This window comes from Acidaminobacter sp. JC074, assembly GCF_022496765.1.
GTDB lineage: Bacteria > Bacillota > Clostridia > Peptostreptococcales > Acidaminobacteraceae > JABXKX01.
The window spans coordinates 115,343-173,013 of sequence record NZ_VANV01000004.1 but is presented as its reverse complement, the minus strand read 5'-3'; the positions used below and the strand labels follow the sequence as shown (position 1 = coordinate 173,013).

Annotated in this window: 47 protein-coding genes (1 of these 47 cut by a window edge); 7 read left to right on the top strand and 40 right to left on the bottom strand. The window is 35.6% G+C overall.

Annotated elements, in window-relative coordinates:
* The first annotated feature begins 238 nt into the window (after positions 1-238).
* Both EZV73_RS05655 and EZV73_RS05650 read left to right on the top strand, forming a co-directional pair.
* Positions 239-526: a nucleotidyltransferase family protein gene (locus tag EZV73_RS05655; RefSeq protein ID WP_240839153.1), complete on the top strand. Its 288-nt coding sequence runs from the start codon at positions 239-241 to the stop codon at positions 524-526.
* Positions 527-838: 312 nt separating this feature from the next.
* Positions 839-1,474, top strand: coding sequence for a hypothetical protein (locus tag EZV73_RS05650; protein ID WP_240839151.1), 636 nt, complete (start codon positions 839-841; stop codon positions 1,472-1,474).
* Positions 1,475-1,496: 22 nt separating this feature from the next.
* On the opposite strand, the gene EZV73_RS05645 is transcribed toward EZV73_RS05650, so the two are convergent.
* Positions 1,497-2,408, bottom strand: a complete 912-nt coding sequence (locus EZV73_RS05645; RefSeq protein WP_240839149.1) for a transcriptional regulator — start codon at positions 2,406-2,408, stop codon at positions 1,497-1,499.
* 167 nt (positions 2,409-2,575) lie between these two features.
* Between EZV73_RS05645 and EZV73_RS05640 the strand changes: the two genes are divergently transcribed.
* The gene (locus EZV73_RS05640; protein WP_240839148.1) at positions 2,576-4,291 is read left to right on the top strand and encodes a glycoside hydrolase family 2 protein; all 1,716 of its coding nucleotides are present in this window, start codon (positions 2,576-2,578) and stop codon (positions 4,289-4,291) included.
* Positions 4,292-4,298: 7 nt separating this feature from the next.
* On the opposite strand, the gene EZV73_RS05635 is transcribed toward EZV73_RS05640, so the two are convergent.
* The 12 genes from EZV73_RS05635 to EZV73_RS05580 form a co-directional block, all read right to left on the bottom strand.
* Positions 4,299-4,991, bottom strand: coding sequence for an aspartate/glutamate racemase family protein (locus tag EZV73_RS05635; RefSeq protein ID WP_240839146.1), 693 nt, complete (start codon positions 4,989-4,991; stop codon positions 4,299-4,301).
* 6 nt (positions 4,992-4,997) lie between these two features.
* Positions 4,998-6,440, bottom strand: a complete 1,443-nt coding sequence (locus EZV73_RS05630; RefSeq protein ID WP_240839144.1) for a PLP-dependent aminotransferase family protein — start codon at positions 6,438-6,440, stop codon at positions 4,998-5,000.
* Positions 6,441-6,542: 102 nt separating this feature from the next.
* Positions 6,543-7,760 (bottom strand): MFS transporter, encoded by a 1,218-nt coding sequence (locus EZV73_RS05625; RefSeq protein WP_240839142.1) that lies wholly within the window; start codon positions 7,758-7,760, stop codon positions 6,543-6,545.
* Positions 7,761-7,876: 116 nt separating this feature from the next.
* The gene (locus EZV73_RS05620) at positions 7,877-9,088 is read right to left on the bottom strand and encodes a helix-turn-helix domain-containing protein (protein ID WP_240839140.1); all 1,212 of its coding nucleotides are present in this window, start codon (positions 9,086-9,088) and stop codon (positions 7,877-7,879) included.
* 65 nt (positions 9,089-9,153) lie between these two features.
* On the bottom strand, positions 9,154-9,726 hold the full coding sequence (locus EZV73_RS05615; protein ID WP_240839138.1) for a DUF4867 family protein: 573 nt from the start codon (positions 9,724-9,726) through the stop codon (positions 9,154-9,156).
* 272 nt (positions 9,727-9,998) lie between these two features.
* Positions 9,999-10,616 carry a hypothetical protein gene (locus tag EZV73_RS05610; RefSeq protein WP_240839136.1) on the bottom strand — a complete coding sequence of 206 codons (618 nt, stop codon included), beginning with the start codon at positions 10,614-10,616 and terminating at the stop codon, positions 9,999-10,001.
* Complete coding sequence (locus tag EZV73_RS05605; protein ID WP_240839134.1) at positions 10,606-11,169, bottom strand: RNA polymerase sigma factor; 564 nt, start codon at positions 11,167-11,169, stop codon at positions 10,606-10,608. Before EZV73_RS05605 ends, EZV73_RS05610 begins: the two co-directional genes overlap by 11 nt.
* A gap of 9 nt (positions 11,170-11,178) precedes the next feature.
* Positions 11,179-11,793: a DUF5666 domain-containing protein gene (locus EZV73_RS05600; protein WP_240839132.1), complete on the bottom strand. Its 615-nt coding sequence runs from the start codon at positions 11,791-11,793 to the stop codon at positions 11,179-11,181.
* An 80-nt stretch (positions 11,794-11,873) separates the two neighbouring features.
* The gene (locus tag EZV73_RS05595) at positions 11,874-12,620 is read right to left on the bottom strand and encodes a sugar phosphate isomerase/epimerase (RefSeq protein WP_240839130.1); all 747 of its coding nucleotides are present in this window, start codon (positions 12,618-12,620) and stop codon (positions 11,874-11,876) included.
* Entirely contained in the window at positions 12,617-13,558 is a 942-nt protein-coding gene (locus tag EZV73_RS05590) for a Gfo/Idh/MocA family protein (protein ID WP_240839128.1), read from the bottom strand. Before EZV73_RS05590 ends, EZV73_RS05595 begins: the two co-directional genes overlap by 4 nt.
* Positions 13,558-14,697, bottom strand: a complete 1,140-nt coding sequence (locus EZV73_RS05585; protein ID WP_240839126.1) for a Gfo/Idh/MocA family protein — start codon at positions 14,695-14,697, stop codon at positions 13,558-13,560. Before EZV73_RS05585 ends, EZV73_RS05590 begins: the two co-directional genes overlap by 1 nt.
* A complete protein-coding gene (locus EZV73_RS05580; protein ID WP_240839124.1) occupies positions 14,690-15,535 on the bottom strand; it encodes a sugar phosphate isomerase/epimerase in 846 nt (281 codons plus the stop codon). Before EZV73_RS05580 ends, EZV73_RS05585 begins: the two co-directional genes overlap by 8 nt.
* A 119-nt stretch (positions 15,536-15,654) precedes the next feature.
* Between EZV73_RS05580 and EZV73_RS05575 the strand changes: the two genes are divergently transcribed.
* Positions 15,655-16,449 carry an AraC family transcriptional regulator gene (locus tag EZV73_RS05575; RefSeq protein WP_240839122.1) on the top strand — a complete coding sequence of 265 codons (795 nt, stop codon included), beginning with the start codon at positions 15,655-15,657 and terminating at the stop codon, positions 16,447-16,449.
* Between the two features lie 242 nt (positions 16,450-16,691).
* Here EZV73_RS05575 and EZV73_RS05570 read toward each other — a convergent pair whose 3' ends face one another.
* The 17 genes from EZV73_RS05570 to EZV73_RS05490 form a co-directional block, all read right to left on the bottom strand.
* On the bottom strand, positions 16,692-18,821 hold the full coding sequence (locus EZV73_RS05570; RefSeq protein ID WP_240839120.1) for a hypothetical protein: 2,130 nt from the start codon (positions 18,819-18,821) through the stop codon (positions 16,692-16,694).
* Positions 18,811-19,674, bottom strand: a complete 864-nt coding sequence (locus EZV73_RS05565) for a family 43 glycosylhydrolase (protein ID WP_240839118.1) — start codon at positions 19,672-19,674, stop codon at positions 18,811-18,813. The genes EZV73_RS05570 and EZV73_RS05565 overlap by 11 nt, the downstream gene beginning before the upstream one ends.
* Positions 19,675-21,069, bottom strand: coding sequence for a glucuronate isomerase (gene uxaC / locus EZV73_RS05560; protein ID WP_240839116.1), 1,395 nt, complete (start codon positions 21,067-21,069; stop codon positions 19,675-19,677).
* 8 nt (positions 21,070-21,077) lie between these two features.
* Positions 21,078-22,553: a UxaA family hydrolase gene (locus EZV73_RS05555; protein WP_240839115.1), complete on the bottom strand. Its 1,476-nt coding sequence runs from the start codon at positions 22,551-22,553 to the stop codon at positions 21,078-21,080.
* Entirely contained in the window at positions 22,546-23,904 is a 1,359-nt protein-coding gene (locus EZV73_RS05550) for a tagaturonate reductase (protein WP_240839113.1), read from the bottom strand. Before EZV73_RS05550 ends, EZV73_RS05555 begins: the two co-directional genes overlap by 8 nt.
* Entirely contained in the window at positions 23,891-24,406 is a 516-nt protein-coding gene (locus EZV73_RS05545) for an MgtC/SapB family protein (RefSeq protein WP_240839111.1), read from the bottom strand. The genes EZV73_RS05550 and EZV73_RS05545 overlap by 14 nt, the downstream gene beginning before the upstream one ends.
* Position 24,407: 1 nt before the next feature.
* Positions 24,408-25,811, bottom strand: coding sequence for an alpha-glucosidase/alpha-galactosidase (locus EZV73_RS05540; RefSeq protein ID WP_240839109.1), 1,404 nt, complete (start codon positions 25,809-25,811; stop codon positions 24,408-24,410).
* A 139-nt stretch (positions 25,812-25,950) separates the two neighbouring features.
* Positions 25,951-26,958 (bottom strand): ABC transporter ATP-binding protein, encoded by a 1,008-nt coding sequence (locus tag EZV73_RS05535; protein ID WP_240839107.1) that lies wholly within the window; start codon positions 26,956-26,958, stop codon positions 25,951-25,953.
* Positions 26,959-27,963, bottom strand: coding sequence for an ABC transporter ATP-binding protein (locus tag EZV73_RS05530; RefSeq protein WP_240839105.1), 1,005 nt, complete (start codon positions 27,961-27,963; stop codon positions 26,959-26,961).
* A 14-nt stretch (positions 27,964-27,977) separates the two neighbouring features.
* Positions 27,978-29,093: an ABC transporter permease gene (locus EZV73_RS05525; protein ID WP_240839103.1), complete on the bottom strand. Its 1,116-nt coding sequence runs from the start codon at positions 29,091-29,093 to the stop codon at positions 27,978-27,980.
* Between the two features lies 1 nt (position 29,094).
* Positions 29,095-30,093 (bottom strand): ABC transporter permease, encoded by a 999-nt coding sequence (locus EZV73_RS05520; protein ID WP_240839101.1) that lies wholly within the window; start codon positions 30,091-30,093, stop codon positions 29,095-29,097.
* A gap of 59 nt (positions 30,094-30,152) precedes the next feature.
* Positions 30,153-32,162, bottom strand: a complete 2,010-nt coding sequence (locus EZV73_RS05515; RefSeq protein ID WP_240839100.1) for an ABC transporter substrate-binding protein — start codon at positions 32,160-32,162, stop codon at positions 30,153-30,155.
* A gap of 8 nt (positions 32,163-32,170) precedes the next feature.
* A complete protein-coding gene (locus EZV73_RS05510; protein WP_240839098.1) occupies positions 32,171-32,707 on the bottom strand; it encodes an HAD family hydrolase in 537 nt (178 codons plus the stop codon).
* A gap of 117 nt (positions 32,708-32,824) precedes the next feature.
* Positions 32,825-34,054 (bottom strand): CehA/McbA family metallohydrolase, encoded by a 1,230-nt coding sequence (locus EZV73_RS05505; RefSeq protein WP_240839096.1) that lies wholly within the window; start codon positions 34,052-34,054, stop codon positions 32,825-32,827.
* Positions 34,038-35,132, bottom strand: a complete 1,095-nt coding sequence (locus tag EZV73_RS05500; protein ID WP_240839094.1) for a glycoside hydrolase family 88 protein — start codon at positions 35,130-35,132, stop codon at positions 34,038-34,040. Before EZV73_RS05500 ends, EZV73_RS05505 begins: the two co-directional genes overlap by 17 nt.
* Positions 35,132-37,570, bottom strand: coding sequence for a hypothetical protein (locus tag EZV73_RS05495; protein WP_240839092.1), 2,439 nt, complete (start codon positions 37,568-37,570; stop codon positions 35,132-35,134). Before EZV73_RS05495 ends, EZV73_RS05500 begins: the two co-directional genes overlap by 1 nt.
* Positions 37,570-38,388, bottom strand: a complete 819-nt coding sequence (locus EZV73_RS05490; RefSeq protein ID WP_240839090.1) for a sugar phosphate isomerase/epimerase — start codon at positions 38,386-38,388, stop codon at positions 37,570-37,572. The genes EZV73_RS05495 and EZV73_RS05490 overlap by 1 nt, the downstream gene beginning before the upstream one ends.
* 286 nt (positions 38,389-38,674) lie before the next feature.
* Here EZV73_RS05490 and EZV73_RS05485 point away from each other — a divergent pair, with 286 nt between their 5' ends.
* Positions 38,675-39,556: an AraC family transcriptional regulator gene (locus EZV73_RS05485; RefSeq protein WP_240839089.1), complete on the top strand. Its 882-nt coding sequence runs from the start codon at positions 38,675-38,677 to the stop codon at positions 39,554-39,556.
* A 31-nt stretch (positions 39,557-39,587) separates the two neighbouring features.
* On the opposite strand, the gene EZV73_RS05480 is transcribed toward EZV73_RS05485, so the two are convergent.
* The 3 genes from EZV73_RS05480 to kduI form a co-directional block, all read right to left on the bottom strand.
* Complete coding sequence (locus EZV73_RS05480; RefSeq protein WP_240839087.1) at positions 39,588-41,252, bottom strand: methyl-accepting chemotaxis protein; 1,665 nt, start codon at positions 41,250-41,252, stop codon at positions 39,588-39,590.
* A gap of 212 nt (positions 41,253-41,464) precedes the next feature.
* Positions 41,465-42,226 (bottom strand): 2-dehydro-3-deoxy-D-gluconate 5-dehydrogenase KduD, encoded by a 762-nt coding sequence (gene kduD, locus EZV73_RS05475; protein ID WP_255812867.1) that lies wholly within the window; start codon positions 42,224-42,226, stop codon positions 41,465-41,467.
* 2 nt (positions 42,227-42,228) lie between these two features.
* Positions 42,229-43,068 (bottom strand): 5-dehydro-4-deoxy-D-glucuronate isomerase, encoded by an 840-nt coding sequence (gene kduI / locus EZV73_RS05470; protein ID WP_240839085.1) that lies wholly within the window; start codon positions 43,066-43,068, stop codon positions 42,229-42,231.
* 207 nt (positions 43,069-43,275) lie between these two features.
* On the opposite strand from kduI, the gene EZV73_RS05465 reads away from it, so the two are divergent.
* Entirely contained in the window at positions 43,276-44,085 is an 810-nt protein-coding gene (locus EZV73_RS05465; protein ID WP_240839083.1) for a glycoside hydrolase family 43 protein, read from the top strand.
* Here the strand turns inward: EZV73_RS05465 and EZV73_RS05460 are convergent.
* Positions 44,082-44,918 (bottom strand): AraC family transcriptional regulator, encoded by an 837-nt coding sequence (locus tag EZV73_RS05460; RefSeq protein ID WP_240839081.1) that lies wholly within the window; start codon positions 44,916-44,918, stop codon positions 44,082-44,084. The two genes, EZV73_RS05465 and EZV73_RS05460, sit on opposite strands and share 4 nt — an antisense overlap.
* 104 nt (positions 44,919-45,022) lie before the next feature.
* Here EZV73_RS05460 and EZV73_RS05455 point away from each other — a divergent pair, with 104 nt between their 5' ends.
* The gene (locus EZV73_RS05455) at positions 45,023-46,735 is read left to right on the top strand and encodes an amylo-alpha-1,6-glucosidase (RefSeq protein WP_240839079.1); all 1,713 of its coding nucleotides are present in this window, start codon (positions 45,023-45,025) and stop codon (positions 46,733-46,735) included.
* Positions 46,736-46,748: 13 nt separating this feature from the next.
* Here the strand turns inward: EZV73_RS05455 and EZV73_RS05450 are convergent, their stop codons facing one another.
* From EZV73_RS05450 to EZV73_RS05425, 6 genes are all read right to left on the bottom strand, one after another.
* Complete coding sequence (locus EZV73_RS05450) at positions 46,749-48,059, bottom strand: ATP-binding protein (RefSeq protein WP_240839077.1); 1,311 nt, start codon at positions 48,057-48,059, stop codon at positions 46,749-46,751.
* A 159-nt stretch (positions 48,060-48,218) separates the two neighbouring features.
* Entirely contained in the window at positions 48,219-48,824 is a 606-nt protein-coding gene (locus tag EZV73_RS05445; RefSeq protein WP_240839075.1) for a PHP domain-containing protein, read from the bottom strand.
* Between the two features lie 49 nt (positions 48,825-48,873).
* On the bottom strand, positions 48,874-49,896 hold the full coding sequence (locus EZV73_RS05440) for a sugar kinase (RefSeq protein ID WP_240839073.1): 1,023 nt from the start codon (positions 49,894-49,896) through the stop codon (positions 48,874-48,876).
* The gene (locus tag EZV73_RS05435; protein WP_240839071.1) at positions 49,893-50,519 is read right to left on the bottom strand and encodes a bifunctional 2-keto-4-hydroxyglutarate aldolase/2-keto-3-deoxy-6-phosphogluconate aldolase; all 627 of its coding nucleotides are present in this window, start codon (positions 50,517-50,519) and stop codon (positions 49,893-49,895) included. Before EZV73_RS05435 ends, EZV73_RS05440 begins: the two co-directional genes overlap by 4 nt.
* Positions 50,520-50,620: 101 nt before the next feature.
* Positions 50,621-51,373 carry an IclR family transcriptional regulator gene (locus tag EZV73_RS05430; RefSeq protein ID WP_240839070.1) on the bottom strand — a complete coding sequence of 251 codons (753 nt, stop codon included), beginning with the start codon at positions 51,371-51,373 and terminating at the stop codon, positions 50,621-50,623.
* 82 nt (positions 51,374-51,455) lie between these two features.
* Positions 51,456-57,671 carry the 3' portion of an IPT/TIG domain-containing protein gene (locus tag EZV73_RS05425; protein WP_240839068.1) on the bottom strand. The gene runs 648 nt beyond the window's last position, so the window shows 6,216 of its 6,864 coding nt (coding positions 649-6,864); its start codon lies off the right edge, out of view; its stop codon occupies positions 51,456-51,458.

Sequence of the window (57,671 nt, the reverse complement as noted above, 5' to 3'; positions counted from 1 at the left end):
TTGCCCCCTACAAAGAAGATGATTTAGTTTGATTAAAGTTATGAAAAAGTGGTAAGATATAACTAGGAAATGTGGTGTGAATGGGTAGGGGTACTTTATTCATACATCGATCTTAGTTGATTGAAACATATTTCCTATTTTTATATAAAAATTGTGGAGATCGTTATACGCATTTACTATCGCGCAGCGATTTTGTACAATAAGAGTGAATAAGTTGTCATATAACAGGGAGGTCAAAATGTTAACTTTAGAAAACATAACCGAAGCAATTATCGCCTTAGTTGATAAATACGCATTAAAAAGCGTTGACCTATTTGGCTCATATGCTGACGGTACGGCAACAGATGAGAGTGACATCGACTTATTAGTTGAATTCAATACACCTTATGTATCTCTATTTAGAATCTCTGAGATGAAAATTGAAATTTCGGAAAAACTGGATAAAGAAATAGACATCATTCATTCACCAATTCCTTCAAACTCATTACTTGATATCAAAAAGGTCATTAAAATTTATGAACAATAGAGATTATCGTATACTAGAAAAAATAAGAGAAGAAATCAAAATAGTTGAATTGTTATTAGGCGGAATCCCAATCGATGAAAAGTGAAACAACCAATTAAGACAATAACTATTGAAACCGTAAACTATAATTAATGTTTACGGTTTTTATTGGTATAAAACCTGTTTTCATAAGCAACTAAGCACTCGATGAACAGAGTTCTTATTACAAAAGAAGTTGTTCTCACACTTTTCACATACTTTTTATATTTTTTTCATACAGTCTATCTGTAGTATGTAGTTACAAACAAAACACATACGAAAGTGGAGGTAAATATGAAAAAGATAATGATGATGGGTTTAGTATTGATGCTACTTATGGTTCCAAGTGCAGTATTCGCTGAGGAAGTAGAAACAGAAGAATGGAAAGATTTCAGACTTGAACAAGTTGAAGAGTACACACCAGAAAATTACGATGAATGGTCTAGATTGTTTGAATCAAAGGATACACTTTCTGCTGAAAGAGAAACTTTAAAAGCTGACTTAGCAGATCTTGTAGAAAATGTATGGAAGCCATACATCGAAGGTTTAAGAGGTGATGCAAAAGAACTGATGACAGCTTATAAAGAAGCACTTAAAGCTCAAGTTGAAGCTGGAGAGATTACAATTGAAGAATCTAAAGAATTATTTGAAACTTACAAAACAGAGGTTTACGCTGACCTAATTCTTATGAAAGAAGAAAATGAAGCTGAAAAGGCTGAAAGACAAGAAGATAAAATCTACTTTGATAACTTAAGAGCAGAAAGAAAAGCACTTAATGAAAACATTAAATCAGCTATTGAAGCAGAAGACTTTGACTCAGTGCCAGGCTATTTAAATTCTATTCTTTCAATTAATCAAGAGCTTGAAATTCACCATATAGATGTAAATGATAATATCCAAAACACAATTAACGAACTCAATGACCTATAAAAAATAGCCACGCATTGCGTGGCTATTTGTAATTAATCTTCATAACAATATTTTGCTTGTAATCACCAAACTCATGACCAAATAAGTTGATACCACCAATATTACTGGCATTATCTTTAATCCCTATCTTAAAATCAATCACCTGAGAATAGATATCTTCTAATCTTATATTAGAAACATGCTTTTGATTTAAGAAACATCCCTTATCTGAAATCTTCAGATTCATCAATTGACCATACTGAGTCAGGCTATCATGCCACCATGCCGGTGTTAAATCTCCCCTTCTATCCCCATAATCACCAAAGGTTTCAAAGGTAGTGAGTTCTCTATCATTGAGCCAAAGGGTGATATCAGATAGCCAATCATTTCTATGACCTGGTGCTTCAGAACAACATTCAAATATAAACTCCAAACTTTGTACAGAAACATCTTTTAACGGATTGTAAAACTTATAAGTTACGTGGCCTGATGTGAACCATATCAGTTCAGCTTCATGCCTGTTTGGCATATAGAAACTGCCTGGATCATCCACAATACCCACATGATTCTTTGAAGATGCCATACCACACGGTGGATAAACGTCACATTCAAAGTAATTACCCACAGGCATGTCCACATAATGTGTTTTAATGTGCGTATGTTTTTTCATATCTAGAAGAATGTTTATTTCAAGTGTCGACATGACGATTCTTGCAAGCTTTTGAGAGCCTCTTACACCTGGCTCGAATCTTGTCTCTATGATTCTTGCTTCTTCTAGTACCTTTAAATGGTTGGCAATTGTAGAGACAGGGGCATTTAAAAGGTCTGACAACTCACTTACATTTCTATCTTTTTCATTTAAGAGTAGTATGATATCTAATCGCATTTCTACTGAAAGCGCTTTTGCGACTTTTGTTACAAATATTTTGTCATTAATTGAGTGCTTTGATTCCATAGGACCACCTTTCTAGGTTAGAATAGCATATTTTATGTAAAATTCATAGCTACTTGATGTTATATTACAAATATATTGTAATTAACACTTGATTTATCCCTGATATTCCTATATATTATTAGACAAAAGATGATTTATTACAAAATAATTAGAACAAAGGAGAAATTATGCTTCCAAGAAGTGAATATCCAAGACCACAGTTTCAAAGAAACCATTTTACTTGCCTAAATGGCGACTGGGATTTTAAATTTGACGACAACAATATGGGTCTTAAAGAGAAGTGGTATCTTGATACCGAATACGACATGAACATTGTAGTTCCTTTTGCTTATCAATCTAAACTTTCAGGTATTCATGACACATCCGTTCATGATGTAGTTTGGTACAAAAGAAGCTTTAAGTTAAAGGATTTAAAAAGAACCATCCTACATTTTGGTGCAGTTGACTACAGAGCAGATGTCTGGATCAATGGCCAACATGTATGTATGCATGAAGGCGGTCATATCGGCTTTGAAGTTGATATCACCGATTATATAAAAGAAGAAAACATACTTGTTGTAAGGGCCGGGGATGATGCAAGAGCACTTGATTTACCAAGAGGCAAGCAGTATTGGAAAGATCAGTCTGAAAGTATCTTCTATACAAGAACGACTGGCATATGGCAACCGGTCTGGTTAGAACAAGTACCTGATACTTACTTAAAATCAGTTTACATGACACCTGATTTAGACAATAAGTCTATTGAAGTTGAATTCCTTACAAATGGGGATATGGATATAGAAGTTGAAATCTCATTTGAGGGTACAGTCTATGTTAAAGACAGGGTTTCTGTTCATAACAAGTCTAAGAGAACCTTCCATCTTTCAGACACAAAACTGGCTGAATGGCGTCAACCGATATTTTTAGAATGGACACCTGAAAATCCAAAACTGATTGATATTACATTCTCTTACAAGGATGATTATATAAAGTCATACTTTGCCCTTAGAAAGGTATCTGCTGAAAATGGCAAGGTACTTCTAAACAACTTGGACTATTATCAAAAGCTACTGTTAGACCAAGGTTACTGGCCAGATGGGATCTTAACAGCTCCAACAGATGAAGACTTTATAAAAGACATTATGTTATGTAAGGAAATGGGCTTTAATGGTGTTAGGAAACACCAAAAGGTAGAAGATCCTAGATTTCTATACCATGCAGATAGACTGGGATTCTTGGTATGGTCAGAAGCGGCCAATGCTATGACATTTACAAGAGACGGCGCTGAAAAGTTTACTAAAGAATGGATGGAAATCATTAAAAGAGACTACAACCATCCTTGTATCATTTCATGGGTACCATTTAACGAATCATGGGGTGTAGATTTCATTAAAACCAACAAGGACCAGCAAGCTTTTGCAACTTCACTATACTACTTAACAAAAACATTTGATCAGACTAGGTTTGTTATTTCAAATGATGGTTGGGACCATACCATCTCTGACTTATTCACTATCCATGATTATCAAGGCAATAAAGACATCCTTAAAAAATCTTATGACAATATAGATGATGTACTTAATTTTAAACCTGCCAAACGTTCTCTTTATGCACCGAGCTGGAGTTACAATGGTCAACCCATGATTATTTCGGAGTTTGGTGGTATTGCCTATCAAAAGGATGATACTGAAGGCTGGGGTTATACAAATGCTGTTGATGATGATGACTTTATAAAAAGAGTTGAAGCAGTCATCACAGGTCTACAAGAAGCGAATCATGTAAACGGCTACTGTTATACCCAAATAACAGACGTAGAACAAGAAATCAACGGACTTCTAACATATGATAGAAAACCTAAGGTGGCTCTCAATCTAATTAAAGCCATTAATGACCGCAAAAAATAATTGAACGCTATCGAATGATAGCGTTTTTTACTGCAGCTTTTGCATGTATAAAGGTTGTATCTAATACGTCAATGGAAACATCACCTTCTTGTATCAAAAGAGGAATCTCTGTACAACCCAGAATGACTCCACTTGCACCTTTTAAAGCCATCTTTTCAATGATGTCCACATAAGCTTTTTTACTTCCAGTTTTGATATCTCCTAAAATCAGCTCGTGGTAAATGATATCGTGAACCCTTTGTCTATCCTCTTCATCCGGAATCATTACTTCAATACCCATGGCTTCTAAAATATCTCTATAAAAAGCCCCTTCCATGGTGAACTTAGTCCCAAGAAGTAATACCTTCTTAAGGCCTCTTTTTATAATTTCTTGACCTGTCGCTTCTGCAATATGTAAAACCTTTAAACCGGTTTCTTTTTCAATGGCAGGTGCCATTAAATGCATGGTATTGGTTGCGATTACGATGAAGTCTGCTCCCGCAGCTTTTAAGTTTTTAGCCTCGTCTACCATTAAATCAGTCAACTCATCCCATTTGTTTTCATGTTGCAAAACTTCTACTTGATGAAAATCAAAAGAATACATCAAGAAATTTGCAGAATGTGTTTTCCCAAGCTGGTCTTTAACTTCTTCATTCATAATCCGGTAGTATTCCAAAGAAGATTCCCAGCTCATACCACCCAATACTCCAATTTTCTTCATAATTACCTACTTTCTCAACTCATTATAACAATCACTTATGATTTTTATGCCACTTATTATCTCTTCCTCGCTTGGATAAGAGAAATTGAGTCTTATATATGGCCCATTACTTTGACTAAAATGATAACCAGGTGTCATCATGACCCCCTTCTTCTTGCAAAGGTCAAATAGTTTCCTGATAGAAACATCACTGCTCAACCTAAGCCAAATGTAATAACCGCCTTTAGGGCACTCATATTCTATATCCTCAAAATGCTTCTTAAGCATTTGAATCATTAAGTTCCTTTTTCTCCTATAGAACTCAGTCACCATGATTACGTGAGCTCTATAGCTACCTGACTCAATAAAGCTAGCTAAGGCATATTGGTTGAGGGTGTTTACGTGTAAATCAGAAATCTGCTTATTTCTAACTAAAAGTTTAATGACTTCCTCTGAAGCAGTTACCCACCCAATTCTAAGACCAAGTGATAAGGTTTTTGAAAAGGTGCTTACATAAATCACATGATTAGACTTTGAAAGTGATTTCAAACTAGGATAAGATTCTTCATAAACCAGTCCACTGTAAGGATCGTCTTCTATAATAGCAACATTATAATGACTAGCAATCTTAAGCAGGTCTTTTCTTCTTTCTAAGCTCATCGATATACCTGTAGGGTTATGATAAGTCGGAATGGTATAAATAAACTTAGGATGATGACGTTCTATTAAATAAGCCAATACCCCTGTGTCCATGCCTTGATTGTCCATAGGAACAGTCACTGTCTTAACACCATAATGCTTTAACAGCTGTAAGGCACCAAAAAATGTTGGTTCTTCTACAATCACTGCATCACCTGGTATTAGAAAAGTTTTAAAGATTAAATCCAAAGCCTGTTGGGCACCTGATGTCACCAGTATTTCTTTTAGTGAAGGAGATGATTCAATCATTAGATTTTTGATCATTTGCTTGAGTGTTTTTACACCAGATACATCACTTGATGATAAAACATTTAAGGTCTTATCATTTAAAAGATCTCTATAGATATCATGAAACGCTTCATTGGGTATGAGGTTTTCAGCTGGAAGTCCTCCCGCAAAGAAGATGTTACTTCGCCTAATACCATCATCCATAATCATCTTAATCACATCATCATGTTTACCATTATGATGTTTTAAATACATGCCTTCAAAGTCATAGTCATAATAGTTGTTATGGTCTCCAGCTTGAATGGTCTTATAAATTACAAAAGTACCTTTGCCAGAAAAAGAATCAATCAAACCATCAGCTTTAAGAAGATCATAAGCACTTAAGATCGTGGTCCTATTTACATTTAATACTTGAGACAGCTTTCTCTCCGATAAAAGACGATCACCTTCATGTAAATCTCCATCTATGATTCGATTTTTTATTTGATGATAAATTTGCATATAGATGCTGATGTGTGATTCATGATTAATTTTAATAGTCATAACAAACTCCTAAACTTATCTTATCTAATTATACTACATCTTTCATCCTCCAATCCTAAATTAATAATACCCATCCAATTAAATAACCCACCAAATAGTGGGTTAAACTTCACGGTTGTATAAAAATTTGACAGCCTTCTGATTTCTAACAATAAATACTAAGACGCCAATACTGACAAGAAGACCATAAAATATGCCTATATGTTCATAAGAAAAACTTGCACCTAGCCAACCTGTAAAAAGCTTGCCTAAAACCATGGCCATACCAACCATGGTCTGGAAGACAGCATTTAATCTCCCCCTCTTATCGTCGTCAATATAGGCATTAATGGATGTTACACGTATATTGGCTGAGTTCATACCAATAATACCAAGCATGAACTTCATAAGAACCATAATGAAAAATGGCATAAAGAAAAATACTGCATCAAATAAGGCAAAAGTTAAATACACTACTAGTGAAAGCAAATATCTTAAATGAGTAGGTACCTTTATCTTATAGTGAAGAAGACCTCCAAACATATAGCCTGCTGACTGAAGAGACAGTAGTAGCGAATACTGGATCAGGCTTAAGTCTGGGTGCTGTTCAAAAAAAGGATAAATCAAAAGCTTAAATGAATCTGCAAACATCATGACCACAAAAAAGAGATACACATTCCAAATGCCTTTTTCCTTGAATAGGTAAGAAAAACCTTCTTTGATATCATTGATATGTGACTTGACCTCAAAAGCCACCTTATGGGTAACTTCCTCTATGTCAATCATTCTTTCAAAACTAGCAGCAGCAAGTAAGAAAATGCCTTCTATCTCAAACAATATCGATACACCAAAATGCTTAAATACAAAAGTTGCAACAGGTAAAATTAAAACATTGGTTAAGGGATAAATTAGATTACCAATTGCATATCCCTTTTGCATCATACCTTTGGGAATCAAGTTTGGAAATAGACTGGCATAGGCCAGCTGATAGACCACACTGTTTAAAGTGATGATTAGACCTATAATCATGTAGAAATAGTAGTTAAAAGTCACTTTAGAAGTTATAAAGGCAAATACAATAAAGAGACTACCCATCATATAGTCTAATCTGACAATGATGTTTTTCCTTGAATATCTATCTATAATCGGGCTGACCAGTATTGGTAAGATAATAGTTGGTACCATAGTTACGGCCCCATATATACCTGTTAACCAAGTTGATTCTGTATGGTCATATATTGTTACAGATAAGGCTAAATTAAGACCAACACCACCTACCGCTGAAATCAAGGTGCCAATCATAATAAGTGTGAAGTTTTTTGTCCAAAGTTTTTTATTCATAATTGCCTCCTATAAATAGGTTAGCATAGACGTAAGATGAATATAACAGGGTAGTTTTGAGAAAATTACACTAAAAAAACGCATTAAAAAACCTTTAACGCGTCAATTTGAGAAAATTATAATTTTTCTTCTATTTCTAATGCTTCTTTATACTTCCTTCCTGCTTTTAAGGCTTCTATGTAATACTTGCCAAAGAAAAGTGTATAACCATGATGTTTACCTTTACTAGATGCTTCATAAGTGGCTTTGATAGCTTGAAGATAATCAGGATCATTATAAGGTGAATCACTATTTTTAAAAAACATCAGCCATTCAAATGATTTTATAAGGATTTCATCTTCAAAGTTAACAGTTTCAAATGTTTTGTCTACCTTATCTAATAAAGCTCTGGCCTCATCAAAATCACAGAGACCTATATAAGTTAAAATCAACTTTTGATAAGTGACAAAGATATGCCACTGGTTTAACTCATTTAGAAAAGGAAGCACTTTTTTAAGATGAATAAGAGCATTATCATAGTCTTTAATGGCTAGGTAAGTAGCACCAATATTGTAATAAGCACCATATAAGATATCATCCCTTTTTAAGTATAAACCCATTTGTAAAAGACGATTATACAAATCCATAGCTGTCTCAACTTGCTTGGCATTGGAATAAGCAGCTGCAAGTAACTGCAGAGAATCAATCATATAATAAAGGTTGCCCTCTTGCATTAATAGCTGGTTTGCTTCTTGACCTAAACGTATGGCATTAACATAATCTCCTAGTAGAAAATCCATCATCTGCATACGAAAAACACTTCGACCTTTTCTTAAGTAATTTGCTGATTTACTAAAGAAGTCATAAGCTTCTTTTAAGTGGCCATTAATATATGATCTCATACCTAAGAAATAGTAATAGTAATAAAAATCATCAGCTTCAAAATAGGGACTATAAGAAGATAATAAGTCTAAAGATTCATCTAACAAACTTAAGTTTCTTTCCTCTGATGCAACTTCTGAGACAAGAAAATACCATTTGACTGCCAATGAAGAGTTGGCCAGATCATAAGAGAATGCTTTCAGTTCCTTGTAAATATGATGCATTTCATCAAACCTGCCATAATAGGCTTCTGTAAACAAGTCATCTATCTTAGATTCAAGTTTATCTGAGACCTTACTCATTTCAAGTCCTAATCGGTTGAGTAGTAAATCAATAATCTCCTTATTGGCATTTACATGACCCGTTTCAATCTTACTCAAGTAAGAAACTGCACAGATACCTTCACACAAAGAAGCCTGGCTAAGATTTTGATCTAATCGGTGTTTCTTAATTATTGCCCCTATCATTTTAAATCCTTTCTCTAAATCTCCTCTATTATAACATTAAGTGAAAAAAAATAGACACATAGTGTCTAAAGTTTTAACAGGTCACCTTTCAGATAACCAGAAATATTACCTTTTGCCTCCGGGCTATTAGGATGGGCATAGAGCCATTTGTTTTTAGCATACGCACTGTCAGATCCTGTATTTGTGCCTTCTGGTAAAATGATGGCTGCCTTAAACTGTCCATCTAAGTTTACCGGACAATAATGAAGTGTCGGACCATAGATTTCTACAACTTCTCCTTCTTTCATTAGAAAGGATTCTGCTAATGATATATCATAACCTTCTTTGATATCTTGTCTTTTACCAAGTACTAAAATAAGGTCTGTACCAGCAACAATGATTTCACTAGACTTATGATACTCAAGTGCATCTACTTGCCTGTTAAGGCCATTGCAATAACCAATCTGTATGGACTGCTCACCAAAATACTTATATGAAATCGACGACTTCATTTTACTAAATCTTTCAAAGTCAGCTACATATTCGACTTGGTCGGTGGTTGGTGTTTCATATTTCAATGTCTTATACACATCACTAAAATCACTGGCTTGATGTGGACATCCATAAGCATTAAATGCTTGATCTGTTATTCTTTTCATATTTACCTCCACATTTAAGTATATAAGTAAATGGAAGTTACATAAATGTGCATAATCCGATATTTAATGTCCTTTTCAGATGTTTACAAATGAATGATTTCAGAAACTTGATGTTAGATCACACACACCATGTTGCACTTATATCGATTGCTTAATCAATAGTTGGATTACTATGATACTTCCTAATCTATAACACCAATTCCCTAATTTGGCGCGTTTTCATTCCCTGATTTGGCGAATTATTAGTCCCAAGTTTGGCAATATTTTTTAGCTTATTGTCCATCGATTAACAGTTGAATGATTTCTAGGAATGCCTCTTCATTTAATCCATCTGATTGAACACTTACAAAAATATCATCTATCATAAACTCTGCAAGATAAGTCATACCATTTGATTTTCCTAATAGGACCTCCTGACCGTTTATTATGCTGACTTCATGGTCAAAGTATGTAAAAGTTGATCTTTTATCTAATTTGGATGTTGTAATTACTAGACGGTCTCTATTAGGATTTAAATAGTCAAAGATAAACTTATCATAGATAACCTTTTGATTATCATCTAGATACAGATTTCTTATTTGACTGATAAGCTCAAGACTTCCTAATTGATCAGGAACTTCAAAGTTATTTAAATAAGCCACATCATCGCCTTTTGTTAATCCACTGGTATCTAGAGGAATTTCTTTTGTACTCATGATTTGAATGTCGTTTATGACAATTATAGGTCGACTCGTACTCATAAAGTTAAATGCTAGGAATAGAACGATTGAGGCTGCGAGTGTAGAAATTAAGTATATTCTATGTTTAGAATGCTTCTTTTCTTCTGATGCTTCTAAAATATACACATCATCTATATGACCAATTGCCTGATAAAGTGTTTCACTGTTCATCTAAAACTCCCTCCTTAATCAAGTAGGACTCCAGCTTCTTTCTTACTCTAAATAAAATGGATTTGACGTTACTTTCACTAGTTTGTCTTATTTTCGCAATGTCCTTAATCGAATCTGAGTACCAATACCTTCTGACAAAAATGATCCGGTGTTCCTTTTTTATAGACTTCAAAAATGTATTGATGGCTTTTGAAAGCTCCATGGCATCAAGAGACGATTCTACAGTCTCAGTCGCCATCAGGCAATCTTCTAACTCTGATAAGACCATATCAAACTGACTGTTGCGTTTCTTTGCCTTATAGTAGTTATATTTATTTAAAGATAAGGCTCTTGTTATTCTACCTAGGTAAGGCAAAAACCTCTCAGGTTTATCTGGAGGTATTTGCTTCCAAGCACTTAAATATGTATCATTGACACACTCTTCTACATCTTCATGATTATGAAGAATGTTCCATGAAATCTTATTTAAATACTTACCATATTTTTCAGCTGTCATTGTTATAGCCTGTTCAGAACGCTTTATAAATAGTTCTATAATCGAACTGTCATTCATACACTTCTCCTAAAAATCTAATGTTCCATTAGAATAGATTTGATAAGCTGTTACAGTATCACTTGAATCATCTAAAGTAAAGCCTACTATATAATTGCCTACTTTGAGTTCTGAATTAACAGCCTCAACACCGTTATCCGGATCGTCTTCAAAGATAGTCTCTTCAGTGATAACAACCCACATACCATTATCAAGTTTTACCTTGTTACCGTCAATTTCTACAATTTTACCGGAAATATTAACAGCAACCTTAGCAGATGGTTTAGGCGCAGGTTCATTGATGTAAATCCTTGATGCAATAACTGGATCACTTGATTCATCTGCTGTGTAGCCTTGAATAAAGTTTCCAACTTGAATCTCAGAATTAACTGCCTCAACACCATTATCAGGATCATCTGCAAATACCGTATCTTCATTAATGATGATGAAAGTTCCATCTTCTAATGTCACCTTTTCACCATCAACTTCTGCAATCACACCAGAAATATTAACAAGTACTTTAGCTCTTACCTGACTTTCTTGAGTTGGAACTTCTTCCACTGATGTTTCATTATTACCCGCACATCCTATAAATACACTCATTGCCATAAGTGCCACCATTAATAATACTATAATCTTTTTCATTTTTTCCTCTTTTCTTAGTTTTTTATGTCCTTCACTAATAAAGTAAAGAAAAAACCTAAATGGTTTCAAAAAAAAGAATCTTAAATCAGATTCTTTAAATAGTCATAGCTTATTCTTAAACTCTCTAGTGGATCATCACTGGTATCCTGCTCGACAATATAATGCTTTATATGTTTTTTCTTACATGCACTTATGATTTCATAAAAATCAAGATTGCCCTTTCCTACTTCGGCAAACATGACTTGATCATTTTTTATTTTATAATCCTTCAAATGAATCACATCTATTCTAACTTTTTCTATCCATTTACTTGGGTTCACACCACCAGCTTGCAACCAATAGGTATCTAATTCGAATTCTGTGTAATTAAAGTGATCTTGTAAAATAGCCATCCAGGTCTTTTGACCTGATTTTTCAAACTCAAACTTATGGTTGTGATATATCAATTGTAGATTATGATTCTTGAGTGCCTTTGCTAGAATCTCCATCCTAACAATAAACTCATGAATCCCTTTTTCATTTCTTAAATGATCAGGCATGGCACCAACACCTGTATACCTGCACGACCACAAATGATGCCATTTAACAAGATCATCTAAATTTTCTTCTATAAAATCTAAAGAAAAATGGGTAGCAACAATTTCTAAACTGAGCTTTTGACAGATCTTATGATAGGTATCAGCAAGTTGATCAGTCATCCTACCTATGCCTGATAGTTGAACACCTTTATAACCAATATCTGCAATTTCTTTTAAGACGCTTTCAATATCGTCTTCAGATTTATCCATTAACAAATCCCTTACTGTATACAACTGTGCACTGATCATGATAACTCCTTATAAATATCTAATATGACTTCATTGGTCTTCTTGGCATCATCAAAGCTTATCACAAGGTTTTCATCCCTTTCTATGTGATCATAAAAGTTTTTAATGCAGTCTCTATGACCACAACCATAGTAATCCTTATGAGGCGTTGATTCATCCTCCATGATGATTAGGCTATCTCTATAAAGCTTGCCATCCATGTACCTAAAAGTGGATTTCTCAAAAACAAGTTCAATTTCTACACTTGAATTCTTTTTATGGTTTAAAGTACCCATAAAAATGCCCCTACCACCATGATTATAATCAAACTCTATCATCGCGGTATCTTCTACATCGTTATCAGGATGTGATAGATTTGAAAGCATACCTCTGAACTTAGAATAATCACCTATCAAGTATCTCAATAAATCGAAAGTATGAATGGCTTGATTGATAAGAAGTCCACCACCTTCTGTAGATAGCCTCCCCTTCCAATCCGTTTGATAGTATGATTCGTCTCGATTCCATGCCAGGATGGACTTTGACCCTTTGAAACATCCAAGATTTTCTGTAGAAATAATACGCTTAAGCTCTTTAACACAAGGGTTAAAACGATTTTGAAAGATGACGCCTACTTTGACATTACTAGATTTGATAGCCTCATCTAACTGCTTAAGTGCTTCCTTTTCTATGCCGATTGGCTTTTCAAGAAGCACATGTTTACCGGCTTCAATACAGTCTATTGCCATCTGAACATGTAAATGATGTGGTGTTAAAATATGAATCACATCTATATCTTTATCAAAGAGTGATTTGTAGTCTCTGACATAAGCCAATGAAAACCTGCTGGCCTTTTCTTGGTCTAAATCACAGACGTATTTTAAGTCATGACCCAGTGCTTCTATGCTTCTAACATGAACCTCCGAAATGCTACCACAGCCTATAATTGCCACCTTCATTAGTGGCTCCCTCTTACATCCATAAAGGTGGATTCAACGTCTTTCATTTTAGATTTTTCTACTCTTTCCTGTAACAGTCTTTCAAACAGGTCCTCATCTATAGGTAGTGTCACTTGACTATCTGTCCAAGAAGATAGATGCATGGCATTAGATAAAGTTAAGCCATGGATGCCTTCTTCACCAGGTGATAACTGGTCACTACCTGAAATTGCATTCACAAAGTCTTTCATAATGCCTACATGTCCAGTCTCTTCACCTTCAACTTGTATCTCACATACCCATAGGTCTGGTTTTTTGAATCCTTCTTTTGAAGTATTGAGATGATCTATCATATCTACTTCATTCTTGTAAAAGACAATCTTACCATTTTCAACAAGAAGTCTACCTAAGCTGCCAGAAATCTCTAATCGATTCACACCAGGCGCTTCTCCTGTAGAGGTAACAAATAAACCTGATGCACCATTTTCATACTCCATGTAAGTCGTAACATCATCTTCGACTTCTATATCATGGTACTTACCATATGACATAAACGATCTGACACTTTTAGGCATACCGCAAATCCACTGAAGAAGATCCAGTTGATGCGGACATTGGTTCAAAAGCACACCACCGCCTTCACCTTTCCAAGTGGCTCTCCATCCACCTGAATCATAATAAGACTGAGTTCTAAACCAATCTGTGCAAATCCAGTGAACCCTTATTAGAACACCAATTTTTCCACTTTGAACAAGTTCTCTAACCTTCTTATAAAGAGGATTTGTTCTTTGGTTGTACATAATAGTAAAGATCTTATCAGATTTTTTAGAGGCTTCATTTAAATCCTTCACCGCTTTTGTATATACACCTATGGGCTTTTCAACAAGTACATGTAAGTTGCTTTCTAGCGCTGATATGCCCATAGCCGGGTGATCATAATGAGGCGTTGCAACAATAACTGCATCAATATCACCCTTTAACATATCCTCATAGGCATCATAGATCTTTACAAATTTAAAAGCTTCCTTTGCATAATCTCTTCTAGCTTTACTGATATCACATATAGCTGAAAGTTTTGCACCAGGAACCTTGTTTTCATAAAGATTTCTGGCATGAGAAGTGCCCATATTACCAATACCAACGACCCCTATCTTAATCATGACAAACCTCCTCAATGATCGTCCTTAAAGCATTCACAGCCAGTTTAAACTTATAAACATCAGAAGCTTCTTTATCTACACTTGATGTTTCTAGCTTATCAAAACCCTGGAAGTTTCCTAAATGAGGTTCTACGGATAAGAAACCATCATAACCCTTTTCTTTTAAAGACTCAATCAAATACTTTAGATTACCAACTCCCATACCTGCTGGCACTTCTTTGCCGTCTTTCGTTGCATCTTTAATATGGAAATAAGATACATACTTGTTTAATAGATCATAGGCCTCTTTCACATTGACACCACACTGAATAAAATTAGCCGGATCAAAAATAAGTTTAAATTGATCGTCACCTAAAGTTTTGTATAAGTCTAAACACCTCTCTGGTGTGTCACCATATATTTCTTTTTCATTTTCATGAAGCAGGACAATTTTCTTATCTTTGATATAATCTTTAAAAGAACTCAGTCTTTCTATCACTTGATCTCTATACTTACTTGTTTCATCTTGGTTCATGTAGAAAGAAAACATTCTGATGAATGGGGTTTCTAATGTTTCAGCAATCCATACAATGTGCTTAAACATTTCAAAGTGTGCTTCAAAGTCATCTGTCATCTTAATTTTACCAATTGGCGAGCCTATGGCTGATACCTTGATACCAAAGTCTTTTAATTGTCTTTTAACTTTAATGACTTCACTTTTAGTCAATTCTGAGATGTTCTTTCCATTAACACCTCTTACCTCAATATATGCAATGTTCATTTTTTTCATTTCTGATAGCTGAACTGTAAAATCTGAACTAATCTCATCAGAAAACCCGCTTAATACAAAGTTATTCATGTATTTCCTCCTTATTCTACTTTAATTATAGAAAATGAAATAGCTATAAGGAATTGCATATCTTGTTAAATACATTGCAGATATTGCGTTTTTCTTATAAACTAATCTTGAGGTGACATATGAATACTATTTACAGTTCAGACAAGTACAAGTTCCATAAGGAATCATCTAAAAAGTGTGATGTATCTATCCATTTACACGATGTTTATGAAATCTATCAGGCAGAATCCGACAACATCCGTTACTTCATTGAAGGTAACTATTACGACTTAAACAAGGGTGATATCATCATCACCAACATGAAGGAACTCCATAGACCCATAACAATAGATGACAAAGATTATAAGAGACGCTTCATACAGTTTAAGCCAGAAGCCTTTGAAAGCTTTTTTGAAGACTTAAATCCTTTAACTATATTTGATCGCAGACCTCTTGGCCTCTATAACTGTTTTAAATATACTGATAAACTAAATAGGCTATTTGATACTATAGAAGCATGTTCAGACAATCCCATCGGTAAGCTAGAAATGAAAAATCTTTTGGTACAGATTTTTGTTGAACTCTATAAAGTTTATGAGGAAAAAGAAAAGCCAAAAGACTTGGATTCAAGGATTTTAAAAGTAAAGGAAGACTTAGATCAGCATTTTACTCATGATTTTAACTTAGAAGATTTCAGCAAAAAACATTTCATGGACAAGTATTACTTAAGCCATTTATTCAAAGAACAGACAGGCTTTACCCTCTTAGAATATATCCAGTCTAAAAGAATTCAACTGGCAAAAACAATGATAAAAAATGACCACCTCATGACTGAAGTGGCTGAAACATGCGGTTTTAAGGATTACTCTAACTTCTATAGAGTCTTTAAAAAAATCACTAAGTCTTCACCAAGAGACTACTCAAATTCACATTAGATAATTTTTATATGTGAATAAAGCTGACTTGAATCCTAACTAACCAAAACTGTATTAAGTACATGTTATCTCATATGTTTCTTTGTCGACCTACTTTCCACTCAGGTTTAAACTACAGACGGTGGCCCCATACCAAAGCTTTACCACTTTTGTGGATTCCATTCAACAAAATAAATTGTTTTTGTTGAATACATTCATTAAAATAAGCCCTTTCACATTGAAAGGACTTATTAATTGCTCGTTTATTCTTCGTACTTTTTTTCAAGTATTACTGGACCAATTAAACCAGATGGTAGTATTGTACCATAGTGATTGGCCATGGTATTTTTAACAATGACTTTCAAATGATTAGTACCTTCTAATAGATGTTCACTTAAATCAAAGTAATGTGGTGCAAACATAGATGTACCTATTAATTGATTATTTAAATAAACACTTGCCATTTCTTTTACACTACCAAGATTTAACCTTACAGAAGAAGCGTCACTTGTAAAAGTCGTTTCATAGACCATTGGTCCAGAATAATCGACTTCTTCAAATTTTAAATCAACTTTCTTACCATCTAAGGTCCAGTCTTCTAAATGACAAAGATCTTCATATTCATGTCTTAAAAAGCCTTTATTACCTGATGTCACAATTAAAAGCTGTCGTCTTTCTAAAGGGATAACCATGTCATCATTGATAATCTCAACACCAGATATTTCACCAGTCCACGGATTCCAGATTTCTGGATTCGAAAGAGCTCTTGTCTTAAAATTGATTTTTTCTTCACCTTCATTACAGTATAAATGATATGAGATGCCTTCTTTAACGATATGACTGTACCTAATATGTTTAAAGGCTGACTGGTGTGTTGGCGCAGTTACCTTTTCTAATCCTTCTAGTAATGCCTTATGATGATCACTGGCATGATGAATATAGACTTTGTCATAAACTTGATTTTCTATATAAATCTTATCATTTTCTATTATAGCCTTGTCTAGGAGTTCTTCTTCTAGATAGTTAAACTCTATCTGATGTTCAAAGAAAGCTTTAACTTCTTCATATGGCAGGTCTTTATGACCTGTAATCACAGCTATCTTAGCCTGATTAGAAGCGTCGGTTAAAAGCCATGACATACGTTTGATATAGTCACTCATTTGATTCATATGGTCCCACCAGATATTATTAGGACCAACATCAGGTGGCCTTTCTCCAAACTGGACTTCACTTCTCACTGAATAATAGAAGGCATGTAAATAAATCATATTAACGCCTCTAATAAACAGGTAGTCCATGTACCATTTAAAGTCGTCCATCGTCAGTGCCCATTGAATACCGTCTGGTCCACAGCAACCTAAAACTTCATTGGCATTTCTCGATCTGCCTCTGTGTCTCATGGAATCGGCTGAACACTTGGCCATGGTTGAATGGATACCTTCAACGCCTGTCAGTTCTGGCGCAATCCATCTCCATACCACGTCCTGGCCAGGTATATGAAAGTACTTTAAAAGACCAATATCATCACTGCCTTCAGGATGGCCTGTAAGTCCTATTTCATGGTCTTCACACCAATCGTAAAGCGGCTTGTAAAATCGTTCTGACATCAGTTCATATAGAGTCTTTTCATAAAGGTCATTCTTATCAAATAAGGTCTCCATATCATTCATCTTAAAACCTCTAGAAATAAGCTCATTTAACAAGTCATCCGTCCATGGGATGATGTCTTTTCTTGAACATCTCCCCAGTATTTTAGGCTCATCTGTAAACATGGCAATAATAGTAGAACCAAAATACTTAGACAGCCTTTTATAATATTTTTCATGTGTTGACTCAATAAAACTTAATGTCGCAGCCTTATTCAAGAGATCTGCCGACTTAGGCGCAAGGCTTTCATGATCATCTTCATCCTCATGAATCCCTCTGATGGTACCACCAGAAAAACATTGAATAAATGCCATGTGTTTGTCGTCTCTTGATTGCATCAACAAGAGTCTCTCATCTTCATCAACTTGATAATTCTCTAAAGATGCTCTTGTATCAAAGTATTCAATCCTTAAACCTTTGGATGCATGGTCTGGATTCTTTCTAACAACTTCACCATGAGCCGATCCAGAAGGATACTGTGCTTCGTCATATAAGATAACCTGCATATCTAGGTGACAAGCTTCTTTTACCGCTATCTCAACAAAATCTAAATAGACTTCTGACATATACTCAATCGATCTAGGCAATCCCTTTCTCGGATGAATGATAAAGCCATGTATCCCCTTGTCATTAAAATCATGAATTTGTCTAATAATCTCTTTTTCATCTAATTTATCGTTCCAAAACCAAAAAGGGAGCGCTGTATACGCTCTATCAGGGTTTTCGAACATTTTTTTATGATTCATCTGCCCACTCCCAGTTTTCTAAATCATGACTCCATGCAAGTCCTATGGAGGCATTTTTATCAAAATCTATGCTTTCATCTTCTGGACCAGAACCATGAAAAAACATCAGATATCTTGGATATTTCTCATTCTCTACTTGAAGTACAAAGCCAGCTGTTAAACGGCCTTTTGCCCAAGTCCAGTATTCTTGCCCTAAATACAAGGTACCTAAATCCTTAAAGGATCTCAAATCTTCCGATTCTAAAATACCAATACCATTATGAGGCGAATGATAGAGTCTATACTTATGATTATAATCTAAAACACATAGATTTTCCCCGCATTCTACGCTGCCTTCAAAGGTCCAGTGCTTTAAATCATATGAAGAAGAAAATGAGGCGCCATTTTGCTTAAAGAAACACCAGTACTTTTCTTCTTGTCTATCTTTAATGATATAAGGATCAATCATTCGACCCAAGTCTTCTAATGGCGTTTGTCCCTTAACCATAATCGGTTCTGGTTCAGACCACTTTAGAAGGTCCTTACTGGTGATGAAGTAGACTCTAGAATTTATATTACCATACTTTTCACCGTTTTCACGAGGATAAGTCTGAATACACAAGTAATAAAGACCTTGATGTTTTATAATGTTGCCTGGACTCGAATAGTTTTTAGATTTGTCCTTTTCAGTTAAAAAGGTCACTTCAGTCCACTCGACTAAATCTCTCGATGTGGTCATAGCAAGTCTCAAGTAAGGGCCATTTTCACAGTTATCTACATAAGTAAAGTACATATAAAAGGTATCATTCTCAAAATAGACTGCTGGATCCCTATAAGCTTTTTTTTCATCACCTTTTAAAAGTATTGTTTTCATTTATACCTCAATGTCAAAGTAGTTGACAGCATTGTTATAACATATGTCTTCTACAATCTTACCAAGAAGCTTCATATCATGAGGGTACTCACCTTTCATGACCATGTCTCCAATAAACTGACACAAGATTCTTCTGAAGTACTCATGTCTTGTATAAGATAGTAAGGATCTAGAATCCGTTAACATGCCTACAAAGGTTGATAGAAGGCCTAGATTAGAAAGTGCTTTTAACTGTTCTATCATGCCGTCTTTTTGGTCGTTAAACCACCAGCCTGAACCAAACTGAATCTTACCTTTAATACCACCACCTTGGAAGTTACCAATCATAGTCCCAATAACATAGTTGTAAGATGGATCTAAGGTATAAAGAATTGTTTTAGGCAGTTCCGCTTTTATGTCTAAATCAGACATAAGCTCAGCCAGTTTGATAGAGAAATTTTGATCGCATATAGAATCAAAACCTGTATCTGGTCCCATTGTTTCAAAGAGTCTCTTGTTGTTGTTTCTTTGAGCGCCAATATGAAGCTGCATGACCCAGTTTCTCTTGTGATAATGACTGGCAAGGGCTCTCATGATTTTGCCCTTATAAGCAGCTCGCATCTTATCACTTAAGTTTTCTCCATTCATGATAACCTTAAATGCTTGTTCTGCTAAATCATCATCATTTAAGTACTCAACCGTATCAAGTGCATGATCAGATACCCTACAACCTTTATCATGGAAGAAGTCCATACGAATGGTCAAGGCCTTAATAACATCATCTACACCTTTGATGGGATGACCACTGACTGCTTCTAAAAGTTTGATGTATTCAAGATAAGCTTCATTTTCAATCTTTATAGCCTTGTCTGGTCTATAGGTAGGCAGTACCTTTGCCTTTAATGAAGACTCTTTAATTCTGTCATGATCTTCTAAGGTATCTACCGGATCATCTGTTGTACAGATGACCTTTACCTGACTCATTTCAATCAACTTATGAGGAGTTAAGTGGTCTAATTGATTATTACATGTATCCCAAAGCTCTTTGGTATCTAAGTCATTGACTGGCTTATCGATATCAAAGTACTTTTTCAATTCTAAATGGCTCCAATGATACATTGGATTACCAATGGTATAGGGCAACATATCAACAAAGCCCTTAAACTTCTCATAATCACTTACATGGCCTGTAATCGCATTTTCTTCTATGCCAAATGATCTCATGGCACGCCACTTGTAATGATCGCCCTTTAACCATACTTGAGTCATATTTGAAAAAGCCTGGTTATCTGCAATCTCTTTAGGTGATAAATGACAATGGTAATCATAAATCGGCATGATTTTGGCATGCTTGTGGTACAATTCTTTTGATATTTCATTTTCTAATAAAAAATCTTCACACATAAATGTTTTCATAGTCACCTCTATAATATGACACCGGTTTTAAACATACCGATGGCTCTAAAATCATTTTTTTCATTATTTACCCATTTACCAGAGGCAACCTCTAAAATATAGTCAATTAAATCATTTAAAACCTCTTCACTTGAAACACCTTCAACCAAAGAACCTGCATTGAAATCAATCCAAGTCTTTTTTCTCTTGTAAAGAGCGCTTGTTGTAGAAATCTTAAGTGTTGGAATAAAACCACCAAATGGTGTACCCCTACCAGTTGTAAATAATACCATCTGACAACCAGATGTGCCTAGAGCTGTTGTTGCAACAATATCATTGCCTGGGGCATTTAAAAGGTTTAAGCCCTTTTGGCTGATCCTGTCATGGAACTTCAAAACATCTACAACAGGACTTCTACCAGATTTTTCAGTACAGCCTAGAGATTTATCTTCTAAGGTCGTAATGCCACCATCCTTGTTGCCTGGAGATGGATTTTCATAAATAACTTGTCCATGGCTCTTATAATAATTTTTAAACTCATTGATCATTTCAACGGTCTTTAAAAAGACATCTTTACTGATACATCTTTCCATTAACCTTGTTTCAGCCCCAAACATTTCAGGCACCTCCGTTAAAACGGTTGATCCCCCACGAGAAATGATGTAGTCAGACACCAAGCCCACTAAAGGATTGGCTGTAATACCAGAAAAGCCATCTGAACCACCGCATTCTAATCCAATATTTAAGTCTGATATTGGACAGGGACTACGAAAGTCCTTTTGCATCAGTTGGTAGAGGTCTTCTAGGTATTTATCTCCTACTTCAAGTTCATCTTCTACTTCACTCGTGTTAAAATATCTGAGTCTGTCTTTTGGTATACCAAGTGTGTTTACAAATGTATCTAGTTGGTTATTTTCACAACCCAAACCAACAACCAAGACACCACCTGCGTTTGGATGTCTAGCAATATTTTGTAGGGTCATTTTTGTCGACAAATGGTCCTTACCCATTTGAGAACAACCATAGGCATGGGTAAATGTGTGTACACCATCAAAGTTGTCACTTAGGTCATGCTTCTTGTTAAAAAGCTTAACCATTTGTTCAGTTATACCGTTGACGCAACCTACTGTAGGAATGATCCACAGTTCATTTCTAATACCAACATTGCCACCTACTCTTTTATAACCCATAAAAGTCTTGTCTGAATCTATCATTTTTAGCGGCTCATAAGACGGCTTGTACTCATAATCAATGGTATCAGATAAATTGGTCTTGATATTATGTGTATGAATGTGCTCACCCTTTACAATAAACCTATTCGCTCTGCCAATTGGCATGCCGTATTTTATAATGGTTTCACCTTCTTTAATAGAAGAAGTCGCCACCTTATGACCCACATATGCCTTGTACTTGTCACTTGAAATGATGACCGATACATTGTCTTTTTCATTTAGTTTTGTTGTGATTATTTTATTATCTTCAAATAATAATCGTTTACTAATCATATTTATTTACTAGCTCCAATACATTATGGTTTCTGATGATATTTATATACATAAGAATTTCGTCTGCATACTCAGATAAATCACTTTCCCAAAATGATTCGTTTGAAAGTACCTTTCTAACCTTGTCTTCAAGTGACCCCTTTAAAGCAGAAAAGAAGTCCATAACATCGCTATTGTCATTTCTATTGTCTAAATCACTTAAGTAAAGCTCAATTAAAGCAGCCAAAGACATTTTTAAGCCCTTTGAAGTGTCTTTTACTGATGGCAAGACTCTTGTTTTGTATTTAGAAATAGAATTTAGTGAAATGCTTTGTAAATAGTGGTCAAAGCTAGGATTTCTAAATCTATCTAATACTGCCTCTCCGAAGTCTTCTAACATTTTTTTATCAGCCTGGATAGAAGGTATGATCTCACCTTCTAAAACCTTAAGCGCAAGTTTGCCGAAGCTTTCATGGTCTATAAAGTCTCTTACCGTATTGACACCTGATAAAATACCAAGAGGCACCATAAAAGTATGAAGACCATTTAAAATCCTCACTTTTCTTGTTCTAAAAGGTCTGATGTCATCCACAAACTCAACTCTTTTGTCTACCTTATCGAGCGGCAGTCTCTCCTGTAATCTTTCATTTTTTTCAATAACGAAAGACATAAATGTCTCACTTTCTACCATAAAGTTATCTCTATAACCCAATGCCTTTTCATAAGCATCTTTTTTATCTCTTGGATAACCTGGCACAATTCTATCAACCAGTGTGCTAACAAAATCACACCCCTTGTTGACCCAATCGACAAATCCGCTTTCTAATTGCCACAAGTCAGCATACTTTAATATGCAATCTTTAAGCTTGTCTCCATTTTGCTCGATAAGTTCGCAAGGCACGATTGAATAACCTTCGTTTATATCGCCTCCTACAAGCTGGAAACGTCTGTATAAAAGCTGGGTCAGTTTGGCAGGAAATGTTTTAGGACAAGCCTTGTTGTCTTCTGCTTCGTAAACAATGCCTGCTTCAGTTGTGTTTGAAATAATGACTTTTGCATTTAAATCAGCTAAGTCTAAATAGGCCTCATAGTCTTCATAAGGCAAGATGCCTTTTACAATAACGTCGTTGACGACCTTATTTTCTTTATAGGCGCCATTTTCCACACCCTTTTCAAAGTGCGTGTATAAATAGCCTTGCTTTTCCAAGTCTTTTACCAGGCCATTTTCTATGGGTTGTACAACAACAACCCCCATATTTAGATCTAAGAGAAGTCTATCAACGAAGGCCCTTAAAAAATTACCTTCACCAAACTGAATGACCCCAATGTCTTTTACTTCATCTTTTATCATATCTCTGTTAAGATATTTCATTTTTGCCTCTCTTTTTATAGTACTTTGCACCATTTTTCTTTTGGAAGTTGATGTATCCTACATGCTCAAATCTCTTTAAAACGACATTAACAAATAAAATAGCGACTGTTGCTATGATCGAAATTTCATAGTAACCAAGACCAATGGCAAGTCCGACACAAGCCACTACCCAAACGGTACTGGCTGTTGTTAGACCTTTTATAGAACCCTTGTCCACCATAATTGTTCCTGCTCCTAAAAAACCGACTCCAGTAACCACTTGGGCAACAATCCGACCTAAGTCAGCTTTTAAAGCTTGACCCAGCTCAGGATTTTTCAGGATCATTTGTGTCGTTTCATGAACCGTTTCAACTTGAATCAAGGCTATAATGGTTGCACCTAAACAAACCAATATATGTGTCCTGAAACCAGCAGCACGGTTCATTTTACCTCTTTCAGCACCTATACAACCCCCACAAACAACGGCTAAGCCAATACGTATCGCAAGTGTTGTTAAGTCCATCTTATACCTCTACATTCTTGAAGTAGTCTGGTAAGTACTTTTCCGTATTTTTAACCATCTTATTAAAGAGTTGTCTTGCTTCATGTAAGTCTAGCTTCATATTCGGATCATTTATAAAGGCTCTAAAGGCTTTTTTAAGATCTCTTTCTGTTACAGCTTCAATCACCAGTTCTTGGTTGGTCACATGTGGCATAGTAAGACCTAATAAACTCATTGGCATATCACCCATGGTAATTGGCATCACTCGGTCTCTTCTGAATAAGGCATTTGTTTCTACGACCACATCTTTAGGTAAGTTAGAAAACTGACCTTTATTAGGAAGGTTGGTATTGGTAACAAAATCTCTTAGTCCCAAAATACCTCTCATTTGCTGAACTGCCTCTTCGCCAGTTTCCTTGATTTCAAATTGCTCTTCTAAATTTCTTAATCTTAAACCTTTTTCTCTAAGATTCTTTTGCTTTTCTTTTCTATAATCTACTTTTGTTAAACCAAAAGTATAGTCTTTTACTCTATCAGGCGACTTTAAGAACCAAGATCCCTTACATGCTTCAGCCAAGTGACGATCTCCGGCAGCCGCAATATAACCATATTGCTTAAATAGCTCAAACTTAACACGTTGTCCTGATGCAAAGGCATTGTTCATCCAATTATCATCACCTTCTTTTACAAAACCAGTCTCGTAATACTTATCTACAAACTGCTCGTAAATTGGGAATAAATCCATACCCTTGTAAGTTGCTTTTGTAACCCATGTAAAGTGGTTGATACCAACAACATCTACTTTGATTTCTTCTCTTTTTACATCATCGATATCACAGATGTCTTTAAGTGCTGATATCAGTAACTTCTGAGTACCAAACACTTCATGACAATTACCAAAGGCCTTAATTTCTGGGAAAGTCTTATAGAGCATTCTTGTACAAAGTGTCATTGGGTTTGTAAAGTTAATCACCCAGGCATCTTTAGAATATTCTTTGATTGCTAGGGCTATTTCTTCATACATAGGCAGCGTTCTTAAAGCTCTGATGATACCACCTGGACCAACTGTATCACCAACAGATTGGTAAATACCATAGTCTTCTGGTGTATGAACATCTGAATCCATTTCATCAAATGTACCAGGTAAAATGGAGATCACCACAAAATCTGCTCCTGTTAAAGCATCTTTTAGTGAATCCGATTTTACATAATGCCACTGACTTTTCACATCATCTCTTTTGTTTAGTTCATTACCGATAATAGCATTGTTTTCAGCTGCCTTATGATCGATATCATAGAGTCTAACTCTACCATTTAAAGATGGTTCTAAGGCTAAATCACTCATCAAGCCCCAAGCCCAGCCTTGAGAACCACCACCAATATAGGCTATATTTAAGTCATATACTTTATCTTTTTTAAAGTTCATTTTATACTCCTTGTTACCTTCATCTTATAAAAGACATAGGCAAAATACTACTCGTTTTCTATCGTATTTTTCTACTAGTTTGCATTTCTTGTCATCAACAGATAAAAAAATATAAACTCAGTCCAAAAGGACTGAGTTATTATACACCCTTTAAGTTTAATTCATTGGCATAATGACATGCTGATTCATGACCATTATCACCGATTTTTACAAGAGCCGGCACCTCTTTTTTGCATTTATCTGTTGCATATGAACATCTAGGATGGAAATGACACCCTGACGGTATATTCATAGGATTAGGCACTTCACCTTCTAAAATAATTCTTTCCATTTTCTCAGTAGGGTCTGCCTTAGGCACTGCTGATAGAAGTGCTTCTGAATAAGGATGTTTTGGTGTAAAGAACAAATCATCCGTTTTAGCAATTTCTATGATTCTACCTAGATACATGACTGCCACTCTATCAGAAATATGTTCTACAACTGATAAATCATGGGCAATAAATACATAGGTAATCCCTAAGTCTTCTTGTAAGTCCTTTAGCAAGTTGATGATCTGTGCCTGAATAGATACATCCAGTGCAGAAACCGCTTCATCACATACCACGATATCTGGTTGAGTGACTAGGGCTCTTGCAATACCAATTCTCTGACGCTGACCACCTGAAAATGCATGAGGATATCTTCTTAGGTAGTTGATATTTAGACCATTTGCAGCTGCAATATCAGATACCTTCTTTTCAATTTCTTCTTTGGTCAGTTTAAAGTTTGCCTTTAATGGCTCTGAAATGATATCAAATACGGTCATTCTAGGATCTAGCGATGAAAAAGGATCCTGAAAAATCATTTGAATGTCTTTTCTATGCTTCTTAAAAGTTTTCTTATCACCGTTTAAGAAATCTATTTTTTCACCATCTCTATTATGGTAATATACTTCACCTTCATTAGAATCAATGGCCTTAACTATACATCTAGCGAGGGTTGTTTTACCGCAACCTGACTCGCCAACAATTGATAGGGTTTCACCCTTATAAACCGTTAGATTCACATCTGTTACTGCCTTTACTGGAGGAATTGGATCCTGGAACATTTTCTTTTTTTGATAAAATCTCTTGTTTAGACCAATGACTTCTAAAACTTTTTCTGCCATTTAATCCTCCTTCTCATATAAGAAACATCTTACTTGATGAGACTCACTTAATTTTGTTATTGAAACTGGCTTTACATCACACTTACCTTTAATGGCATGTTCACATCTGTCATAAAAACCACATCTGTCTGGTAAGTTAATTGGAATGGGTACTGTACCTTCAATGGATTCAAGTCTTGATTTAGATCTGTCTCCTAATACAGGAATGGATCTTAATAAACCTTTTGTATATGGATGTTTTGGGTCCTTGAATATATCCTTTGCACTTCCTCTTTCTACAGCTTTACCAAGATACATAACCACTATTTCATCACACATTTCTGCAACAACACCTAAGTCGTGAGTGATAAACAAGATACCCATGTCCATATCTCTTTGAAGGTTCTTCATCAACTGAAGCACTTGGGCTTGAATGGTTACATCAAGTGCAGTAGTCGGTTCATCTGCTATAAGAAGCTCTGGTTCACATGACATGGCCATGGCAATCATAGCACGCTGTCTCATACCACCTGAGAATTCCATCGGGTACTGGTCATAACGCTTTTCAGCATTGGCAATACCTACTTTTTTCATCATCTCAATGGCAATTTTTTTAGCTTCTACCTTGTCCTTTGTTCTGTGTAAAAGAACATTTTCAACAATTTGATTACCGATTGTATACAGAGGTGAAAATGCTGTCATCGGCTCCTGGAAGATCATTGAAATCTTTCCACCACGTACAGCTCTAATTTCTGGCCCATTCTTCTTTAAGGCAACTAGGTTTGTTGACGTTTTTTCTTTAGAATCATGATAAATGATCTCACCAGTCGCCTTACTTGTCTTCGGTTCAATACCGATGATTGTTTTTGAGGTCAAACTCTTACCACAGCCAGATTCACCAACTAGGCCAAGTGTTTTTCCCTTTTTTACTTCAAAACTGATACCGTCTACTGCTTTAATCACGCCGTCTTCAGTATCGAAATAAACTTTTAAGTCTTTTACTTCTAAGACATTTTTATTTTCCATCTTTACCTACCAATCTATTTATACGGATCTGCAGCATCTCTTAGGCCATCACCAAAGAAGTTAAATGCAAGTACTGTGATTATTACATAGAATAATGGTACAAGCTTCCATGGATACAAGGCTATGTTTTGAATTTGCTGTGCTTCTTGTAAAAGTACACCCCAGCTTGTAGCTGGTGGTCTAATACCTAAACCTAGAAAAGACATCGATGTTTCACCAATAATCATTCCAGGAATAGAAAGAGTCATGTTTACTACCAAGTAAGAAATAAAACCTGGAATCATATGTGTTAAAATGATCTTGAAATCACTCACACCTGCAACCTTTGCAGCCATGATATAATCTTCCGTCTTTAGTGACATAAACTTACTTCTTACAGTTCTTGCAAGACCCGTCCATGATATAAAGGATAGGATAATCGTTATAAACAAGAACATCTGAATAACAGGGATTCTTGCTGGTATAGCAGCCGATAAAGCCATCCATAAAGGCAGTGTCGGGAAAGATCTGATAACTTCAATAATTCTTTGAATAATGGTATCTGTAAGGCCACCAAAGTAACCCGATATAGAACCGATTGTAATACCTAAGATAAAGGAAATAAACACACCTGCAAGTGGAATCGTCAGTGAAATCTGACTACCAAGTGCAATCCTTGAAAAGATGTCTCTACCCAATTTATCTGTACCAAACAAGAATATCCTTGCAGGTTGATCAACAATAAATAAATGACGATCGGTTTCAAATAAACCTAAAAACTTATAAGATTCCCCTTTTCCAAATAGTTTGATTGGGTATCTTTTAGAAGTATCTTCTGCATAGTACTTTCTAAAGGTAACCGGGTCTCTTTTTTGCTCATAAGCATAAACAAAAGGCAGATGTATCCCATCTTCATCAAACATATGTATCTTAGTAGGTGGTGCATTAACTACCTTACTATCAAAACTCTCTAAACCATAAGGTGATACAAACTGTGCAAATATCATCTGCGTATACAAGAGGATAAGAATCACGATACTGATTTGCGCCAATTTATGTTTTTTCAATTTCTTAAACATCAAAGTCCACTGTGATGCAAAGAAATACTTTTCTTCATCTTCAATTTTTCTCTTTTTAAATAAACTTATCATTCTACATCCTCGAATCCATTAGTCTAATACGTGGGTCTAACCAAGCCAATACAATATCTGAAATTAATGTACCTACCATTGTTAATACACTCATAAACAGAAGCCATGTACCTGCAAGGTACATATCCTGATTTCTAAGGGCACTTAACATAACTGGTCCCTGTGTTGGTAAGTTCAGTACGATGGCTGTAATTGTTGAGCCAGAAAAGATCTTTGTTAAGTTCCAACCAACTGAAGAAGCAATTGGATTTAAAGCTGCTCTTACAATGTACTTTCTTCTGATCTTCTTTTCCTCAAGACCCTTAGAACGACCTGTAAGTACATATTGTTTATCCAGCTCATCTAACATCTGGCCTCTCATAACACGAATAAGACCACATGTACCACCTGTACCGATTACGATTACTGGGATGATTAAGTGTTTTAAGATATCAACAAACTTGGCTAAACTCATGGGCGCATCTATAAACTCAACGCTCATAAGTCCCATCATCGGATCGCCAAACCATTTAAATGAGGCAAACATAAGTAGGATGGCAAGTAAAAAGTTAGGTGTCGCCATACCTAAAAAACCGATGATTGTTGCTATATAATCACCAATTGAGTATTGGTGTAAGGCCGAATAGATACCGATTGGTATAGCTACGGCATAAGTAAATATCAATGTTATACCTGAAATCATGAGTGTAGTTGCCATTCTTTCGCCTATAACATCATTAACAGGCTTGTTATAAGAAAAAGAATAACCAAAATCGCCTTTTGTTATGATATTCTTCATCCATTTGAAATATTGAACAGGTAGTGGTTGATCTAAACCATATTCTTCTCGTAAATCTTCAATCAACTTTTGATCAACTGTTTCACCTTCATTTTGTAAGGTTGCAATATAAGTTGTTACATAGTCCCCTGGCGGTAATTGAATAACCGCAAACACGACCATTGAAGTAATGAGTACAAGTGGTATCATAATGATCAATCTTCTAAGTATAAATTTAAACATTGTATCACCTTTCTAGCCTTTATAAGACCAGTAGACCCTGAGGGTCTACTGGCTAATAATTAATTTTCTTCTGTGAAATAATATTGTTGTAATTTTGAATGACCATAACCTCTAAATTCATCACAGAAAATTAGTTTGTCTGGCACATTCTTTAAGTTGTTTTTAATCATTACAACTAATGGGTCTGGAGCTGTATAACCAATTAACCATTGGTTCTTTTCATGTAAATCAATAATCTTTTGAGAATATTCATTTACAGTCTCTTTATCAGTAGCTGCTTGAATCATGTTATAGTAGTCTTGTAATAAAGCCATATCGCCTTCTGGCTTTTCACCTTGCTCACCATGTGATGAGTAGTATAAGCCATAAGTACCATACCATGATCTGTAGTTTCTAATTGGCACAATATTGTCTGGTCTAAGTGCTACATTGAATAATGAAGGTGTGTATGTTTCAGCTTCAACACCGTTTGACTGAACAAGTTCTTCACCATAAGTTCTATCTACAACTTTAACATTTGTTTTAATACCAACTGCTTCGTAGTACTTCTTGATTAATGCTTCAAAGTCACCCACTTCTGATGTTGCATCTGACTCGATTTGGATAAGTGTTAATTCAAAGTTTGAACCGTCGCTATAAGTTCTGAAGCCATCAGCGCCTTTTGTCATACCCATTTCATCTAAAAGAGCATTGGCTCTATCTACATCATAAGCTGTCCACTTTTGATCCCAATCTTCTTTGTAGTTTACAAGACCTTCTGGAACTGATGCTTGTTGACCTGAACCTAAGTCATCTGTAATTAGTGCTGCAACTTCAACTCTATCAACTGCTACAGATAATGCTTCACGGAATCTAATATCAGTAAATACTTCTCTTAATTTTGGATCTTCAACACCTTGATTTAATGAAATACCTCTACCAGCCCAAGCTGTGTTAGACCATTGAGTCACTCTATAGTCACCCGCTTCTCTGTTTTCCATCATCAATACAAAGTCTTCTAATCTGAATGTTCTGATAGATACCTTACCAGCAATAGCTTCAAGCATAATAGTATCGCTAGATTCTACCTTTTGACAAACAATTGCATCGATGTATGGTAACTGCTTACCTTCAGCATCTGTCTTGAAGTAGTAAGGGTTTCTTTCCCATCTTGCTACTGGCGCTTCTGTATCTGTCTTTAATAACCAAGGTCTTAAAGTTGGTCTGTCCTGAACGATCCAGTAGTAGTAACCAGTGTATTTACCTAAAGTTTTAAGATCAGAGAATCCTAACTCTTCAGCTTTTTTCATCGCTTCTTCATCACCAACGATATGTGGTAATAAAGTTTCCATATAATGCTTAGGTGCGTACATCCACTTGTTGTCAATAGCAAGTCTCTCTAAGAATAGAACAGATGGATTAGCAAATTTAACCTTAAATGCATAGTCATCTACTTTTGTTACTTCAGCAATTGTCTTTTCACCTGTTTCAGGATCTACTGAGTAGTAACAGTTGTATGGTGACTTACCAAAAGTCTCGTTTAAGACCATTTCATTAAAGTAGAAAACAACATCGTCAGCTGTAAAGTCTATACCATCAGACCATTTCATACCTTCTCTTAAGTAAATGATATACTCAGTTGCATCTTCGTTTACATCGTAACCCTTTGCAACGTTTGGCTCAACACCTGAACCGTCTAGCTTGAATCTGAATAATGCTTCTTCAGTCATTTTTTCAAGCGTCCACTTGTCCTTTTGGCCTCTCCACGGGAACATCAATTCACCACCATATTGACCAATAGAATCAAATACAGGTTCAATCATAATGTCATCCACAAGTGGCATTCTATCTTCAACTGCTGGTAGGTTACCTGCAGCAACCATTTCAGCCCACATTGGTGCTTCTGATAACTCAAATGTCTCAGTATCCACTTCAACTTCTTGAGTTTCTTGTACTTCTACTTCAGTCTGCTCTGTTGATACAACTGCTTCATTAGAACCCGCAGCTTCTGCTGGCTCATTGCTTGAACAACCTGCAAACATTGAAATCATCAGTGCCAAGATTAATAAAAGTGATAAACTTTTCTTCATTTGTCCTCCTAATTCGATAATTCTGCTTCAAGCTTCTCAACGAGTTCAATTAAATCTTCTGGCATATCAATTGAATATGTTGGAATCTGCTCCTCGCATTCTGGTGCTTGTAAGTATCTAGGTGACCATGTTAAGTGAACACTCTTGATCCCCATATTATTTGCACCAACTATATCTCTCTTTAAATTGTTACCTACCATAACAATCCTTGGAATATCCTCTTTTTCTAAGCCTACAGCACCCATAGCAGCTCTATACATGCTTGGATGTGGTTTTAAATTTCTCATATTTTCTGAATAAATGAAAGCTGAGAAATCATCGTAAACACCATTGTAAGTTAGGATGTTTTTAAACGATTGTGCCTTGCCATCTGCAACAATCACTAGCATATAACCTAGGTCGCGAAGCTTCTTAATTGTTTCAATAGCACCTGGAATAGGTTCTGCTTTTAAGACAATTTCATCTTCACCAAATACTTGAGTAGCCTCATCTACTATTGTGTCACCACAGTCCATAAAAATGACTACTTTTTTTGTTACCTTCATGTTTCCCTCCTAAATAGTTTATGCGCAAAACTATGTACTGAAAGCGTTTTCTTTGAGTACACTATAATGTTAACGTATTGTTACAAACAATTTCCACTCGGTAATTGCGTGTAAATTCTAAATTGTGTGCATTTTTTGTCTCTCAATATAGATGGGATTTGTAAAAAATGCGTGTGTATTATTTCTACCCCATAATTCCAGTCGATAAAACTTATGACCTACTGGTATTAAAAGGTTTTTAGAAAGCTCATGACCATCTAAGTTATAAGATGCAACAAGGCCTTCATTGGTATATAATTTTAACTCAGATGGTTCATCCATTAAAAGATCAATATCGAGTTTCAACTGTTTTTCGTTCTTTAAATAATAAGTCTCACCAACTCTGGTATCACCTATTTTTAGGTCCACAAAACCACTTTTTTCACAAGTAGCTACAGAAATATTGCCCCTGTGCAAACCTTCAAGCAGGTGTTTTCTAGACAGAGAATCTGCAAGCACCAAAGTCCTGCCTCTGCCGAAACATCGACCCGACAAATCATGGACATGTACGTCTGATCCGCCTGTTGCAAGAACTTTGCAGCCTCTTGAAAGCTCTTCTTGCCACCAGTCAAGGGCACCTTGATTTCTACTTAAAGGGGTACCATTCCATAACTCAATGGCATGAAACTTCATATCAAAGCCCCACTTCCAGACATCGCCGACAAAAGGATGATTGACAGATATAAAGCATCCGGCATCCATACCTTGATCAAACATCTTATAAAGTGATTCTTTTGTTCTGTAATCAAATGACTCGAACGGTCGCTTGATACCAACAAAATTAGAATGTCCTTTTGGAGTTGTCAGTTCAAGTCCCGGCAATATCACAAAGTCTTCAGCTACTTCTTCATTCTGAGCATATGAATTGTGATCTGTCAGTGCAAAAAAATCTAGACCATATGCCTTGGCAATTGTAACCATGTCTGAAACCAGGTGTTTGCCATCACTATGAACAGAATGTGTATGAAAATCACCGGCATACCATCTTTTATGTGCATTTTTTGTCTCAAGTCCTATCTCAAGTGTCATTTCATGCGGTACATCCAGGATTTCTACTTTAATTTTCCATAAACCTGGGATAAGCCCAGATAAAAAGCCTTTAGATGCAAAGTCTTCTTTGATGATTATTTTATCTTTATCTTTGTCTAACATGCCTCTATAAGCATCCGGCCCATACAACATAAGATGAACTTTTCCAGGGCATTTTACCCTGAGTTCGAGTTCTACTGTACCTTGTGGTACAGTAAACTCTAAATCAAACCATTCATGTAAGTCTTCTTTTCTAACATTCTTATATAATTTTTGCACCAGACACCTTCGCTTCATTTAAAAAGAGTAAGGCCAGAGCTTGTCCATATGGCATCGGCTCAATTGGAATATTTCTATAAAAGTCCAAGCCATCTCTTCCCATGGCAGTACCATAAGATACTTGATCAACAACACCTTGGTCGTTGACATTGTCCATCATAGGCTTAATCGCTTTTTCAGCTGCCTTCATATAGGCCTTATCAATTAAACCCATACGTGTTGCCTTTAAAATGCCATAGCCAAAACCAGAAGTGGCACTTGATTCAACGTAAGAATTAGAATCATTGATCAGTGTATGCCACATACCGTTTTCATTTTGATATTTAACAAGTGATTTCACTTGAGCTTCTAAGGCTTCAACTAAGAATCTTTTGACACATGGCTCTAATTCAATCATTTCTACAAACTCAGGAATGGCAATGGTTACCCAGCAATTGCCTCTGCCCCATAATGCTTCAGCAAAATTGTGGTGGCCATCAAAAGTCCAACCATGATACCAAAGGCCAGTTTTTGAATCTGTTAGATACTTAATATGAATCATAAACTGATACTTGGCTTCCTCAATAAAGTCCTTGTTTTCTGTCATTTTGCCTACTTTGGCTAAGAAGAGTACCGTCATAAAAAGTGTATCATCCCATAACTCACCAAAGTTTACTGTATCAGAAGTAATGTGCTGAAAGCCACCTTGTTCTGTCTTTGGCAAATCATTCATAATCCAGTGTGCCCATTCATAACACTCTTTTAGATAAACTTCATTTTGAGTATATTCTGCTAGATAAGCTAATGTTAACATAGGAGCCATTGTATTGATGTTCTTTGAAGGTAGTCCTTCTTCAAATCTAGCTTCATAATACTGCTCTAAGGTCTCTAAATACCTTCTGTCTTTTGTATGCTCAAATATTTTCCAAAAGCCATATAAGCCAACACCTTGTGTCCACTCCCAGTAACGGTATTTTGAAATATCATCACCTGCTAGGTTGTTGTTTTGCATACCTTCTAAAAATCTTACATCGTCCTCATAAAGTACTGTTTTAAATGCCTTACTTAAAAGGACTATTTTTTCATCTATTCTATTCACTACAAACTCCTAATTACATCTTTATTTATTTTAATGTCATAATTAATGCCTTGAATCACAGATTGACCTTGGCAAGTAAACTTATCTTTACCGTCAATCTCTAATATGCCCACATCAGGGTCATGTACAGTCAGTTTATGATTCAAATCAAAACACATAACCGTACCTTTTAAAATTGCCTTAAACTGCTCATAAGACTCATAAATATCCATAGAACCTACCTTGATATAAATACCGTGGTTTAGTCCTCTTAAGATAACTTCCTTAAAAGCTGTTGGCCCGTATTCTACATATTCTAAGTTCTTAGATGATTTTACATATAGATAAGTGTCTTTACATCTGATGAACATTTCATTGCCATCAATTTCTATAACGTCGTACTTTTCTGGTGTTAAAAATCCATGTACATAATGCATCAAGTGCTTGTCATCAATATCATAAATCATCATCATGCTGTTCTTATATTGTCTGATTAGAGGGAAAGAACCATTACCAGCTATATAAGACGGTCTACCATGACCACTCGGTGGTTTCTCACCTGGATGATTGATAAAGAACAAGGCATTTCTATCAGACATGGCTATGTTCATCATATGCTGCTGATGACCGTCTTCGAAGGCATGGAAGCCCTGAGTAGAAGACATAGAAAAATCATCTGTTGCATAAGTATAAATCTTAGCCTCTCTCACACCTTGGGTATGAATAATTTCATTGGCCTGGCCACTTGAAAGTTTTAACCTGTCGTAATAATTAGGTGGTATATAAGAACTCATGGCATAGGCAATGGTAGAGTGACTATGGAAGTTCACAAATCCCTTACCTGATGTTACCCACTCAAGTACCGTAGGTCCAGAAGTATGTCTACCTTTTAAGTTACCTTCATAAATTCTTCCATAAGAAGCATTCATAACACCATGGAAGTTATAAGTTGCCATTAATTCAAATGAAAAATCAAGTGCACGTCCTGCATACTCAACAATCTCTTGGTCTGGCGCCATATCAAATAAGGCAAAGAAACCGATCAAATCAATTGGCAGGTATGTGGCTGAATTCCACTCACCTAAACCATACTTTAAGAAATGTTCAAACCATTCAATCAAACGCTCTTTACCGATTTCATATTGTTCTAATCCTGTTTTGCCACTCACTGTAAAGATTTCATCTTGATACATATGACCAAATAGGTACTGGCCAATATGGAAGTTAAGGGCATGATTTTCCGAGAAGAACCACATAACATCATCACCTGGCTCATCTAACCAATATCTGAAGTTCAAGACATCTCTTTTCACTTCTTCTGCTTTTTCTTTTGGCAAGTAGTCTTTATAATCTCTCATCAACTGAGCCAAACCGCCTATGTGGAAGTCTGCACAATCATGTTTTTCTTTAATTTTCTTTAAGACCATATTTAAGTTTTCATCTGCTTTTTCATTGTATTCACCGTATACAATCAATTGAGCCAAGGCAACCTGGATATTACCATTAGACTCTCTCGCTAAAAATTCTATGATCTGTTTTTTTCTTGCTTCTATGCTCTCTTCAGCTACTAAAAAGTCATCTTTGTAATAAGATACTACAAATTTCTTTTTAAGCCTTAAGTCATGCAAATCAATGATTAAATCTGTACCAAATGTACCAACCTTTAAGACTTCAGTCGGTATTAGAACACAATCCTTGTCTTTTGTAATTTCAAACTCAAAATCCAACTTTTCTTCATAAGATGCCAAACCTTGAATTTTTAGTTGAACTGGCTGGTCAATTGTAGAGGGATCATACTTAAGTTTGATGTTGCCTTCTGTATAATTGTCCGCTTCATAGTAAAATGAATTCATCAAGTTTTCTATATCGTAAACTGTTTCACAGTCATCACTTATTTCAAGCTGACCTTCAAATGTTTCATCACTTACATTTCTCAGTTCAAAGAAGAAGTTTACATCTCTTTCTGCCAAGTCTTCTGAATAAACCAAGATCTCATTTACACCTGCTTTTAATGGTAATGTAACAGATGTATTTGAAGGTTTATTTCTTGTATAAGGTGCATAAGAAATTACTAATTCTCCGTTAAGCCATAACTTAACACCACCACATGTAAACAATCTAAAATCTGCATCAATATCTTTTTCAGATACAATCGATGTTTTACCGCTAAAGAAAACATGGTGGGGTGTATGAATAAAGTCAGAAAACTCTACTCGACTGTTTTCAAAAGGAAAATAAAAATGGTTATAAGGTCCTAACTGGTCCTTTGTTACCTTTTCAATTTTCTTTTCTTCCAAGAAATTTCTTCTTACTGGATATACAATTTGCACATACTGTTCACCTGTGTTAATGGGATGTTCAAATGTTTCACAAGGTGACTTATACGGCTCTCTTCTTGTATCTGATAACCACCATCTGTTAACCGCTTCATTTTTCTTGATTGGATAAGTATAATTCATTATGCCCTTCCTCTTGTTATTAACTGTTTGACCTTATTTATATTATGAACATCACCATTTTCAATGATAATGTCTAAGTCATGATTTTTTATGAGTTTTGACAAGTAATCAAAGTCATAATCACCCGTACCATGGGCTACTTCTATGATTTTATCTTGAACCTTAAAATCCTTAATATGAAGCACCGCTATATGGTCACCATACATTTGAAAAGCTTCATCTATGACATCCGCTTGCTTCTTGTAGTTGTCAAGATTCAGCATATTGACATGATCAAAGATAAATTTTAAGTGCTTTGACTGCATATCCTTGTACAACCTGTGCATTTTTTGATTTGAATGTATGATGTGATCAGACACCCCTTCAATAGCAACAAATACATCTTTGTCTTCAGCTTCAATTAAAAGTTCTTCTAATTTTCTACAGAACATGTAATAAGCTTTTTCTGTGTGGTTATCTTTATGATACCCATATTCATTCATGACAGAACCAGTTTCTGTACCGATTGTCTTTGCATCAATGGCTTTTGCATAGGCAATCTGTCGTTTAAATGTCAGCATATTTCTTTTGGCCAACATAAGATCAGGACCTGTGAAGTTCAGATAACAGCCTAAAACCGATACATGTAAATCTGAAAAAGTATCTCTAATCTTTACAAGTTCACTGATATCAAGCTTATCATGAACATCATCCATTGTATCAAATGCCTTGTGTAGCGCCAGATGCATGGCATTTAAGCCATTGTCTAAATAAGCTTTTTTCATGTCATTGTAATTTAGTTTTCCAAAATCATGGGATCTTATTCCTAAAGGATTCATCTTATCTCACTTTCTAAAAAAATGCTTGTGGAATAGAGCTGGGGGACAGTCGTCATCCACAAGGATATGATTTCATTGTGTCGAGGGAGACACTGAAAACCTTTTCCGAAGGTTTGAAATCAAAGTCACACATTGATATGAGGAGTTCTTATGTGTGACTTACTTAATATATTAGTCATTTCTAATGACAATAACAACTCGTTATAAGCTTAGTAAGGATAAAAACATTGCATTTTTTGTTCTCATTGTGTAAAATGAGAATTACAACGATAAAAGGAGAGTGAAAATGAAGCATAATGTTTTATATGATGAGGCTTATGAATACGATGTCAACAATGATAAAAATCCACTTTTTATCCACTTTGATTATGGTACAAGGTACTATCAGATAAACATGCCCTTCCAACACTTTCACCATTATTTTGAGGTTTACCTTTTACTAGAAGGTCATGCTGAACATATCCTTGAAGGTAAGGTCTACAACATGAAAGAATATGATTTTGCATTTTTGACACCTTTTAGACTTCATAAGACAAAATATCATGAAGGTACACCTTGTAAAAGACTTGTTTTAAGTTTTTCAATAGACTTTTTAAAAGTTCATTTCCCATATGTTATCGATGAATTTAAAACACTCTTCGATACGGAAAAGCCCATTTATAGATTTGACAAAGACAAGATGACAGAAATCATCTCCATCATCAATGAGATGTATAAGATTTCAAAATCTTCAAATGTCACTAAAGATCTGGCTTTAACAACCTATCTTATCAGGTTTTTAGAACTTGTTTACCGTTTAAGAAATGACAATAGATATTTTGCAGATCCAACCTATACATCATCTATCGAAAGTAAGATTTATGAAATCACATCATACATTCATACGAATTTTCAAGATGATTTGTCACTAGATTTCTTAGCCAATAAATTCTATATCAGCCCTCATTATCTATCGAGACAGTTTAAATCTATTACTAAGTTTACACTGGTCAACTATATACAAGAGACGCGAGTAAAAAAAGCTCAAGAACTTCTTTTAGATACCAATTTAAAGGTCATTGAGATTGTTGAAATATGTGGTTTTGGTTCTCTGTCTCAATTTAATCGGGTCTTTAATAAAATAGCCCACTGTTCACCTAGAGATTATAGAAAATTCAATAAGATATGAAAAGGAGCTGCAATTTGCAGCTCCTTTAATATTAGTATTTAAACTTCTCAATCATTTCAGATAAGTTCTTGCTTGATTTTCTAAGACTCACAGCATTTTCGGTTATATCATGAACACTAGCCTGGAACTCATCTGCAAATGCAGCAACCTCCTCAGTAGAAGCAGCAGTTTCCTCAGATACAGACGCGATGTTTTGGATGGATTCAAGAATGTTGTTTTTCTTTTCATCCACTGTTGTAATTCTCATACTCACATCATCTATTCTGTCAATCATTTGATCTAAAGAACCAGATACATTGTCAAAATCATCTTTAGACTGGTTAACTGCTTCAGATTGATTTTCTGAAATCTTTAAGACTTTTTCCATAAGAGATTTTGTTGCATCTACTTGTGCTTGAATTTCTGTTACAATATTAGAAATCTCGACTGTAGAATTATTGGATTCTTCGGCAAGTTTGCTAACTTCATTGGCAACCACTGCAAATCCTCTACCATGTTCTCCAGCCCTAGCCGCTTCTATGGCCGCATTTAAGGCCAATAAATTGGTTTGACTTGAGATGCCATTAATGACTTCTGTTATCTCAGAAATTTGCATAATCTTATTATAAAGTACATTAACTGCCGCATTAATTTCATTTGAAGCTTCAATGTTTTCATTATTGCTATCACTCAAACTAATCATAGAATTTTTACTGATTTTATTAATATCTTTAATTTCAATAGAAGAATTTTTCATAACGCTTGAAATATCATTGATGTTGTCTATCTCTTCACCAAGTTCAGATAAGTTTTCTGCAGTGGTCATAACGACAGAAGCCTGGTCGGTTGCACCATCTGCTATTTCCGATGTAATGGTTGAAAGTTTATCCGATGATATAGCGACTTCACTGGTAATGGTTTCTAGTGAATCACATACAACTTCTAAGTTTTCACTTGATGCAGATATCTCAGCAACCATATCTCTAATGGTGCTTATAAAGAGATTGAAATTGTTAGATAGCTCACCAATTTCATCCTTGCTGGTAACTTCTAAGACATGTCTAAGATCACCTTCTCCATTTGCTATTTCTTCTAATTTAGAGTTGACCTTCTTAATGGGCTTAACAATGATTCTGTTGCCGTTTATGTAGCCAAAGATTAACATAACAACACCAAAAATAGATAAGATAATCAATTCAGTTTCAAAGACCTTAATTTTTTGATCGTAATTGCTTTGATACATAACAACAACATTGTTCATGCCATTTTTTAAGACCATGGCATTTTCTGATATGTAAGCAAGATCTTCACTTGTCGCACTTCCATCGAGTACTTTCTTTGCTGATGCAGTATATTGACCAAGCTTGTCTTCAAGATCGTGAATCATATTAACAATTTCATCATCGCTGTTAGCATCAAGGTTTAAGGATTCATCTCCATCTACAAGCGCTTTGGTTATTTTATCATATTGGGCTAATTCTGATTCCAGAAGTTCTTTAGCATACGATAAATCTGTTATTTCTTCGTCACTCTTGTACAATTGAACAGCATAGTTACTGATTAACATGGTTCTCATTCTTTGACTACCGGATAGGTTAATTGCAACCCCATCATCACTCATACTGTTGAAGGTTGCAAATGCAGTAACAACTACAACAACAAATGGAATAAATATGAGTATGAAAACTAGTAATAATTTTGATTTGATACTTTTCATTTTGCCTCCTAATTCTAAATATAAATATTTATAATTGTAGCATCAAACCACTGATAATTCATAAAGTAATCCCACTCTTAATACTTTTTTAGTATTTAGACTAAAATCGTACACTATGCCCCCAAAGCTTTGTATTTACTGCAAAAAAATGTAATCCCTCGAAGACCTAGATAATAAAATAAAGTCAACTCACTTGGAATTGACTTCATCAACTATCTCGCTAACCACCCACCATCTACGGCTAATGTATAACCATTCACATAGCTTGCTGCATCTGATGCTAAAAATACTACAGGTCCTGACAAGTCTTCTGGATCACCCCATCTTGCTGCAGGTATTCTACCTAATATCTCAGCATTTCTCTTTTCATCTGCTCTAAGTGCAGTGGTATTATCTGTTGCCATATAACCTGGTGCAATGGCATTGACATTGATATTATCTTTCGCCCATTCATTGGCCATAAGTCTTGTAATGCCCATTACACCCGACTTACTTGCAGTATAAGATGGTACTCTAATACCACCTTGGAAAGAAAGCATAGATGCGATGTTGACAATATTACCTCCTGTACCCTGCTTCATAAACTGCTTTGCAACAGCTTGTGAAAAGAAGAAAACTGTTTTGACGTTGATGTCCATAACATCATCCCAGTCTTTTTCCGTAAAATTGATAGCATCTTCTCTTCTGATGATACCAGCATTGTTAACTAAGATATCAATATGGCCAAATGTCTTTACTGATTCTTCAACGATAAAATCCAGCTTGTCAATAGACATAAGGTCTGCTTGAATATGAAGATACTTTCTCCCTAATCCTTCAATGATTTCTTTTGTTTCATCCGATTGATTTGTATAATCGACACCAACAATATGAGCACCTGCCTCTGCAAGTCCTTTAGCCATTCCTTGACCAAGACCTCTGCTCGAGCCAGTTACAATGGCAACTTTACCCTCTAAAGAAAATTTATTTAACATAATTACCTCAAATCTTTCATATCGATATGATCCATATCATTAAACGTCTTGTTCTCGCCTACCATACCCCAAATAAAATTATAAGCTTTATTGCCGCAACCAGAATGGATAGACCATGATGGCGAAATAACCGCTTCTTCATTTCTCATAATAATGTGTCTGGTTTCATTTGGTTGACCCATCATATGAAAAACGAGATCATTTTCAGAAAGGTTGTAATAAAAATAAACTTCCATTCTTCTTTCATGGGTATGACATGGCATTGTATTCCATACATTACCTTCATTCATCTTAGTCAGTCCCATGCTCAACTGGCATGTTTCTAGTACTTCTGGATGTAAAAATTGATAAATCGTTCTTTGATTGGCAAGACTAGGATCGCCTAAAGGTACCTGCTTTGCCTTTGTAATATCTATGTGTTTGTCATCATAATGACAATGTGCAGGTGCACTTAATGTATAAAACTTGGCCGGGTCATTTTGATCAGCACTCTCAAAGTAGACTTCTTTAGCGCCTTGTCCCACGTACAAACCATCTTCTGGATTCATGGTATATGTCTTACCGTCAACGGTAATCATGCCTTTTCCACCAACATTGATAACACCTAACTCACGTCTTTCAAGGAAGTAATCAGTGCCTAAATTTGCCATGATATCAAGTTCTTCACCTAACTCCTGTTTTTCAAGCGGACAATAACCCATGGTAATAATTCTGTCAATGTGACTGTAAACACGCTTAATCTTTCCAGGTATAAACAGGTCTTGAATCAGAAATTCATCTCGGAGTCTCTCTGTTGTATAATGCTTTGCGTCTTTCGAATTTGATGGTTCTCTAATAATCATTTGTACTCTCCTATTCTTTTTTACTACTTTCATAATAAAACGTTTGATGAACAAATTCTTACCGGATTTTGTGAGTTTAGATAAATAAGTGTGCATATCTTGTAACGATTGTTTGCACAATGCTATTATCATTTGCATAATCCGACTATTTAAAACTAGTTTCTAGACAAAGTTATCCTAATTGATTATGCTTTTTTCGGAGGTACTATGTATTTATTTTCATATTTTAAAACAGAAAAAGAAGCATTATTTTATGCTATTAGTGAAGACGGTTACAAGTTCAAACCCTATAGTGAAGAAGCCATTTTAGAATGTCATGTCGGCAATAAAAGTGTAAGAGATCCCTTTATTTTTCAAGACCAAGGAGGACTTTATCATTTATTGTTTACAGACAGCTGGGCATCTACAAAAATCGTTCATGCCACCTCTTGGGACTTGATTCATTGGTCTGATCAGGAACTTATAGATGTTATGGGAAGTGTTGAAAACACACGAAATGCGTGGGCTCCAGAATGTATCTATGACCATAAGACTAAAGTCTATGTCATCTTTTGGTCATCTACTGTCGGTAAAAAGGAAAATGGCCACAGAATATGGGCAGTCAAAACACCTGACTTCAAAAGTTTCTCTGATCCTTTTATTCTATTTGATCCAGGATACAATGTGATCGATGCCAATATAATCTATCACAATGATGAGTACTTGATGACATTTAAAGACGAAAGAGGCGAAAATAAAAAAGGCACTGATTATAAGAGACTCAGAACTGCTAAATCACATTCTGCTTTAGGTCCCTTTAATAGTATTAGTGATATGTTTCTTTCTGAACTGGTAGAAGGTCCAACGGTTTATCAAGTAGAAGACAAGCTTCTTATGCTTTATGACTACTTTTCTGAACCTTTTTATGGTGGAGCAGAACTCAATAATTCATGGGAGGAATTTACAAAGTTTGACATACCAAAGGATGCAAGACATGGATCCGTCATCAAAATAAAGGATATATTAAAACAGGTCTAAGTGACCTGTTTTCTGTATGCTCTAGGTGGCACACCTACATAAGCAGTAAATGTTTTTGTAAAGTAACCAATAGATTTAAAGCCACAATCAAAGGCAACACTTGTAATACTTTCATGGCTGTCTCTTAAAAGCTTCATGGCTTCTTTCATGCGAATGTCCAAAAGATAATTCATGGGGGTTTGATCTGTTACCTTCTTGAATAAGCGAGAGAAATGCGAAGAGGACATGTTGACTGCTTGGCTTAAGTTCTCCACTGTAATTTTCTCCTGATAATGAAGCATCATGTAATTGATTGCAGGTTCTATTAAAAGCAGTTCCTCACCTGATAAACGATCAACAGACAGACTCTTGTGATGATATAAAAATATTTCTCTCATAACCTTAAAGAGCTGCTCTTTTAAGGCCAGTTCATAAAGTAAGTCTTTCTCCATGTAGATTTTATACATATTTTCAACAGACTGATTAACCTTATGCCAAAGTTCATGGTTCATATCATAAACATGATCTACCTGTTTATTATCTAGTAAATAATCAACTTGCCTTTTAGTTTCATAAGCTTCTAAAAGACTGGATATGTATTTTCTTTCAACCACTATACCTAGTATAGCTGCATCATCATCTAAGCTTTCAATGCCATGTAATTTCTTACATGGTACAAAAATAATATCATTTTTATGACCAATAAAATTATGACCGTCTAGTCGAACAAGTACCTTACCAGAAAGTACTTTTATAAACTCGAAATTCTTGTGCCAGTGATAGACAACCAATATTTTATGATGACTTTGAACAGTCATTCTAATGGGTAAATTGTATTCAAATTTTTCTTTCATGACAGCTCCTAAGCAGAATAATATAAATTTATAGCAGAATACTACCTGTTTTAAGATATTTTACAGCAGTATAATACAAATATCAAATAATAAAGGAGAGAAAAATGAATCTACCTAAGAAATGGAGTCCAGGTTGCATCTTTGCATATTCTGGCCTAAATGATGTAAACACTTACTCAAAAAGCATAGTTGGTATGCTTGCTGCTGATGCCATTGGCATTGATTTTAACACTGAGGATAGGATCAAGTTAAGATTTTCTATGAAGAAAGTAAGAAATGTTTCATACAAACTTGTTTCATCAGATATGATACTGGCAAACATCCTACAGGAAAAAGAGTCCTTACTTGAGATTATGATGGTAAATGAAAACACCTTATTAGGTCGCGCCCATAAAGATAATGTCCCTTACATCTTTTCTGAAGCTGGGATATTTCCAAGTCAAACGCATGATATGCAAACAATCAATACACATGATGATCATATTTGTCTAAAAAAAGTCTTCCACAAGAACTATGTCACATTTGCACTATGCATCAGCAAGAGACATCTACAAGATGCACATGATCAAGTCGAAAAAGCACTTACATTTGATTTTCAAGCTCTTATTTCTGACAAATATGCTTACTTTAAAAGTCTTCCTGACTTTTCTAAGTTTGATTCAAAGGAAAAAGAGGTCCTCAATAAGTGCTTCTCAGTTATGAAATCTCAAATCTATTCACCAGAGGGTCAGTTCACGGTTAGGTCTACAACACCGGATAGGGTACCTCATAAAAACATATGGTTATGGGACTCAGTTTTTCATTCACTTGGCAACAAGTATATTTCTGAGGACTTGGCATGGGATTCCATTCAAGCCATGCTTGATACTCAAGACAAAAATGGCTTTATACCACATATGGCGACACCATTTAAAAATTCAGATATTACTCAGCCACCTGTCTTTGCCTTTGGTATTGCTTCATTATATAAACATACCAAAAATATAGATAAGGTCAGAGACTTTTATCCAAAGGTTAAAGCTTATTTGGAATGGGTTATGAAAAATAGAGATCATAATGGTGACTTCTTATTCGAATGGCAAATATCTAGAAATGTACTTTGTAAATGCGATGAATGTGGTATGGATAATTCACCAAGATTTGATGATGTGGAAATCCTAGAGAGTATTGATTTTTCTTGCTTTATGGCCAAGGAAGCTCACTTGATGTCAGAACTTGCCTATGAACTTGGTTTAAAGGATGATGTTTATTACTGGAGAGACATCCATCATAAAATCAAATCGGCGATTAACGACCTTTTATGGGATGAAGAAGATGGTTTTTACTACGACTTTGAACGCACAAGAAATGAACTTCAAAAGATAAAGGCTATATCGTCATTCTTACCCCTTTATGCAGGTGTATGTAATGAAGAGCAGGCAAAAAGACTTGTAGACCATTTATTAGATGAAAACTCATTTAACACAAACTATCCTATACCAAGTATTTCTAAAGACGATGCTACTTTTGGATCTGATATGTGGCGTGGTCCTGTCTGGGTTAATTACACCTACTTGATTATTTTAGGTTTAAAAGACTATGGTTATACCGATCTAGCAGAAGAAATCACTAAGAAAACCACCGATATGATTGAAGAATGGTATGAAAAAGATGGGACACTTTATGAATTCTATGATTCATCTAATCAAAAGTCACCAAGTAAACTCAATAGAAAAGGGATTGTCCATGAACCTTACGATTTTAGAGTCAGATATCAGTCTATCAGAGACTACGGTTGGACTAACTCACTCTATCCTGTACTTAAACTGGAATTTTAAAAGCATTGATTTCTCAATGCTTTTTTAAATGCCCTAATAAATGTACTGCATACAGTGGCACTGATTTTATTCCATTACTAAATCCAAAGTTTTTTGCTGATATTTTAATTGCATAATTAGGATTATACTTTTCAATGTATACCTTCAAAGCCTTAGATTTTGTGTTCGTTGATGCTTTGACTTCTACTGGAATTATATGACCTCCTACATTGATTAAAAAGTCAATTTCAGCAGTGTTTCCAGAGCGCCAGTAATACAGACTAAAATTCTTTGCTAGCATTTGAGCAACATAATTTTCCGTTATCATACCTGAGTATAGCTTTGAACCTGATGCATTTATATCTAATGGTGTCATATCGGCTAGCTCCATCAACAGACCAACATCATTCATATAAACTTTGAACATATTTTCTTTATGATAGGCCTTTAAGGGTATTTTAGGTGTTTCAATTAAAGTAACTTTGTGAACAAGTTTGCTTTGTATCAACCACTCAATAGCAGTACCAAAATAAGCTTTCTTGCCTTTATCAGATACCAGCTTATAGTTAAACCTATGATTATCACTGCCTAGCTGAATAGGAATCGATTGATAAACTTGATTCACCTTAATAGATTCCGCATTTGTTGTGTATTTACTCATATCAGCTATGTAATCCTCAATGATGGTTTTCTTTATCTTGCTGTTATAGTGATTCAAGTCACCTTTAGCTTCTTTATATGATAATACTGACTCTGGCATGCCACCAACATACAAAAAATCTTTGTATAACTTTAAGAGTTTTTCGTGTATCACATTAAATATCTTCTGATCCAAAGTAAAATGTTTTTTAATTTCATCAGACAGCATTTTCTCATCAATTGCCCATAGAAACTCTTCGAAATCCATAGGATACATATACAAACGCTCTACTTTACCAACTGGATAAGAACTCTTAAACCTATTTAAAGCCACACCTAATAGAGATCCAGCTACAATTATTTTATAATCCAACTTATGTTCAGCAAAATATTTTAAAGATGTTATGGCTCTTTCTGAAACTTGAACTTCATCAATAAATATTATCGTATTGCTTGCATCTATAGCTTTTCCTCTATATAACCCCAAATTCCTTATTATTTCATCAGGATCAATAGACTCTTCAAATATTTGTACTATATCCTTGTCTTTATCGAGATTTAAATATATATACTCCTGGTATTGTTCTGTGCAAAACTCATTAATGCTGTATGTCTTGCCAACTTGCCTTGCGCCAATAACCATCAAAGGTTTTCTAGCGCTTTCTTGCTTCCACTTCAGTAAATCAGCAGTTAATCTTCTTTTCATTGTACCACTCCTCACCAACATTTTATCATTACACAGAGCAAACTTCAACTTTATTCATAGGAATAATATATGTATATTTGACTTTTTACATATGAATAAAGTAAATTATTTTAACTTTTATCATACGAATAATATATTACTTTTATTATATAGAGAATACTATTCTTTTATCATAAATCTACCACCTATTAAAGCTTGGACCAAGTCTTTTTCATTAGCAATTGGATCTAAAAAGATATTGAAATATGAGCCTATTGCACCATTATGATGACCATCAGAGTTGCTCATTATATGACATGATAATTTATTTGCCAAACTTATGCGCTTATCAATATCTTCGTCCTTTAAGTTACTTGAAGATACTTCAATGGCATGAGGTTTGAAATTTTCAACGTCTACTGCAATGTAATCTTGAAACCTATAAGGATGTGCAAGACCTATAAAGCCACCTGACTCTGTCACAAACTCATGGAGGTCTTCATAAATCCACTCTGAACTTTCAAGTCTTTTATCATGAAGGCCGATAACTAAAATATCTTCAGAACCTCTCGGTGTGGATACAGTGATTTCTATACCATTAAAAACTTTAAAAGGAGCATAAGATTCATTAAGGGCCTCAATAAGTTCTTTATCTAAAAACTTATGGTGATTGGTAAATACCAAGCCATCTAGCCCCTTATCAATGCCAGCTTGAACCTGTTCATATATACTTTGACTGGAACAAGCTGAATATTCTTTACTGTGTACGTGCAAATCGATTTTCACATTATCCTCCTTAATACAAAAGAAAGCCAATACGATGATTGGCTTTTAACTATCTTTGTACTCTACCAGAAGCATCGCCACCAGCTAGGGCTTCTACTTCTTCAACAGAAACCATGTTATAGTCTCCTGGAATTGTATGCTTTAGAGCAGAAGCAGCAACTGCAAACTCTAATGCATCTTTGAAATTATCTTTCTCTAGTATACCATAAATCAAACCACCTGCAAATGAATCACCGCCACCTACTCGATCGACAATTCTTACATCGTAGTGCTTAGAATGGTAATACTCATTACCGTCATAAATAAGTGCTGACCAACCATTGTCAGAAGCTGAATGGGATTCTCTAAGGGTCGAAACAACATATTTAAAGTCAAAGGCTTCTTTCATTTGCTTGAAGATAGACTTGTAACCATCTAGTTCTAATTCGCCTGTCGTAACATCTGTTTGGCCTGGTTTGAAGCCTAGAACTTTTTCAGCATCTTCTTCATTACCAATACATACATCCACATATTGCATAAGCTTAGTCATACATGCCTTTGCTTCAGCTTCTGTCCATAATTTTTTTCTGTAGTTTAAATCTACACTAACTGTAACACCGTGCTTTTTAGCAGCAATTAAAGCTTTTTCTGTTAAGTCTGCCGCTTCTTTAGAAAGTGCTGGTGTGATACCTGAAAAATGGAACCACTCAGCGCCTTCGAAGATAGTATCAAAGTCAAAGTCTTCAGCCGTCGCTTCAGCAATTGCTGAACCTGCTCTATCATAAACCACCTTAGAAGGTCTCATTGACGCACCTGTTTCTAAGAAGTAAATACCAACTCTATCGCCACCTCTTGTGATATAATCTGTATTTACACCAAATCTTCTTAAGCTGTTTACAGCTGCATCACCAATTGGATTCTTTGGAAGCTTTGAAACAAAGTAAGGTTCAAAACCATAATTGGCTAATGATACTGCAACATTGGCTTCACCACCACCATAAACCACATCAAACGAATCAGTTTGAGTAAATCTAGAATAACCTGGCGTTGAAAGTCTCAACATAATTTCGCCCATTGTTACAACCTTTTTCATGATCTTGCCTCCTTGATCTTCTTAACAAATGCTTTTGCAACTTCAGTAATTTCTTCTGGTGTACCTTTTGTCAAACCGCCACCAACACCAACTGCTACACAGCCGTTTTTAATCCATTCTCCTACATTATCAATATTTACACCACCTGTCGGCATCAAAACAGCCTGCGGAAGTGGTCCCTTAATCGCTTTAATGAAACTTGGTCCAAATGCAGAACCAGGGAATACTTTGATAATATCTGCGCCAGCTTCCATAGCTGTAATCATTTCTGTTAGTGTCATGCAACCTGGCATATAAGGCACCTGGTATCTGTTGCATAATTTTGCAGTATCAGCATCAAATGCTGGTGATACGATGTACTTAGCGCCTGCTAAAATTGCGATTCTTGCAGTTTCACTATCCAAAACCGTACCCGCACCAATGATTAACTCTTGACCAAATGTTTCCGTTAGGGTCTTGATAACTTCTGTTGCACCTGGCACTGTATAAGTTACCTCAATAGCAGGAATACCTCCTGCAATACAAGCTTTTGATATTTCAATAGCTCTCTCTTCATTTTCTGCACGAACAACAGCAACTACACCAACTTGCTCTATGGCAGACAATACTTCAAACTTTCTCATATTACCTCCTGTTTCATATTATGAAACTCAGTTTCGTTATTTATAGTTTCATTATAGTAAACTCTGTTTCAAAAAGCAAGAAAAAGAATCCGAAGATTCTTTTATAGATAACCTAATACTTGTGAAATTTTATTTGTCGCCTGGACAACAGCTTGTCCATAAGCTTTTAATTTGTCATCATCTAACCTGAATTTAGGTGTTGACACACTAATGGCATATAAGATTTGACCTCTGTGATCATAGATAGGTGCAGCCACACATATAACACCGAGTTCATTTTCCTCCATATCAATAGCATAACCTCTTTTAGAGATATCACCTAACTCACTTACCAAACCTTCCTTGCTTAGTGTAAAATCTGTAAATGGCTCGATGTGATCTATCGTCTCTAGGTATCTTTGTCTAGAGTCGTGGTCAGAAAATGCCAAATAGGCCTTACCAACTGCCGATGAATACAGGGGGATACGCTTTCCAATATAAGAATACATACGGATGTTTGACTTGGCTTCCATCTTATCAATATAAACCGCTTCATCCCTTTCAAACATGACCAAGTGAACAACTTCTTCACTTAAATCATTGAGTTCTCTCAAATAAGGTTTTGAAATTTCAATGATGTCTAAATCCTTTACAACCTTCTGACTTAAGTTGAGAAGCATGGATGAAAGATGGTATTTAGAATCATCCTTTTGAACCACATAACCTTTATATATCAATGTATGTAACAATCGATGCACTGTAGATTTATTAAGCCCGAGATATTTTGATATCTCCAATAGGTTGTTTTTACCTTCACCTATGGCTTCTAGAATCGACAAAGCTCTGTCGACTGATTGAACCACTTCTTGTTTCATAATCTAAAACCTCATTTCGTTTTTTTCTATTATAGGTGAAGATGATAAAATAAGCAAATCCGCCTCAATTGAGGCGGATATCTTAAAATCTTTTAACCAATAATACATAAGCACCCGGTAATTTGGTTCGTGTAGATACCAAATTATTTGAAGTATCTAGATAATCACTCAGCTTTGTCCATGTGTTGGTTGATTTGTTGAAATGATACATCTCAACAGATGTTTCAGGATAACCTGATAAAATTAACGGATCATATTCCATTACAATATCAATGGTGCCTGTCAGTTCATCAACCACACTTATTTCATCATTGTTTCTAGCATCAAAGCCAATAGTCACAACTTTAGAAACTGCCTTATAACCTCTAGGCACTTGATTCAGCATGTAACCTGAGTAAGCATCTTCTATGTCAGTCGATTCAATTCGGCCATATGCATTTTGAGTCAGATAAAGTGCTTGGAACTCCTTGGTATTCAGTGCTACAGGTGTAAACTGAACATCTAAACCATCATAATCTACTCTTACAAGCGAGTTACTTGTTTTGATCATCTTACCCGGTACATTGATGATACGTTTTTTCATGCCATCATAGTTTGGTGTCGATAAATCAATGTAGATATAAGATAAGTCTGAATTCTCATTCAAGGTCGTTACCACATCAGCACCAACAACTTCTGAAATAAAGTCCTTATCTGCCGGCACACCCAAGTCTCCATCTAAATCAGGATCACCCAATTCTTCAACTTCATCTAAGTCCTTATAACTCAAGAACTCTAGGTTTGACCAGTCTGAAGTACCAAAGTAGTTAACTGCCTTCAAACCGATGATCAATCGTTCATCAGAATCCATGGTTTCAATACCTTGAATAGATGGCAAACGGTAAGGTTCTAAATCTGTAGATCCTAGGTATGACATATCCAAATAATCATTCGACTTAATTTGTGATGTCGACTTACTGCCTAAATAGTAGTAAATCTCATAGTAGTTATGACCACTAGCAGTATAGTCTGAAATTCTAATGTATCTATTGTCAATCAACTCTAGCTTAAGTCCTACAGGATCACTTGGTACAGGCACACTGTAAAGAATTTCTGACTCACCATCAGATATACCGCCATCGCTGTTGATGACAGTCACTGTATAAGGATCTTCAAGTGGAATCTCTGGTGTTGTTACCCAAAGTTCCGTATCTGAGATAACTTCTACATCTGTTCCTAAATAGCCATCTGCCAAATCATAGTATTTATCGTCTCTGAAAAGACCTTTTTCACCAGTCGATTCATCTGTGTGTAAGCTTCTAGTACCCCCAAAGACAACCTTGGCGCCATCATAGAATTCTGTACCAGTCACCTTAATTCTTTGACCACCCTCTACAGAAACCCATTTAACAGTCGTTTCATCTTCAAACTCAAAGAAATCTTCAACTGTTGGATAAGATACAATTGTAATCTTTGTGTTCAAATCAGAAGCACCATAGTCGATGTTTTGTACCTGAATGGTCTTTTCACCAGGAATTAATGTTCCTTGAGGTGTTACAAATGTTAACTTTGAGCCTCTTTCCGATACGGTTGTATTGGCAATCGGCACACCACCTTTTGAACCAATGGTTACTGTCGCACCCTCTCTGAAGTCCGTACCCGTTAAGGTGATGATATGACCACCATATTGAGAGGTTTCTTCTGGTGAAATCGATTCAATCACTGGACCTGATAAAGGCTGTTGATATACAAAGAACATTGGTTTTTTATCATTACCGTATATATCAATTGGATTGGACGAGTTGGCCACACCATAATCTGTATTGGTAACTATCACAGGCAGTTCTAAACCAACCTGATTTAGTTGCCCTGCTGGTACATCGACAATCAAGATATCTAGGGTAGTATCCTCACCATCTACTGATTTTACAACCACTGATTTTTCTGCTATATTGGCCTCGTTTTCACCAATAAATGCTTTTATGTTTTCTCTAAAATCTATACCTAAAACTTCTATTTGAGTACCACCCAGTACAGTACGCTTGGTATAATACGACGTACCATCAGGTGAATTATCTCTCGGACCAACATAGTAAATTTTTGGTTCAGAAGCCGGATAAGTGTATTGGAATGTTGAAGTTGCTGTACCAAAGTCTGGATTTGTTAAAAGGACTGGTACTGAACCAATGGTATAATACGACGGTGTTGTTACAATCAAATGATTGGAAGAGTCGTATTCTGTTTTCGGTGCATAACCCCTATCAACAAATACACGTTTATCATCTATCTCTACCTTGATGTATTCAAATACCATGTCTTCATAAGTTGAACCATCGTGAACCTCTGCCTTAGTCTCTATCGGATGATAGAAATCACCTGTCGGTTGATTGGCACCATCTAGCTGTCTTAACATCTCCATTGGCAGATAAACAACAGTATCTTCATAACCATTGAATACCCTTCTGTAGATCTTACCATCTTCTGTTACCGATACGGTTAAAGTATCGTCACCACCGTGGTATTCAAGACGTAAATCGCCATCAAGTTCAACGGTTGTTCTCTCTGCATTGATCAGACCTGAATTGACTTCACCTCTAGGAATGTCTCTGTTGGTGATTTCTCCAAATCGAATACTAGCATCAAAATTATCAAGTTCTTGTGGACCTGTATCATCATTATCACGATAACCAGAATAAACGCCTTGGTAGAATCCTGAACCATAGAAATCTCTAAGTTCTTGACCAAGTTTTTTACCATGGTTCGGGTTGATGTTGTCTATTACAGGTGTCGATGATTCAAAGGTATATGTGAGCTTATTTGAAACACCAGAATCATTATTAACAACATAGACATCCACAGCACCTGGTTCATGTTCTGGTGAGATTACCTTTATATAACCTGAGGCAAACTCAACAATCTTACCTGGTACATCACCAAAGTATACAGTCGGTAAAATTGGTGAAGTCAAATATTCTTCATAATATGGATGTTCTGGATTAAATGGATGATTGGTAAGTGCACCTGCTGGCGGATTATCTAATAAATCATTCCATTCACCATCTTTAAATAAGTCTATTAGTTTGTCACCTACATTAAACTCTGGACCACCCACTAAGTTGTCATAAGGTTCAAAGAATCTGAACTCATAACCTACCAGCTCCACAATCGTACCACCATTGGTTGTGCCTTTAACTGGCAACATGGTATTAATCTGTGGTGATGACTTAGGGATAATATACTTAAAGCCTTTTGGTCTAGAATCTGTACCACCATCGTTGTTCAAAACAACAACTGGTACATCTAAGAAGGAAACGTCAAAATCACCAGCCAAGTCCTTGGTACACTTAGGCATAACGATTGTCACTGAGTTACCATCTAAGGCTACATCAATATCCGTCGGTGGCACTGGGACACCATCAATGTAAACACTCATAGTATCTTCAAAGTCTTTACCAAAAATCTTAACTGCATAGCCACCATCTACTGAACCCTCAGCCGGTGTGATAGAAGTAATCTTTGGTCTAGAAGAAGGTTGTTCAATGTAGTAGAAACCTTCTTCATCTACTTTTTCATCATATTTTGTATCAGGGTTGATAACCTTCAAATCTTTATAACCCTTACCAGAGTTCAATTGTGGTACTCTAAAGGCTATCTGATTACTGTTTAGCACCTTAGCCCTATGACCAACAATTTGATTGTCATCGTCTTCTTTATAAGGTGTTTGCATTGTAAAAGTAATCAAAGGATTTGGATCTGTTTTTTCTTTTCTAAGTGAAAAACCAGTGTCCACAATATCTGTAATATAATATTTTTCACTTACATTGAGTCTCATGACCATGTCACTCTCTTCAATGTTGAAGGTATAGTTGTTGTCCTTACCATTGATAAACTTAATTGTGTTATCAAAGTCAACAAACATACGGTAATACTCTTCTGGATTTGTATCTGCAACAAAGACAACAGATTCAGCATATTCAGCTGCTCTAGGTACCTCAGCATCACCGGACTCAAAACCCTTGAAGACCACATTGTTGTTCATGGTAATGGTAATGACCTTGCCATCAATGGTAAGTGTCGATGTACCTTCTTTGTCACCATCTACAAAATTGTCTGTGTAATTGGCTGCAAGCGTACCGATAGCTGCATCAGTGCCTTCTTTATAAATATTGACCACATTCGTCTCATACTTAAAGGTATATAAAACACCTAGATTATCTGTAATAACTGGGTCTCCATCACCATCGTTTGTTAAATAGTAATAGACATTGGAATCGTCTTTGATATAGATGTTATCTTTAAACGGGGTTACATCTACTTCCTTTTGTGTATCGTCTTTACTTAAAAATGGTAGTAGTTTTGGCACTTCATAATCTTCGAAAGTGATATTGTTTTCAATATCAAGATTGTACTCGTTAACATCCTGTCCATCTAAGTAAACTCTTGTACCGATGATTCTTAATGAATCCAGACCTGTAAGGGTCTCAGCTGTCGGGTCTTCTTTTAAAAAGTTTTGACCGTTGATGACCACATAAGTATCTGCAGTACCTTTTTCTGGTACAAAACTATCAATAATTGGATCCTGATTAAAACTTGTTACATAGTAGAAATCTGCTGTTGCAACACCGCCCGATGGGTTCTGGACAACAATTTGAGTTTGTCCAGCAGGACCAGATGGTGCTGTGAACTTCAAGATGATCTTATCACCCGATTGAGAAATTTCTCTTGAATAACCAGTGATTTCTCGACCGTCTAACCATATTTTTGCACCCTCTTGAAAGTTGTTACCTGTAATAACAATTTCTTCATTACCTTCAACAGTCACAACATTTGGTACAACCGATTCAATGATTGGAATATCATTTGTATCCACAAACTCAATGGCTTCGATTTGCATCTTCTTTTTACCAGGGTCTTGTGAATTTCTAGTTGGATTAACAACTAAGACATTTTTATAGTCAGCAACGTCGATGTTTAAGTTACGTGGCAATCTTGCGATGATCCTTGTGCCGACATCGTTGTTGGCTGTACCAGCAACTAAATTGCCCTCACTATCAACTACCTTTAAGTCTAAAATATAAGGTAGGTTGTCATCATTTTTTACATAGTTATCACCACTGGTTGGATCAGGTGTGCCTATGTCGTCACTCATATCAAAGATAAGCCCCTTGTAAGTATCTGCACCTATCGTCTTCTCAGCATTAGGGTCAATTCTAATATCATAATTTGATAATGATTGATCGTTTACAGTCTTAATTAAGATGATAGGCTTGTTAACAAAGGTGTTACCTAAATCGTCTGTATACCTATTAACTAGGAAGTTACTACCATCGATGATAAGCATCATATCTTCACCGGTGTAATAAGCACCTGGATTACCTGTCACATGCATGGTATCTGGTACAACCGATGTAATATCCGGTGTTAATGAACTCGGTATAAACTTAAAGCCATCCTGTGCAATAACGTTTTGTCTAAAGACATATTTAAATGCATTTACATTGGCAGGTTTATTAGGACCATATGTTTCTATGGTGATAACCATTTCAATATTGACGTCTTTAAAAGGATCTGTTTCTGCATCATCAGCCGATGGTGCTCGAACAAATAAGGAGTCAACCGTTCCTTGATCATAACGGATGTTGCCACTTTCATCTTCAAGATAAGTTACCTTACCACCGATCTTGATTACAATGTCCTTTTGAACGGTTACATCCACCAGTACATTGTCACCATCTGTGTTGGTTGTTTTATATTGAGCATAGTGCGGTGGTGTGTTATCTGTATTGTCCTCGTTGTCATAAGTAATATGAAGACCATCAATGTCTTGTGTGATTGTCTTTAAGTCCTCATCTACATACAAGTCCGGTACATTGATGGATGCTAGGTTTCTACCATCAATCTGAACATCAGCACCCTCTTGAGGACCTTGTGTCGGATAGATTTCCTCAATAGTCGGTAGATAAGATGCATCAACTACCGAGAAGGTATCTGGTAAAACCTGCTCAGCAATAATAGAACCATTTTGCGTATCTGTTAAAACCAACTGATACTCAAGCTCTTCAAAATCAGGATGATCTGGCACTCTGAATGTCAGCCTGTCTGTATCGCCTTCAAAGTCGATAACTAAAGACACAAATTCAGACTCATTTATTTCAGTAAAAGCCTGTCCGACTTCTGTAACAAAATAAACTTGGTAGTTTCTTGTATCACTTAAGTTATCTGCGGTAATATAAAATTCATCACCTTTGGCACCTGTGTTAGGGAAGAGTTCTGGATCTGTAACACCTAAATCCTGAACGATTCTAAACACATCATGATA

Excerpts from the sequence above, each read along its gene's own strand:
- EZV73_RS05655 (WP_240839153.1), top strand. The coding sequence starts at position 239 with ATGTTAACTTTAGAAAACATAACCGAAGCAATTATCGCCTTAGTTGAT.
- EZV73_RS05650 (WP_240839151.1), top strand. The coding sequence starts at position 839 with ATGAAAAAGATAATGATGATGGGTTTAGTATTGATGCTACTTATGGTT.
- EZV73_RS05645 (WP_240839149.1), bottom strand. The coding sequence starts at position 2,408 with ATGGAATCAAAGCACTCAATTAATGACAAAATATTTGTAACAAAAGTC.
- EZV73_RS05640 (WP_240839148.1), top strand. The coding sequence starts at position 2,576 with ATGCTTCCAAGAAGTGAATATCCAAGACCACAGTTTCAAAGAAACCAT.
- EZV73_RS05635 (WP_240839146.1), bottom strand. The coding sequence starts at position 4,991 with ATGAAGAAAATTGGAGTATTGGGTGGTATGAGCTGGGAATCTTCTTTG.
- EZV73_RS05630 (WP_240839144.1), bottom strand. The coding sequence starts at position 6,440 with ATGACTATTAAAATTAATCATGAATCACACATCAGCATCTATATGCAA.
- EZV73_RS05625 (WP_240839142.1), bottom strand. The coding sequence starts at position 7,760 with ATGAATAAAAAACTTTGGACAAAAAACTTCACACTTATTATGATTGGC.
- EZV73_RS05620 (WP_240839140.1), bottom strand. The coding sequence starts at position 9,088 with ATGATAGGGGCAATAATTAAGAAACACCGATTAGATCAAAATCTTAGC.
- EZV73_RS05615 (WP_240839138.1), bottom strand. The coding sequence starts at position 9,726 with ATGAAAAGAATAACAGATCAAGCATTTAATGCTTATGGATGTCCACAT.
- EZV73_RS05610 (WP_240839136.1), bottom strand. The coding sequence starts at position 10,616 with ATGAACAGTGAAACACTTTATCAGGCAATTGGTCATATAGATGATGTG.
- EZV73_RS05605 (WP_240839134.1), bottom strand. The coding sequence starts at position 11,169 with ATGAATGACAGTTCGATTATAGAACTATTTATAAAGCGTTCTGAACAG.
- EZV73_RS05600 (WP_240839132.1), bottom strand. The coding sequence starts at position 11,793 with ATGAAAAAGATTATAGTATTATTAATGGTGGCACTTATGGCAATGAGT.
- EZV73_RS05595 (WP_240839130.1), bottom strand. The coding sequence starts at position 12,620 with ATGATCAGTGCACAGTTGTATACAGTAAGGGATTTGTTAATGGATAAA.
- EZV73_RS05590 (WP_240839128.1), bottom strand. The coding sequence starts at position 13,558 with ATGAAGGTGGCAATTATAGGCTGTGGTAGCATTTCGGAGGTTCATGTT.
- EZV73_RS05585 (WP_240839126.1), bottom strand. The coding sequence starts at position 14,697 with ATGATTAAGATAGGGGTCGTTGGTATTGGTAATATGGGCACTTCTCAT.
- EZV73_RS05580 (WP_240839124.1), bottom strand. The coding sequence starts at position 15,535 with ATGAATAACTTTGTATTAAGCGGGTTTTCTGATGAGATTAGTTCAGAT.
- EZV73_RS05575 (WP_240839122.1), top strand. The coding sequence starts at position 15,655 with ATGAATACTATTTACAGTTCAGACAAGTACAAGTTCCATAAGGAATCA.
- EZV73_RS05570 (WP_240839120.1), bottom strand. The coding sequence starts at position 18,821 with ATGAATCATAAAAAAATGTTCGAAAACCCTGATAGAGCGTATACAGCG.
- EZV73_RS05565 (WP_240839118.1), bottom strand. The coding sequence starts at position 19,674 with ATGAAAACAATACTTTTAAAAGGTGATGAAAAAAAAGCTTATAGGGAT.
- uxaC (WP_240839116.1), bottom strand. The coding sequence starts at position 21,069 with ATGAAAACATTTATGTGTGAAGATTTTTTATTAGAAAATGAAATATCA.
- EZV73_RS05555 (WP_240839115.1), bottom strand. The coding sequence starts at position 22,553 with ATGATTAGTAAACGATTATTATTTGAAGATAATAAAATAATCACAACA.
- EZV73_RS05550 (WP_240839113.1), bottom strand. The coding sequence starts at position 23,904 with ATGAAATATCTTAACAGAGATATGATAAAAGATGAAGTAAAAGACATT.
- EZV73_RS05545 (WP_240839111.1), bottom strand. The coding sequence starts at position 24,406 with ATGGACTTAACAACACTTGCGATACGTATTGGCTTAGCCGTTGTTTGT.
- EZV73_RS05540 (WP_240839109.1), bottom strand. The coding sequence starts at position 25,811 with ATGAACTTTAAAAAAGATAAAGTATATGACTTAAATATAGCCTATATT.
- EZV73_RS05535 (WP_240839107.1), bottom strand. The coding sequence starts at position 26,958 with ATGGCAGAAAAAGTTTTAGAAGTCATTGGTCTAAACAAGAGATTTTAT.
- EZV73_RS05530 (WP_240839105.1), bottom strand. The coding sequence starts at position 27,963 with ATGGAAAATAAAAATGTCTTAGAAGTAAAAGACTTAAAAGTTTATTTC.
- EZV73_RS05525 (WP_240839103.1), bottom strand. The coding sequence starts at position 29,093 with ATGATAAGTTTATTTAAAAAGAGAAAAATTGAAGATGAAGAAAAGTAT.
- EZV73_RS05520 (WP_240839101.1), bottom strand. The coding sequence starts at position 30,093 with ATGTTTAAATTTATACTTAGAAGATTGATCATTATGATACCACTTGTA.
- EZV73_RS05515 (WP_240839100.1), bottom strand. The coding sequence starts at position 32,162 with ATGAAGAAAAGTTTATCACTTTTATTAATCTTGGCACTGATGATTTCA.
- EZV73_RS05510 (WP_240839098.1), bottom strand. The coding sequence starts at position 32,707 with ATGAAGGTAACAAAAAAAGTAGTCATTTTTATGGACTGTGGTGACACA.
- EZV73_RS05495 (WP_240839092.1), bottom strand. The coding sequence starts at position 37,570 with ATGAATTATACTTATCCAATCAAGAAAAATGAAGCGGTTAACAGATGG.
- EZV73_RS05490 (WP_240839090.1), bottom strand. The coding sequence starts at position 38,388 with ATGAATCCTTTAGGAATAAGATCCCATGATTTTGGAAAACTAAATTAC.
- EZV73_RS05485 (WP_240839089.1), top strand. The coding sequence starts at position 38,675 with ATGAAGCATAATGTTTTATATGATGAGGCTTATGAATACGATGTCAAC.
- EZV73_RS05480 (WP_240839087.1), bottom strand. The coding sequence starts at position 41,252 with ATGAAAAGTATCAAATCAAAATTATTACTAGTTTTCATACTCATATTT.
- kduD (WP_255812867.1), bottom strand. The coding sequence starts at position 42,226 with ATGTTAAATAAATTTTCTTTAGAGGGTAAAGTTGCCATTGTAACTGGC.
- kduI (WP_240839085.1), bottom strand. The coding sequence starts at position 43,068 with ATGATTATTAGAGAACCATCAAATTCGAAAGACGCAAAGCATTATACA.
- EZV73_RS05465 (WP_240839083.1), top strand. The coding sequence starts at position 43,276 with ATGTATTTATTTTCATATTTTAAAACAGAAAAAGAAGCATTATTTTAT.
- EZV73_RS05460 (WP_240839081.1), bottom strand. The coding sequence starts at position 44,918 with ATGAAAGAAAAATTTGAATACAATTTACCCATTAGAATGACTGTTCAA.
- EZV73_RS05455 (WP_240839079.1), top strand. The coding sequence starts at position 45,023 with ATGAATCTACCTAAGAAATGGAGTCCAGGTTGCATCTTTGCATATTCT.
- EZV73_RS05450 (WP_240839077.1), bottom strand. The coding sequence starts at position 48,059 with ATGAAAAGAAGATTAACTGCTGATTTACTGAAGTGGAAGCAAGAAAGC.
- EZV73_RS05440 (WP_240839073.1), bottom strand. The coding sequence starts at position 49,896 with ATGAAAAAGGTTGTAACAATGGGCGAAATTATGTTGAGACTTTCAACG.
- EZV73_RS05435 (WP_240839071.1), bottom strand. The coding sequence starts at position 50,519 with ATGAGAAAGTTTGAAGTATTGTCTGCCATAGAGCAAGTTGGTGTAGTT.
- EZV73_RS05430 (WP_240839070.1), bottom strand. The coding sequence starts at position 51,373 with ATGAAACAAGAAGTGGTTCAATCAGTCGACAGAGCTTTGTCGATTCTA.